Consider the following 56,752-nt stretch of genomic DNA (forward strand, 5'->3'; position numbering starts at 1 on the left):
TGCAAGCAGGCTCCTACGGGGGCCGTGCGGGCCGGGATGGTTTTGTAGGAGCCGCCCTGGCGGCGAAGCCCCTGCCTGAGGAGAAAGGAGAAATGTAAAAAAGGGGGACAGATTTATTTTCCCCTCCCCAAACCCCGGCCTAGCGCCGGGGTTTTTTGTCGTCATACGCCCGATTCGCCGACACCAGCGACACAACCGACTGGCGCCGGGCTCCGCACGCATTCCCAGTCCGCTCCTTCCCCGCAGGGCCACTAGCCATACCCCGGTGTTTTCGCCGTGGCGTGTTATGGCTTGCCAACGACCGGGATTGCCCGAGGGTCCGCGGCTGACCCAACCCGCCAATTGCATTCACCAGTTCCTGTGCATACAGTAATTCTATGGAGATCGAGTTTGACGCAGACAAGGACGCTGCGAACCTGACGAAACACGGGGTCTCACTCGGCGATGCCCTCGGGCTCGAATGGGATACGCTCCTCGCCATGGACGACCGACGGAAAAACTATGGCGAACGTCGAATGCTCGGGTACGCCTTGATGGGCGAACGCTTGTATTGCGTCGTATTCACCGATCGGTCGTCCCTGCGGCGAATCATCAGCCTGCGCAAAGCGAACAACCGGGAGATTGCGCGTTATGTCGAAGTCACTAACGCTACGTAGCGGTCGGCGCGTCGTCTTGAACGACGCCGACGAGGAATCGTCCATTCAGGCCGGAATCGATGCCGATCCAGAGACACGGGAACCTTCCGAAGACGAGACGAAAGCCCTGCGTCGCGTGGGTCGCCCTCCCCTACCTGTGACTAAAGAGCGCATCACGATCCGTCTGTCGCCAGACGTCGTGGAAGCATTCCGCGCCACGGGAAAGGGTTGGCAAACCCGAATGGACTCGGCTTTGAAGGACTGGCTCAAGGACCATAGCCCGACTTCTAATAATCGTTAATGCTCGGCTCTGCGGCAGTGAGCATCCGGAGGCGGACAGTAACCGCTGGCATCCGCCGGGACACCCACTTGCGGATATAAGCCGGATTCGCCGCCGCAAGCCCCGCGTCTGCACCCCCGGCCCCTCGCGCAAACCCATTTCCGCGACAGTTGTAACCAAGGTATGATATGACCATTTACATGGTCAGGAGAGTGCGAAATGCCCGAGCCGACGGTTAGCCTGGCGAACGCCAAAGCCCACCTGAGCGAACTGGCGGAACGCGCTGCGGCAGGGGAATCCATCCTCATCACCAAGCGAGGCAAGGCCGTCGTACGCCTTTCCAGCGCCACGGCACCCAAAAAACCGATTGATGCAAATGCGCTCCGCGCAGTGACGGATGCCCAGCAACACGGTTCCGATGAGGCCTTCATGCGACGCATCCGCGACGATGCTCGCTACTGATGCGCTATCTGGACACCAGCATCCTGGTCGCGGCGCTCACTCGCGAGCCCCGTACCGAAGAGATGCAAGATTGGCTGGCGGCACAGGCCCCCGATTCGCTATGCATCAGTGACTGGGTGCTCACGGAGTTCTCCGCGGCCTTGTCCATGAAAAAAGAAAAAGGGGACAGATTTATTTTCCCCTCCCCAAGCCCCGGCCTCGTGCCGGGGCTTTTTCGTTCCGGGCCCGTGGATCACCGAGTCGTGGCCGCACCCCAAATGCCGGCATGAGGCCGGCGGCCTGGCCGTGAAGGACCAGGTGACTCGAAGCCCCCGCCCGTACCGGACCGATCCGGCGCGGGCAGGAGCTTCGCCTGCGAGCAGGCTCCTACGGGGGCCGTGCGGGCTGGGATGGTTTTGTAGGAGCCGCCCTGGCGGCGAAGCCCCTGCCCGCGGTGGATCTGGCACAAGGCGGGGGCTTCGCCTGCGAGCCGGCTCCCGCGGGGGTTCGGGTACAACACAGCGGCGCATGTGACGGGTAGCGGCGCGCTGCGTGGGGCATCCCCGCCGTGCGTCAGGGTCGGATCGACCGAAGCGGGGCTTTCGCGCGCCGCCCCTGCCCCGTCCCTGGGATGTCCTCCCGGCCGCTGCGCAGGGGTGAGCCGGGTTCTCCTGCGTTGGGCATCGCCCCGACTACGGGCCTGTGCCCCACCGCCGAGAGCCCGGATCAGCGCTGCTCGGTTTCCGGGGTGCCCCCTGGCTGGCAGGGGATGAGCGGGAGGTTGCGGGGTGCTTCCCCAACTGCGTTCAAACCGGCTACCCTTTGGGGCATGACGTTACGATCCACACAGGCGTGCCAGCATTGCACCCTGCGCCAGCTCTGCCTTCCGGTCGGGCTGCCCCAGGAGGAGCTCTGGCAGCTCGACGAGATTGTTCAGCAGCGCCGCCCCCTGCCGAAGGGGACGACGCTTTTTGCCATGGGTGCCCCGTTCGAGGCGCTGTACGCGGTTCGCACCGGCGCGCTGAAGACCGTGCTGGTGTCCAACGACGGCACCGAGCAGATCACCGGTTTTGCCCTGGCGGGCGATCTGCTGGGCCTGGATGCGATCCATTCCGGCAAGCACCCGGTCAGTGCCGTTGCACTGGAATCGACCAGTGTCTGCGCGGTGCCCTACTCGCATGTGGACGAACTGGCCGGCCGCCTGCCCACGTTCCGCCAGCACATGATGAGCGTGATGAGCCAGGAACTCGCGCACGATGAAGACCTGCATGTGCTGCTCGGCCAGCGCAGCGCGGAACAGCGCCTCGCCACGTTCCTGATCGCGCTGTCGGAACGCCATCGCGCACGCGGCCTGGCGCCGCACCATTTCTCCCTGCCCATGTCGCGCGCGGATATCGCCAATCACCTGGGCCTGACCCAGGAGACCATCAGCCGCCTGTTCACGCAGTTGCGCAATCAGGGCGTGATCAACCTGCATACCCGCGATCTCCAGATCCTGGAACCGGATCGGCTGCGCAACAGTGCCGGTGTCACCATCACCTCTGCCGCGAGCAGTGCCTGAGGCCACATCGGCCGAGGCAGCGGACTTTGCGGCCTTCCGCGCCTGTGCGGAACGGCTCTGGGACGAGCCGGCGGCGCGCCAGCACCTGCTGCGCTGGCAGGATGACTACGGCGTGGACGTGATGCTGGCCCTGTTCGCCCTGTGGTATCCATACCCCCTGACCAGCCGCCAGTGGCACGCGCTCGCCGCCAGTGCACGCCACTGGCAGGCCACCGTAACCGCTCGCGTGCGCACCCTGCGCCGGGCCCTGCGCACCCCGGAACGCCACGCCCTTTATCGCGCCCTGCTGGAGCTGGAGCTGCAGGCCGAACATCTGGCCGGACGCCGCCTGCTGCATATGGCCCGCCCGACGGTGATGCCGGCAACACCTGCGAAGGTCGATCAGACGCGGCGTCTGCAGACACTGTTTCCGCAGTTACCCACCATCGAGATTCGCGCAGGTTTGCGCGATGGTCTGCGCACGGCGGGCCCTACCTGAAGCGGTACGGCTGCATGGCGGGGGCATTCCGGCTATCCTGCCGGCACACTGACCACACACGGCTGGATTCATGTCGGATGATCTGCGCAGCCAGCTCCTGAAAACGGGGCTGGTGGACGAAAAACAGGTTCGCAAGGCCAAGGCGCAAAAGCACAAGGCACGCAAGGGCAACACCCCGAAGAAAAAGGACCGGAAGGCACCCGCCGAACCCGGGGTGGCCGAGGCCCGCCGCGCGGAACAGGCCGAACGCTCGCGGCAGAAGAATCGCGAGCAGCAGGAACGCGCCGAGCGCCGTGCCCGGCATGCCCAGATTCGGGAGCTGGTCACCACCCAACTGGCGCCGATCCCCACCGGCGATGCCGCGCTGGACTATCACTTCCAGCAGGGCGGGCAGATCCGTCACATCCCGGTTACCGCCGATCTGCAGAAGCGCCTGGCCGACGGCCGCGCCGCCATCGCCGGGCTGGATATACGCCCGGAAAAGGGCTTCCGGGTGATCCCGCGCGAAACCGCGGACCGCATCCGCGAGCGCGACCCGGACTGGCCTCTGGTCATCCCGGCGGAGACCGAGGCCGACACGGCGCCCGATCCGGACGACCCCTACAAGGATTACGTTATCCCTGACGACCTCATGTGGTGATCGAACGCCGCACGGGCGTGCGCCACGCGCTGGATCGGGGGGTGGATGGGATAAACACCGGCGCACCCGGTCCGGGCGGACGCCCTGCAGGGGGTATTTTGCGGTAGTGGATAAAAGGCCCGGGGCGGGCATGAGTGCCCCGCCGCCGGGCAGAACGTCGCGGCAGCGGGCGTGGCATTGCGGCGCGGGGCTGCGGTTGGCGGCAGAGGCGAGGCCGGTCTCAGTCGGTGGTGCGTTTGACGTCTGCAGCCGGCATACCGCTATGCTGCGGACGCCGCGCTTCGTCCCCGCCGCTCATGTCCTGCGGCGTAATGCCACCCTGCTCCAGCCCCTGCATGCCTTCCGCGGACTCGTGCGACTCCACATTACCGCCGCCGCACCCCAGGGCCAGCAGGCCCACGGCCGTAAGCCCGATTACCATGGGGGCTGCGCGCTGAATCTCTCGCATCGTACCGGCTCTCGAATCGCTGCTGATGGCGACAAGCCTGCAGGCTCCTGCGCTCGCACGCAAGCCGAGGGTACACCCGATGCAGAATCACAGCGGCTGGATGCGCGTCCCCGCCTGCCCGGCCAGGATGGCCGCGGCGTCCTCCAGCGCGCCAATGCCGGTACGGATACCCGCCTGCGCGGCGCGACGCGCGGCCTCCATCTTGGGGCGCATGGAGCCGGCCGGATACATCGCGGGGTCCACGGCGGTTACCAGCAGCGCCTTCAGCCGCTGCGCGCCGGGCATCCCCCAATCGAGGTAGACGCCATCGACATCGGTCAGCAGCAACAGCCAGTCGGCCGCCAGGTGCTCGGCGAGCCGGGCCGCCGTCAGGTCCTTGTCCACCACGGCCTCGACGCCGTGGAAGCGCCCGTCGGCACCGCGCATCACGGGCACCCCGCCGCCACCGGCACAGATCGCAACGGCTCCGCTGGCGACCAGGGTCGAGACCGCCTCCATGCCCAGCAGACGCTGCGGCTCCGGCGAGGCCACGACCCGACGCCAGCCATCACCATCCGGGGCAATGGTCCAGCCCCGTTCGCGCGCCAGCGCGCGGGCACGCGCCTCGTTCCAGGTGGGGCCAATGAACTTCTCGGGACCGGCAAACGCCGGGTCTTCCGGGTCGATCTCGGTCTGCGTCAGCAGGCTCGCCACGCGGTCATGTCCCAGCGCGTTGTGCAGCTCGCGCGCCAGGATGTAGCCAATCATGCCGTGGCTCTCGGCGCCGACCACATCCAGTGGCCAGGCGATGCGATCGCACTCCGCCTGGTTCGCCAACAGCCCCACCTGGGGCCCATTGCCATGGGTGACCACCACCTCGTGTTCGCGGGCCACGGCTGCGATGGCCGCCGCCGCCCGTTGTGCGTTGCGTTCCTGGGCCGCGGCCGAGGGCGTCTCGCCACGTTGCAGCAGGGCATTTCCGCCCAGCGCGATCACGATGCGCATGGCGGTCCTCCGAAGGGTGGGATGGGTGTCAGGTGCGTGGCAGGGTGACGCCGCGCTGCCCCTGGTACTTGCCACCACGGTCCTTGTAGGAGGTCTCGCAGATCTCGTCGGACTGCAGGAACAGCATCTGCGCCACCCCCTCGTTGGCGTAGATCTTGGCCGGCAACGGGGTGGTATTGGAGAACTCCAGGGTCACGTGGCCTTCCCACTCGGGCTCCAGCGGGGTCACGTTCACGATGATGCCGCAGCGGGCGTAGGTCGACTTGCCCAGACAGATGGTGAGCACGTCGCGCGGGATGCGGAAGAACTCCACGGTATGCGCCAGCGCGAACGAATTGGGCGGGATGATGCAGACGTCGGAGTGCACATCCACAAAACTGCCCTCATCGAAACCCTTGGGGTCCACGATGCTGGAGTTGATGTTGGTAAAGATCTTGAAGTGCTCCGAACAGCGCACGTCGTAGCCGTAGCTCGACGTGCCGTAGGAGACGATCCTGTGACCCTCGCGCTGTCGGACCTGACCCGGCTCGAAGGGCTCGATCATGCCCCGGGTCTCGGCCATCTCCCGGATCCAGCGGTCCGACTTGATGCTCATCTGCCCCGTCCCTGGTCGGCTGCGCGCCGGGTTAGTTGTTCTGGATGACGATGTTGGGGAACTTGCTGCTGTAGTCCCGGGACTGCTCCGCCAGTTTGGCGCCGGTGCGGCGCGCGATCTCGCGGTAAATCTCGGCAATGCGCCCATCCGGATCGGCGATCACGGTGGGTTCACCGCCATCCGCCTGCTCGCGGATGCGGATGTCCAGCGGCAGGGCGCCAAGCACATCGACACCGTATTCCTCGGCCATGTTCTCCGCACCACCCTGGCCGAAGATGAACTCCTCATGGCCGCACTTGGAGCAGATGTGGATGCTCATGTTCTCGATGATGCCCAGCACTGGCACTTCCACCTTCTCGAACATGCGCAGGCCCTTGCGCGCGTCCAGCAGCGCGATGTCCTGCGGGGTGGTCACGATCACCGCGCCGGAGACCGGGATCTTCTGCGACAGGGTCAGCTGGATGTCGCCGGTGCCCGGCGGCAGGTCAATGATCAGGTAGTCCAGATCCTTCCAGTTGGTCTCGTTCAGCAGCTGTTCCAGCGCCTGCGTGACCATCGGGCCACGCCAGATCATCGGCGTATCCTCGTCGATCAGGAATCCGATGGACATGGCCTGCACACCGTGGCGTTCCAGCGGTTCCATGGACTTGCCGTCCTTGGACTCCGGCTTGTCCTTGATGCCCAGCATGCGCGGCTGGCTGGGGCCGTAGATATCGGCATCGAGAATGCCAACCTGCGCGCCTTCCGCGGCCAGGCCCAGGGCCAGGTTCACTGCAGTAGTCGACTTGCCCACACCGCCCTTGCCGGAAGCGACGGCGATGATGTTCTTGATACCGGCCAGCGGCTTCAGGCTCTTCTGCACCGCATGGGTGGTGACCTTGGTCCCGATGGTGACCTCCGAGGATTCCAGCCCGGCCACGCCGGCGAGCGCGCCCTGGATGGCCGCCCTCAGTTCGTCGTGGTAACCCACGGCGGAATATCCCATCTGGATCTCGATCACCGCCCGGGCACCATCCACCCGGATATCGCGGACTGCGCCGGCGGCGACCAGGTCCTGTTCGAGGTATTTGTCCTGAACGGTCTTCAGGGCGTTTTCGATCATCTCGCGGGAGAGTTCGGCCATGGCTATCGTGACGTCCGGTAGTGGTGATGACCGCGCGATTTTACTGGCCACACAGCGGGACGCCAATGGCACCACGGTCCGCCTGTACTTTCGCCCGTAGCAGCAGCCGGCCGGTCTGGCGCTCGACAGCACGCGAGAGGGCCTGTGCATGCTCCTGTCAAGCCCTCCGAGGGATGTTTTATGCACAATCGCCGTGCAAGCAGGCGGAAACCCCCAAGATAGCGTCACAAGCATACACTTCACTGGACATATACTCGATAACCTGCTGTTTTATAGATACTTCGCAAGGTTGGTCGATTTTTAACCAATTTGTCACAGACCCTTGTGCAGCAAGGGCTGGCGACAAATGCCACCGGGTTTCCCACAGACTTATCCACAGGTTCTGTGGACAATCCACACAAGCCCCCGAGCCGCCTCGACAAGGGGCCGGGCAGACCGGACAATAGCGACCCCGCGAACCGGCTCCAGCCCCAAGGCCCCGAACATGACCGACACCCCGCGCAAGATCCTCGTCACCAGCGCCCTGCCCTATGCCAACGGCCCGATCCATCTGGGCCACATGGTCGAGTACATCCAGACCGACATCTGGGTGCGCTTCCAGCGTGCGCGCGGCCACGAGGTGATCTACGTCTGCGCGGACGACGCCCACGGCACCCCGATCATGCTGAAGGCCCGCGCCGAGGGCATCGAACCCGAGGAGCTGATCGCGCGGGTACGGCAGGAACACGAGGCCGACTTCGGCGAGTTCCTGGTCGGCTTCGACCACTACCACTCGACCCACTCGGACGAAAACCGCGAGCTGGCCGCCCACATCTACACCGCGCTGCGCGACGCCGGGCACATCGAGACCCGCACCATCGACCAGGCCTTTGATCCCGAGGCGGGGATGTTCCTGCCGGATCGCTTCATCAAGGGCACCTGCCCGAAATGCGGCGCCGAGGACCAGTACGGCGACTCCTGCGAGGCCTGCGGCGCGACCTACAGCCCGCTGGACCTGAAAGACGCGGTCTCCGCCATCAGCGGTGCCCGTCCGGAATCGCGCCAGTCCGAGCACTACTTCTTCAAACTCGGCGACTTCGAGGCCTTCCTGCGCGAGTGGACCGGCTCCGGCCGCCTGCAGGATGCCATCCGCAACAAGCTGGACGAGTGGTTCGATGCGGGCCTGACCGACTGGGACATCTCGCGCGACGCCCCCTACTTCGGCTTCGAGATCCCCGACGCTCCGGGCAAGTACTTCTACGTCTGGCTGGACGCGCCCATCGGCTACATGGCGAGCTTTCGTGCCCATGCCGAGCAGCAGGGCCTGGACTTCGACGCCTGGTGGGGCGCGGACTCCGACGCCGAGCTGTATCACTTCATCGGCAAGGACATCGCGTATTTCCATACGCTGTTCTGGCCGGCCATGCTGCACGGCGCGGGCTTTCGCACGCCCAGCGCGGTGTTCTGCCACGGCTTCCTGACCGTCAACGGGCAAAAGATGTCCAAGTCGCGCGGGACCTTCATCCGCGCCCGCGACTACCTGGACCACCTGAACCCGGAATCCCTGCGCTACTACCTCGCCGCCAAGCTGGGCGCCGGGGTGGACGACCTCGACCTCAACCTGGATGACTTCGTCCAGCGCGTGAACTCGGATCTGGTCGGCAAGCTGGTCAACATCGCCAGCCGCTGCGCCGGCTTCATCACCAAGCGCTCCAACGGCGAACTCGCGGCCGACCTGCCGCGCCCGGATCTGCACGAGGCCTTCATGGCCGAGGGCGAGGCCATCGCGGCCGCGTTCGAAAACCGCGAATATGCCCAGGCCATGCGCCGCATCATGGCACTGGCCGACCAGGCCAACCAGTACATCGACGAGGCCCAGCCCTGGGTGCTGGCGAAGCAGGAGGGACGCGCAGCCGAGGTCCAGGCCATCTCCACCCAGGGCCTGGACCTGTTCCGCATCCTGATCGTCTACCTCGCCCCGGTGCTGCCGCGCCTGGCGGCCGACGCCGCGGCATTCCTCAAGCTGGACAGCCTGGCCTGGGACACGCGCGCGCCGCTGGTCGGGGGCTCGATCGAGAAGTTCAAGCCGCTGATGACGCGCATCGAGGGCGAGACCGTGGACAAGCTGCTGGAGGCATCGAAGGCCACCCTGGCCGCCACCGCGCAAGCTCCCGCCCCTGCCACCGACCCGGAACCGGCACTGGACCCCATCGCCGAGACCATCGACTTCGACGCCTTTGCGAAAGTGGACCTGCGCATCGCCCGGATCATCAATGCCGAACATGTGGAAGGTGCCGACAAGCTGCTGAAGCTCACCCTCGATATCGGCGCGGAGACGCGCCAGGTGTTTGCCGGCATCAAGTCCGCCTACGCCCCGGAGGACCTGGTCGGCCAGCACACCGTGATGGTGGCCAACCTCGCACCGCGCAAGATGCGCTTTGGCGTCTCCGAGGGCATGGTCCTGGCCGCCGGGCCCGGCGGCTCGGAGCTGTACATCCTGAACCCGGACGCCGGCGCCAGGCCCGGCATGCGCGTGAAGTGATGGCGCACCCCTGCCGCGCGATTATTCGCAGCGCCGGATGCGGGTCATGGATTTGCGCCCCATGCTCGCGTAAGCTGCCGCTCTTTTGCTGACCTCCGGACGCATGGAACAAAGCCCCGAATTCAAAGCGCAGGTCCGCCTGCTGGCCGAGGCCGGACGCGAACTCGCGGACCGCGGCTGGCTGCCCGCGCGCACCGGGCATTTCTCCGCAAGGCTGGACGATCAGCACATCGCGATCACGGCCCCGGGTCGCAGCAAGGACCTGCTCGACAGCCACGACTTCATCGTCGTCGACCTCGACGGCCATCTGGTCTCCGGCAGCGGCGAACCCGGCCCCGAAACCTTTCTGCACATCATCATGTACCGTCGCGACAGCCGCCTGGGCGCGGTGCTGCACACGCACAGCGTGCACGGCACGGTGCTGTCGCGAAAGGCGCAGGACTCGCTCCTGCTGCGCGACTACGAGGCCCTGCGCGAACTTCCCGGCTGCCCGCACCCGAACCACGGCCTGCAGATCCCGGTATTCGCCAACGAGCCCGACATCAAACAGCTCGCCGCCCGTGTCGATGCGGCCATGGACCACAACCCGGAGCTGCCCGGATACCTGATCAGCGGTCACGGTCTCTACACCTGGGGCCAGACCGTGGAACTCGCCATGCAACGCACCGAGGCCTTCGAGTTCATGTTCGAATGCGAGACCCTGGCACGGCAGCTGCAACCATGAGGCCGCCGGCCGAGGCCCCGCTCCCGCCCCAGGCGGTCATCCTGGCCTTCGAAGGCGTCCTCGCCCCGCCCGGCGTCCTGCGCGATACCCTGGAGCCCCATTCCCTGGAGGCCCTGCCCGGCTTTCTCGAGCGCCACGCGACCTCCCCGGCAGTCCAGCGGACCCTGTCCGACATCCTCGCCTACTCCGGCCGCGAACTGGACGTGGACGGGATGCTCGCCCAGATCCGCGCCTGGATTCGCGGCGGCCAGGACATCACCCCGGTACGCCAGCTTCAAGGCATGGTCTGGGCGGACGCGCTGGAGGCCGGCGAGCTGCAGCCGCAGCTGTCCGCAACCACCGCCGCAACCGTCCAGCACCTGCACCGGGCCGGCGTCGCCCTGTACAGCTTCGGCGCGACACCGGCACCGGTACAGCGTGACTGGCTGCGCCACGGCCCGCACCCGGACGCCGAGCCGTGCCTGTCCGGGCTGTTCGATACCCGCATTGGCGGCCGCCGGGATGCCGGTAGTTACCGCCGCCTCGCGGAAGAGATCGGGCACGCGCCAGAGACCGTGCTGGTCCTGTCCACGCGCACCGACGAACTGGACGCCGCCCGCCAGGCCTGGCTGCTGACCGGGTTCCCGGCGCCCCAGCACCCGGACACGGCCCCACACCCGGTGCGCCCCCTGAACACGCTTGTCCCGGCAACAACAGCCGACCGCCAGGGACTCATTGATTAACCTGCACGCCCGCGCCGCGGTCGCGTTGGCGGGCGTTCAATGCACGGTGACGGCCGTGCCGTCATCCTGAGCAAGCAAACCGCAACGCCGTTTCCACGTCCGCCTGGATACCGACGGCGGATGGAACCACGACCGAACATACGCGGCACTCGGTCGCATAAAATCCGGCAGTCCCGCGCAGCAGATGGCCGCGGGAACATCCATACGGGGCATGTCCGCGAAATCCACGGGGTTGAGTCGGCCATATCGCTCCGGGATACTGTTTTGTTGACTTAAACACTCGGAATTAACTGGAACACCTGGAACCAACGTGGAATACGTTCTGATCCTCATCAGTACGATCCTCGTGAACAACTTCGTACTGGTGAAGTTTCTGGGCCTGTGCCCGTTCATGGGGGTCTCGCGCAAGGTCGAGACGGCCACCGGCATGGGCCTGGCCACGACCTTCGTGCTGACGTTGTCTGCGGTCAGTTCCTATGTGATCAACGAATACCTGCTGACCCCGCTGGGGCTCGAGTACCTGCGCACCATCGCCTTCATCCTGGTGATCGCGGCCGTGGTGCAGTTCACCGAGCTGGTAGTGCGCAAGACCTCGCCCCTGCTCTACAACGTGCTGGGGATCTTCCTGCCGCTGATCACCACCAACTGCGCGGTGCTGGGCGTGGCCCTGCTCAACGTTCAGGAAGCGCACAACTTTGTCGAATCGGCCCTGTACGGTTTCGGCGCCGCGGTCGGTTTCTCGCTGGTACTGATCCTGTTCTCCGCAATCCGTGAACGCATCGCGGTGGCGGACGTGCCCGTGATGTTCCGCGGCAGCGCCATCGCGATGATCACCGCCGGCCTGATGTCGCTGGCGTTCATGGGCTTTACCGGGCTGGTGCGGCTGTGAGCGTCCTCTATGCCATCCTCGCCATCGGGGGCCTGGCGGCGGCCTTCGGTCTGATCCTCGGCTTCGCGGCGCAGCGCTTTCGGGTCGAGGCCGACCCGGTCGTCGATCAGATCGACGCCCTGCTGCCACAGACGCAGTGCGGTCAGTGTTCCTACCCCGGCTGCCGCCCATACGCCGAGGCCATCGCCGCCGGAGAAGCGGACATCAACCGCTGTCCTCCTGGCGGTCAGGCCACGGTCCAGGCCCTCGCCGACCTGCTCGATCGCGAGCCCACCCCGCTGGAGGAAGAGGAGAAGGAAAAGGCCGTCGCCATCATCGACGAAAACCTCTGCATCGGCTGCACCCTGTGCATCCAGGCCTGCCCGGTGGATGCCATCCTCGGCGCGGCCAAGCAGATGCACACCGTGATCGAGGCGGAATGCACCGGCTGCGAGCTGTGCATCGAACCCTGCCCGGTGGACTGCATCGAGATGGTCCCGGTCCGGACCGACATCACTGAATGGCGCTGGTCGGAACCCGACCCCTCGCCGATCGAGCGGCCGATCGCGCGGCCCATCCACACCCTCGCAGACGGTTCGCGGGCTCCCGACTGAGTCGGGGCATCCGTGAACCGTTAGAATACGCTTATGCAGCTGCATCGCTTCCACGGGGGCCTGAAACTGCCCGACGAAACCGCAGCCAGCACCGCCGATCCGGTGCTGGTCATGGGCGTGCCGTCGCGGCTCACGGTGCCACTGGGGCAGCATATCGGCGAGGCGGCGGAACCCTGCGTGCAGGTCGGCGATCGCGTGACCAAGGGCCAGCGTATCGGCCAGTCCAAGGGCTATATCGCCGCCCATGTGCACGCTCCAACCTCCGGGCAGGTGGTTGCGATCGACCACTATCCGGTTCCGCACCCCTCCGGGCTCAGCGCCCCCTGCGTGGTCATCCAGGCGGACGGCCGCGATGACTGGGGCGACACGCGCATGGAACCGTGGCTGGACTGGGACACCCGCGACCGCCGCCAGCTGCGGCAACGGGTGCGTGACGGCGGGATCGTCGGCCTCGGTGGCGCTGCCTTCCCGACCGCGGTCAAGCTGAATCCGCGCGCCGGACAACGCATCCATACGCTGATCGTCAACGGTGCCGAGTGCGAGCCCTACATCAGCGCCGACGACATGCTGCTGCGCAGCGCCCCGGAGGCCGTGTTCGAGGGCATCCGCATCGTTGCCCACCTGCTGCAGGTGGACCGCGTGCTGTTTGCCGTCGAGGACAACATGCCGGAGGCCATGCGCATCCTCACCGAGACGCTCCCCGACGAGCTGCGCGACTGGGTCCGGCTTGTCTCGATCCCCGCGATCTACCCCACCGGCGGCGAACGCCAGCTGATCAAGGTGCTGACCGGGCAGGAGGTCCCCAGCGGGGGCCTGCCGGCCGACATTGGCGTGGTCTGCCACAATCCGGGCACCTTCCGGGCCATCTGCGACGTTGTGATCCAGGGACGGCCTCTGGTCTCGCGCATCGTGACCGTCACCGGACCCGGCGTGCGGCATCCGCGCAACGTGCATGCCCTGATCGGCACGCCCTTTGCGGACGTGATCGCAGCTGCCGGCGGCTATGCGGACGACGTGGACCGACTGGTCATGGGCGGCCCGATGATGGGCTTCGCCGTGCACGACGACGCCATCCCGGTGATCAAGGCCACCAACTGCCTGCTCGCCACACGCCCGCAGGACACCCCGCCGCCCGGCCCCCTGATGCCCTGCATCCGCTGTGGCGAGTGCGCGGCCGTCTGCCCGGCCCAGCTGCTGCCGCAGCAGCTCTACTGGCAGGCCAGGGCCAAGGACTTCGACGCGATCCAGGACTACGGGCTGTTCGACTGCATCGAGTGCGGCTGCTGTGCGCATGTCTGCCCCAGCAACATTCCCCTGGTGCAGTACTACCGCTACGCGAAGAACGAGATATGGGCGCGCGAAAAAGAGCGCCAGAAGTCGGATATCGCGCGCGATCGCTACGAGTTCCGCCAGGAACGGATCGAACGCGAGGAGCGCGAGAAGGCCGAACGCCTGGCCAGGAAGAAGGCCGCCGTCAAAAAGAAGCCCGAGGAAAGCCAGGGCGACAGCGACAAGCAGGCCGCCATCCAGGCCGCGCTGGAGCGCGCCCGCGCGAAGAAGGCCGCCCGCGCTGCCGAAAAACAGGGGGGCAAGTCCGCGGAGTCCACGCCCTCCGGTGACGCCGACTCGAATCCCGCGTCCGACACGGATGCACCCCGCGACGGAGACCCCCGCTGATGCGCTTTCGCACCGAGTCCTCGCCGCACATCATCCCGGCCCACTCCGTGGGCGGGGTGATGCAACAGGTCCTGCTGGCGCTGGTGCCCGGCACCCTGGCGATGACCTGGTTCTTCGGCTGGGGCGTGCTGGTCAACGTGCTGCTGGGCGTACTGTTCGCGGTAGCCTTCGAGGCGGCCATGGTGGCCGCGCGCAAGCGGCCGGTAATGGCCACCCTGGCCGACAACTCCGCGCTCGTCACCGGCTGGCTGTTCGCGCTGGCGATCCCGCCGCTGGCACCGTTCTGGGTCACGCTGATCGGGATCGCCTTTGCGATCATTGTCGCCAAGCACCTGTACGGCGGGCTTGGCTACAACCCGTTCAACCCGGCAATGGTCGGGTACGTGGTCGTGCTGGTCTCGTTCCCGCGCGAGATGGCGCTGTGGCCGGCCCCCGATACGCTCCCGGAATCCCCGCTGACCCTACTGCAGACCCTGCAGACGGTCCTGACCGGCAGCCTCCCGGCCGCCCAGGAGTGGGACAGCGTCACCCGGGCGACCCCGCTGGATGCGATGCGCGAGGGCCTGGTGTCCGGGCGCACGGTGGACGAAATCACCGCCAGCCCGGTGTTCGGCAGCTTCACCGAGACGGGCTGGGAATGGATCGGCAATTTCTTCCTGCTGGGCGGGCTGTACCTGCTGTTCCGACGTGTCATTCACTGGCACATCCCGGTCGCGGTGATCCTGGGGGTTGCGATCCCGGCGGGATTTTTCTGGATGCTCGACCCGGGTTCCTACGCCTCGCCGGCCTTCCATGTGTTCTCCGGTGCGGTAATCATCGGCGCCTTCTTCATCGCGACCGACCCCGTCTCGGCCTCAACCACCCCGCTGGGGCGCATCCTGTACGGCGCCGGCATCGGTGTCCTGATCTTCGTGATCCGCACCTGGGGCGGCTATCCGGATGCAGTCGCCTTTGCCGTGCTGCTGATGAACATGGTCGCCCCCACCCTGGACCACCTGACCCGGCCCCGGATCTTCGGACGCACCCGGGGCGGTCCACCGCCGGGGGACGGTCATGCCTGAACTCAACCCGCGCAACATCCTGATTGCGATGCTCCTGCTCGCCGGGTTCGCCGGCGCCGGCGCCGGTCTGGTCGCACTGGTGCAGGAGGGAACCGAGGCCCGCATCGCGGAGAACCGCATGCAGGTCAACCGCAACCGCATTGCCGATCTGACTGGCGACCTGGCCTACGCCAACGATCCGGTGCAGGACACCGTGACACTGAGCCACGAACTGCTGGGCGGCCACGACCTGCCGGCCTGGTTCGCCCGCGACCGGGATCATGCGGTCATGGGGATCGTGTTTTCCGCAGTGGCCCCGGACGGCTACAGTGGCAGCATCCATCTGTTGATCGGCGTCGACCGCGATGGCGAACTGCTGGGCGTGCGCGTCTCCAGCCACCGCGAGACGCCGGGACTGGGCGATGCGATCGAGGCAGAACGATCCGACTGGATCCATGGCTTCGCCGGTCGCTCCCTCGGCGATCCCCCGCCCGACCAATGGGCCGTGCGCCACGACGGCGGGGTGTTCGACCAGTTCACCGGGGCCACCATCACCCCGCGTGCGGTGGTGGGCGCCGTCCGCCGTACGCTGGAATACTTCGACCAACACCGCGACGCACTGCTGTCCGACACACCGGAAGACGAGCCCTCCCCGGTCGAGCCGGTCGCAGCACCGCACACGGACGAGGAACGCCCATGAACCCGACCCTGACCGACATCATTCGCGACGGCCTGTGGCACAACAACCCCGGTCTGGTGCAACTGTTGGGACTGTGCCCGCTGCTGGCGATCTCCGGCACCATGGTCAACGCGATCGGGCTCGGCATCGCGACCACCCTGACCCTGCTGCTGTCCAATGTCCTGGTCTCGCTGATCCGCAACCACGCGCGCCCGGAGATCCGCATCCCCGTGTACGTCCTGATCATCGCCTCCATCGTGACCGCGATCGAGCTGGCCATGAATGCCTGGTTCCACGGCCTGTACCTGATCCTCGGCATCTTCATCCCGCTGATCGTCACCAACTGCGCGATCATCGGGCGCGCCGAGGCCTTCGCCTCGCGCAACTCGGTCCCGCGCGCCGCGCTGGACGGCCTGATGATGGGCCTGGGCTTCACCGGCGTGCTGATCGCGCTGGGCGCCCTGCGCGAAATCCTCGGCCAGGGCACGCTGATGGCCAATGCCCACCTGCTGTTCGGCAACTGGGGCCACAACCTCACCCTGCAGTTCTACCCGTCCGAGCACGGGTTCCTGCTGGCCCTGCTGCCACCGGGCGCCTTCATGGCCATGGGCCTGCTGATCGCCGCGAAGAACTGGATCGACAGCCAGCTGGAACCGGAACCGACCGCCAGCCGCGACGAGAGCACCAACGAACCCGATACCGCCCCGGACAACGCCTGAACCGGACCGGCCTTGATTCCTGGCCGTCAGCCGGTAAACTTCCGGCGCCACGAATCCGTTCCACCGGGGCGACCCGTCCCGGACACTCAAACATTCCAGGAGATTGGCATGGCTGGACATTTCCCGTTTGCTGGCAAGCGCGGCACGCGCTACGGCCTCGCCCCGCGCGGCAACATCGCCGCCTTTTTCGAGAACCACGGGTTCAACGACGACCTGCAGGAGAAGTACTACAAGTGGTGGTACGACTGGGCCAAGGACTTCGTTGAAAAGGACGCCGACCTGTCCTTCACCATGATCACCAGGTTCGACAGCTATCCGATGGGCACCCACGCCCATCACGCCTTCCACCTGAACGACAAGTACTGGCCGAGCTGCATGGACGAACTGGGTTCGTTCATCCGCGACGTCATCTTCCCCAAGCTGGATGAAAAGGCGATGAAGGACCTTGAGAAAAAGCACGCCAAGATGATCAAGGACCTGGAGAAGGAAGCCGAATCCAACCCGCGCGACGCCGCGCCGGATGTCGGCCTCTTCCGTCACGTCTGATTCCGGCCTGACGAAGACCATCCGGCCCCGCCCCCCGCGGGGCCGGTTTGCGTTGGAACCACTGCATGAACGCCGCAAAGCGAGAAGCCATCTTCGAGCGCCTGAAGGCGGCGAATCCCGAGCCGACCACCGAGCTCGAGTACGACACCCCCTTCGAACTCCTGATCGCGGTCATCCTGTCGGCCCAGGCCACGGATGTCGGCGTCAACAAGGCCACACGCCGCCTCTACCCCGTCGCCAATACCCCCGAGGCCATCCTCGATCTGGGGCTGGACGGGCTGAAGGAACACATCAAGACCATCGGCCTGTACAACGCCAAGGCCGAGAACGTAATCAAGACCTGCCGCATCCTGGCCGAACGCCATGGCGGCGAGGTGCCGCGGGATCGCGAATCGCTGGAGGCCCTGCCGGGTGTGGGCCGCAAGACCGCCAACGTCATCCTCAACACCGCCTTCGGCGTCCCCACCATCGCGGTGGACACCCATATCTTCCGGGTCGCCAACCGCACCGGGCTGGCCAGGGGAAAGACCGTGCTCGAGGTGGAGAAGCGCCTGATGCGCCTGACCCCGAAGGCCTACTTGCAGGACGCCCATCACTGGCTGATCCTGCACGGCCGCTATGTCTGCAAGGCCCGCAAACCGGAATGCTGGCGCTGCCCGATCGCGGACCTGTGCGAATACAAGGCCAAGACCCCGCCGCCCGCGGGCGCCTGACACCCCCAACTCCGAGGACAACCCGCATGTACGGCAACCGTGACCAGATCCGTACCCAGTTCGTCGACGCCTGGCAGAAGGCGCAGGCCGGCGAGGCCGTCACCGACCTGGAGCAGCAACTGGTGGACGTGATCTCGGAACACCCCGAGTACCACGAATACCTGAAGGACCGCGAGACCGCGCTGACCGGCGAGTTCCCGCCGGAGCTGGGCACCTCCAATCCGTTCCTGCACATGGCGATGCACCTGAGCCTGCGCGACCAGGCGCGTACCGACCGGCCCGCGGGCATCCGCGAACTGCACCAGGGCCTGTGCGCCCGGTTTGGCGTGATGGACGCGGAACACCGGATGATGGAATGCCTCGGCCAGACCCTGTGGGAGGCCCAGCGCAGCAACAGGGCACCGGACGAGAACGCCTACCTCGAGTGCCTCAAGCGCCTGGCGAGCCGGTAGCCGGCGCGGGCTGGCGATCCAGTCCCAACCGATCCAGCAGCACCAGCATCGCGGGGGTGAACAGCAACGTCAGCGGCGTGGCAATGAACAGCCCCCCGGCGATCGCGGTCGCGAGCTGCACCCAGAAGCCGGTCACCGGCGCCCCGACGTAGAAATCCCTGCCGGCGAAGTCCACGGTCCAGGCCAGCACCATCGGCATCAGACCGAGGATGGTGGTGATCGCGGTCAGCAGCACCGGCCGCATGCGTTGGGCCGCCGCGCGCAAGGCCGCCTCCAGGGCATCCAGCCCGCGTCGACGCTGCTCGTTGTAGGTGTCGATCAGCACGATGTTGTTGTTCACCACGATCCCGGCCAGCGCCAGTACCCCGATCCCGCTCATCACGATCCCGAATGGCTCGCCGCGCAGCAGCAGGGCCAGCAGCACCCCGGCAGTGGAGAACACGATCGCCGACATCACCAGCAGCGCCTGCGAGAAGCGGTTGAACTGGGTAACCATCATCGCCAGCATCAGGAACAGCGACAGCGCAAAGGCCGCGAGCAGGAAGCGCGCCGCCTCGGCCTGTTCCTCGGCCTGGCCACGAAACCGCAGCTGCACCTCCGGGTCCAGGTCCATGCCGGCGATGCGCGCCTCCAGCGCCCGCTGGCGCTCGTCCACCAGGAAACCGCTGGCCGCATCCGCCTCCAGGGTGTAGGCACGGTCGCCGTCGCGGCGCTTGATCAGGCCGGTGGCCGGTACCGGCACCAGTTCCGCGAAATGCGCCAGCGGCACCAGCCCGGTCGCGCCCGGCAGATTCAGGGTGGCCAGCTGCTGCAGGTGGCGCTGCTCCGCCGGCAGGCGCAGGCGGATATCCACCTCCTCGTCGCTGTAGTCCGGGCGGTAACTGCCAAGCTGGATGCCGCGAGTCAGCAGCTGCACACCCTCGCCCAGCAGCGGCACATCCACGCCAAAGCGCGCCGCCTGTTCGCGGTCGAAGCGCACCTCCAGCTCCACCCCGGGCAGCGGCAGATCGTCGGTCACATCCTCGAAGCCGCCCAGCTCGTCCATCGCCGTCCGGACCTCGCGGATCACCGGCGCAATGCGGTCGGCCTGGCGACTGGAGGCCTCGACCACGATCGGCCGGCCCTCGCGCGGCCCGCGTTCCTGGGCGCGAAACTGCAGGCGGATACCCGGCAGGTCGGCGGTACGCTCGCGCAGCTCCTCGATGATCGCGGCCGCCGGCGGGCGCTCGCGCCAGGAGACCAGTTCCAGCTGGATCAGCCCGATGACATCCTCGGGGTAATCGCCCTGCAACCGCCCGAGCTGGGTACCGATGGTCCGCGCATAGACATGCTGGATCTGCGGCACCCCCTGCAGGCGCCCCTCCACCTGGCGCACCAGGGCGTCCGCCTCCCACACCGACAGGTCGCCGCGCGCCTGTACCTGCACCTGCACGAAGTCGGGCTCCACCTGCGGGAAGAACTCCACCCCGCGCCCCTGCTGGGCATACAGCGCATAGGCGGCGGCGACCAGCGCCAGCGTGCCCGCGAGCGTCCAGACGGGGCGGCGCACCAGCGGCTTCAGCAGGCGGATATAGGCGCGGGTCAGACCCTGCAGTTCGTCATAGCGGCCCTCCTCGGCCGCGCGCACGTAGCGGCTCTGGGCCGCGTTGATCGGCCGGTTCTGGCCAATCACCGACCCCAGCGCCGGGATGAACACCAGTGCCATCGCCAGCGAGGCGATCAGGGTCACGATCACCGTAGCCGGCAGGTAGACGATGAACTCGCCGACCATGCCGGGCCACAGCAGCATCGGCGCGAACACCGCCAGCGTGGTCCCAATCGCGGTGGTGATCGGCCAGGACATGCGCTGCGCCGCGGCGCGGAACGCCTCCCGCCGCGGCATGCCCTCGGCCACATAGCGGTCGGCAAGCTCCACCACCACGACCGCACCGTCCACCAGCATGCCGACCACCAGGATAAGCCCGAACAGCACCACCACATTGAGCGTGAAGCCCATCAGGTAGATCGCCAGGATGCCGCCGAGGAAGGCCCCGGGGATCGCCATGCCCACCAAAAGGGCCGCGCGCGCCCCCATCATCGCCAGGATCACCAGCGCCACGATCAGCACCGCGGCGATCACGCTGTTCTCGAGATCGCCCAGCAGGTCGTCGACATCGCGCGCCATGTCCTGCAGGTAGGTGACCTCGACCGTCTCCGGCCAGTCGGCCCGCGCCGCCTCGATGGTCGCGCGCGCGGCCGCCACCACCTCCAGGATGTTGGCCTCCGAGGCCTTGCGGATCTCCAGCGACACCGAGGGCTGGCCGTCGATGCGGGTGAAGCCTTCCGGGTCCAGATAGCTCTGGCGGACCTCGGCGACATCGCGCACCCGCACCACCGCGTCGCCCTCCACCCGGATCGCGGTATCCAGCACGTCGTCGACATCGTCGATGGTGCCCGGCACCCGCAGCGGGATGCGGCCGGCCCCGGTATCCAGCGCCCCCGCCGCGATCAGGCGGTTGTTGCGTTCGATCGCCCGGGTCAGTTCGTCGAACGACAGCTCGAAGGTCTCCAGCACCAGCGGATCGACCAGCACTTCCATCTGCTCCTCGCGGTCGCCGCCGACATCAGCCTCCAGCACCCCGGGGATCGCCTCCACGCGGTCGCGCAGGTCGCGCGCCAGACGCACCAGCGTGCGTTCGTCCAGCGCCCCGGACAGGTTCAGCGTGAGCACCGGGAACAGCGACAGATCGACCTCGGAGACGCTCGGGTCCTCCGCCCCGGCGGGCAGTTCCGGGCGCACCTGGTCAACCTCCTCGCGCAGATCCGACAGGGCCCGGCGGTTGTCCCAGCCGGGCTCGAAGTCCAGCCGCACCAGGGCAAAGCCCTCGCCGGCCCAGGACTGCATCTCGTCCACCCCGGGCAGGGTCTGCAGCTCGCGCTCCAGCGGGCGCAGCATCAGGCGCTCCGCATCCTCCGGACTGACCCCCGGATACGGCACGGAGACAAAGAATATGGGGATGTCGATCTCGGGGGCCGCCTCCTTGGGCACCACCTGATAGGCGGTCGCGCCCAGCACCAGGATCAGCAGCAGGAACAGCAGCACCGTCCGGGCGTGCTCCACCGCCCAGGCGATCAGGGCCTTCACCGCAGGGCCTCGCCCACCGGCTCCGGCTCGGCCGCGCCCGTCGATGCCTCCGTGGGCCGGGGCCGCACGGTCTCGCTCGGGGTCACGAAGCCGTGGCCGATGGTGATCACCCGCGCGCGCTCCGGCAGCCCGGTCACCCAGACGCCGTCCGTGGCGGCCCGGATCACCTCGACCGCGTGGAAGACCACCCGGTCGTCGTCATCCACCGTCTTCACCCCGACCCGGCCGCTGTCATCCAGCCCCATCCAGGCCGGCGACAGCTTGTGCGCCGCGACCGTCTCGGTCGGGATCTCGACCCCGGCGCTGATCCCCGAGGGCAGCGCCGCGCCGGCATTCGGGACCTCGACCTCCACACGGAAGGTCTGGGTGCCGACCTCGGCCACCCGCGAGACGAACCGCACCTCGCCCTCGGCGCGACGCCCGTCGAGGAAGCGGATGCGCGCCGCCTGGCCCGGCTCCACGCGCCCGATCTGGTGCTGCGGCACATGCACCACCGCCAGCAGCGGGTCGTTGTCCACGATCTCCGCCACCGGATCACCTCGACCCACGAAGTCGCCCCGCTCCGCCAGGCGCTGATTCACTACCCCGTCCACCGGGGCGATAATCCGCGTGTTGCGGATATCCAGCTCGATCGCCTCAAGCTCTGCCCGGGCGGCCTCGCGCTCGGCCTCGCGGGCCTCCAGCTGGGTGCGCGACACATGGCCCTGATCGTGCAGCCGCTGGGCGGCCTCGTATTCGCTCTCGGCCCCGCGCAGCCGCGCGATCGCCTGGCGCCGGCGTGCCTCGCGGTCGTCCATGCGCAGCCGCGCCAGCGGCGCGTCGGCGGCCACGCGTGCCCCGCGGGCCACCTCCCACTCGGCCACCTGGCCGGCGGTCTCGGCGCGCACCAGCACGCGCAGATCCGGCTCCACCCGCCCCTGCAGCACCAGCAGGCGCTCCACCGGCTCCGCCTCCAGCGCGGTCACGGCCACCGCTATCGGCTGCGGCGCGGCCGCCCGCGGCGCCTCGTCGGACTCGCGCCCGAGCATCCCCGAGGCGATCCAGAGGATCACCAGCAGCAGGATGCCCAGCGCGAGCAGCACGCGCGCCTGTCCGCGCAGGCGCTGCCACCAGGAATCAGCCATCGCCCCGTCTCCGCTGTGTGCCGACGGTACTCATCTTGCCCCGCCGAACAGGCGCTGCCACCAGCGCCGGCGGCTGCCGGTCGGCGGCACTGCCGCCTCCAGATCCACCGGTGGCACCCGCGACAGCACCCAGCCCGGCAGCACGCGCAGGCCCGAAGACCCACAGCTGGCGCCAAGGTTATTCGGGTCAAAGATCTTCACGAACTCCGGTGCCTCGCGATCATCAACGTAGACGATCCCGCAGTAGTCCTCGTCGTGATCCTGGCGCAGCAGGATGTCGACCTCATCGATGAAACGCCGGAAAACATCCGCGCCGACCGGCGCCTCGGGCACCTGGTCGCCCACGGCGTAGACATACCAGCCGCTGTCGGCGCGGTCACGCAGCAACGCCCACAACCGGTCCAGTTGCTCCCAGTACAGGATGCCGGTGGAACCGGCCTCGAAGCGTTGCAGGAATTCGGATTCGGGTCCTTCTGGCGCAGCATTCATACGGAGGTCCGTTTGGTCGGGAAAGGGGTTCCAGGCACCTGTCAGATTCTGGATGAGCAACGAGCATCCGCCACTCGCCGGGGCTCGGGACCGGATGCACTCGGCGAATCCCAGCAAGCGACGTGCGCCCATGAGGCATGGTGCGTTGCGCCACGTTCACGCGGATCGCCCGGAGCCGCCAGGCACCTGAACGGTACATACTCACCGCTGCGTCGCGTTTGCCGGCGTTGAATGCGCGGTGACATACCGCCATTCTGCTACAGGTGAGCTGCGACGTCCTGCGCGCGGAATACCCGCAGCGGTTGCAGGGAACCCCCGGCCCGGTCCAGGCTCTTACAGGAAACGCTCAGCAGAAAAGACAATCCCATGCGAACCATCTCCCACATCACCTCCCTGCGCGCCGAACCGGAAGAGGTCTTCGAGCTGTTGAGTCACGTTCCCAACTTTGTCGATCTCTGCGACCACGTCGAACAGATCGAGAGCCTGGACGACGACCGGTATCGCTGGACCATCCGCGCCGCCGGGATGCGCATGGACTTCGACGTCGAGGTCTGCAGCGCCATCGCGCCGGAACACTTTGCCTGGCGCTCCATTCGCGGGGTGCAGAACCGGGGGAGCTACCACCTGAGCCCCGAGGGCGAGGGCCGTACACGCGTGGAGTTCGAACTGGAGTACAAGCTGAATCCGATCCTCGATGCGGCGGTGCGGCGCGCCGCACAGTCCCTGGTCGACCGGGTGTCGGGCCAGCTGATGACCCGGGTGCAGCAGCGCCTGGACGCCGCAGCGGCCAGTTCCTGACCCTGCCGTACCCCGCCAGAAGGCGGGTGTCAGGCCGTCTCCGCCGCCGCGTTCGCGGCATCCGGGGGCACCAGCAGATCGCGCAGGGTGCGCCCGTTCAGACACATCTCGCGCGCGTGTTCCACCTCCTGCAATGTCGTCTCCACGCTCTGGCTGCCGCGCAGGCGGCGAATGGCGTGGTCGTCGCTGTCCTCGCGCAGTGCGGCCAGGATCGCATCCACGCGGATCGCATCCAGATCCCGCGCCGGCACCAGGTGGGAGGCCTCGCTCCCGGCGCGTAGCAACAGCCCGGCATCTTCCAGTCGTCTGGTGACCTCCACCAGCGCATTGCCGGGTATCGCCAGGCTCGCGGCCACCTCGTCCATGGTGGGAGCCGGGCGCCCGTCGTGGAAGCGCTGCCCCACCTGCTGCATCAGGTGCAGTCCCATGCGCTCCCGCGCCGCACCTGCCAGGTTCAGGCGCAGGCCGCGCACGTTCATGTATTCCGGATGCTGCACGAAAAAGGTCACGTTGGCGCCGATCAGCAGGATCAGCCACGCAAGATAGATCCAGATCAGCAACATGATCATGATCGCGAAGCTGGAGTAGATCGCCGCATAGCGGGTGGAACCCGCCACCATGTTGGCGAACACCCAGCCTACGCTCTGCCACAGCACACCCGCCACCACGGCCCCGATCAGCGCCGGAAGGATCTTGACCCGGGTGTTCGGCACGAACACGTAGATAAACGCGAACGCGGCGATGATCAGGATGTATGGCACCAGCCGCGAGATCTCGGTGATCAGCATGCCGAAGGGTTCGACCCCGGCAATCGCCTGCATCGCGGCCGAAGACATCACCGTCGCGGTAAGCCCCAGTGCCGAGACCACCAGTACCGGACCGATCAGGATCACGGACAGATAATTGGAGAAGCGCTGAGCCAGACTGCGGCTGTTCTCCACCCGCCAGATGGTGTTGAACGCCAGCTCGATCTTCTGCACCAGTGCAATCACCGTGTACACCAGGAACAACAGGCCCACGAAGCCGAGCACGCCCACGCGCATGTTGTCGACAAAGTCGAGCACGTTGTGGGCGATCTCCACCCCCTGCTCGCCCAGCGGCTCGAGCACCCCCAGCAGGAACGGCTCCACGGCGTTGTGGGCACCGAAGGCCTTCAGCACCGAAAACGACAGCGCCAGCAACGGCACCATGGACAGCAACGTGGTGTAGACCAGGCTCATCGCCCGCAAGGTCAATTGCCCCTCGGCGGCCTCGCGCACCAGCGCGAAAAGCCCCCGCAGCATGCCCAGCGGGAGCGCCTGCCAGGCGGGCAGTTGCGAGAGATCGGTGTCGTTGACCCGCTCCAGCAACCAGCGCCGCCGCAGGTCCAGACGTTCGACCAGGCCTAGCCTGGCCATGGCGACATCCTGGTGCTGTCGTTCTGCCTCACGCTGCCCCTACTTCTGCTGCCACTGGCCGCGTGCGTCCTGGTGCCAGTAACCGGACGGCGCCTCTTCCACCCAGACGCGGGCAAAGGTCTCGCGGATCTGGCGTTCCCAGTCCGGGCGGTCATTGGCCCGCGCGATCTCCCGATAAAGCGATTCGCGATCCGAGTTCTCTTCGCTGACCAGGCGCTGCACCGCGCTGCGATCCCGCAACGGCACCTCGGAAAGATCACGAATCACGACATCCCCGTTGTTGCCAAAGCCGATCGCCCCACTGCGAAAATGCGGTGCCAGCTGCGACGACCGGTCGCGCATGGAGGCACGGATACGGTTGATCGCCGGGGTCTGGATCTGCAGGTCGGGGCTCTGCGCGGCCGCCGGCGGAATCAGGCGGTCCAGTACCCAGGCCAGGGCCGGCATCGCGGCCTGGCCGGCATCGGGATCATGCCAGGCGCCGGTCTCGCCCTCCGTTGCGGCCCCGGAATCCTCCTCGGGGATCGCCTCGGGCACCTGCAGGGCATCCCGTACGATGGCGCGCGCCGCCTCTTCCGCGGCCGCGGTGGGAAAGTAGATATTGATGGTCACGCAACCCGCGAGCAGCGCCAACACCAGGGCCATGCCCGGAATACTCCAGAAAACCTTCATGCCTGCTATTCCTTGTTCGGACGGGCGATTCCCGTGCGCCTCCCAATCTACACCATCATGCTGAACCGCAACCAAACGCCGCCCGCGATCACTGCATGACCGGGCCATCGCCGGCCTGGATGTTCGCCAGCCGGTCGATCAGTTCGGGCCAGTCCACACGCCGGTTGTAACCAATCACCTGGATCTGCGGCAGCCCGCCGCCCTGCACCAGTACAAAACCGCCATCCGGACGATCCGCGACCCCGGAGGCGGTACACACCTGACCACGCAGTTCGCAGCGAAACCCCAGCCGGCGGTAGGAAAAGTTCTCGAACACGCGCAGGAAGATCGACGACGCCGCGGCCTGGAGCCCACCACCCAGTTCGGTGATGTTCTCGACCGCCCGCTGGCTGATGCGACGCCGGCCCGGGGCTTCCCGGGGGGTCATCAGTTCCAGGTTCATGTGGACTGGCGTCCAGTCCACCATGACCAGGTCGTCTACATGGCCCGACAGCCGCCCCTGGATACGCCCGAAGTCGAAGGCCCGCGTCACCAGCTCCAGATCCAGGCGTTCGATCTGCGTGGACAGTCCCAGTTCCGGGGCATACCCGAACAGGTCGTGGATATAGACATCGCGTAACACGACCTCGCCATCGAAAACCTGCATCAGCAGCCGGCCATCGACGTTCAGATCCCCCTGTTCCAGGCGCACCCGCGGGATGACTCCGGCAATGCGGCCGGAGAACCGGGGCCAGCCCAGTACCGCGGTCAACGGCTCCAGATTGATGGCACGAATGCCCCCCTGGAACCGGAGATCGGGCCCGTTATCGGTCTGCTCCAGGCGCAAGGCGCCTACCCGCAGACCGCCATCGAGGATCGGTACCTCGGTGGGTTCCAGCAATTCCACTCCCAGTGGCAGCATCCGCACCCGGGCCGCAAACGCCTCGAACGGCAGCCCGTACAGGTGCGCGCGCTGCAGCCCGATCCAGCCGGGATCGCCCGGCCGCTGCGCGGACCAGTCCAGCGCGCCCACCGCCCCTGCAATCCCGAACCGTCCCCTGCGGTCTTCGGCCACAAGCTCCGACCACTCCACTCGCGCCTGTCGCGGCTCCGACCCCTGCAACGCGAATTCTGCGCGCAGCCGACCCGCCGTATCCAGCTCGCCCAGCGCAGTGCCCACCAGCAACGGCGACAGCAACGTCTCGTAGACCGCCCCGAGGGCCTCGATGTCGGCCGTAAATGCGCCGTCCAGCCCCTCCTCCGGGGCAAATGCCAGCGCCTCGCCCTGCAGCGAGGCCGCCGTACCCATGGCCAGCTGCAGGGTCCGGGCCCGCCAGCGCCCGCCCGCGCCATCCACGCGCAGCCCGTCCGCGAGCAGTTCCACGGCGGCGTCATCGAAATCGAGCAGCCAGGGATCCGCGAACACGACCCCGGCCGTTAGCGCGGCCTCGATTTCCCAGCCGCCTGCGTCCCCCGACACTGCCAGGCGCGCGTCCAGATCCTCCCCGGCGCGCAACCCGAAGGCATCGCTGAAGGCCAGTTCCTGCACCTGCAGGCGCGCCTGCGAATGACCGTCCGGTTGCCAGTCCAGCGCCAGATCGGCCCGCCCCTGCGCGATCTGCACCGGCAACTCCACCGGAATGCGAGGGGAAGCGGCCAGCGCCGCCAGATCCAGGTCGGCCAGTGCCGTGCGCAACTGTGGACCGCGCTCGGGGTCCAGACGCACGCGGAAATCTCCATGCGCCCCGAACCAGCCGGGCCAGTCCCCGGCGACCTCGATGACCCCGGAACGACGACCCCAGTGCAGGCGAACGGGTGCGCCCTGCAACTGCAGATCCCCGGCATCCCCCCAGATCCGCGCCGCGTCACAGCGCACGGTCTCCTGCCCCAGGCGCAGATCGTCGCAAACAGCGCGCACCGCAGTCACCACACCCACCGGCTCCGGCAGCGCGATGCGGTCGGCCCGCACCTCCACCGAAACGCCGCCCGCAGACCAGCCCACGCGCGTGCTCAGACCACGCGCATCCAGACCGTCGCGCAACAGGGACTCCAGCTGAAGGTCCAGCGCAAAGCCGCCTGCCCCTCCGTCCCGGGCCTCCGCCGCCAGCGGCCCTGCAGCTGCCAGCACCAGGAGCAGAATCAGGGCCGCGGCCGCCCACGGGCGTCGATCACGCCGCTGCGGGACTGCGATCGTTGGCGGGGTGCGGCTGTGGCCCCCAGCGGCCGGGATCACGCCCGCACGCCCGGTCGTGCCGGCGGACATGCCGACACGCGTGCCGGGCGCCGTGAACGCCCCGGACCCTTGTCGCGCCGGTCCGCCCCGCAGCCCCCCTGCGCGGACGGTTCCGGTCCTGGTCAGGCCATGGGTAATGAAATGGGTCATGGAATGGGCAATGAAGGCGTGAGCGATGAGGCCACGCCAGTGACCCCACGCGACCCGGACGCCAATGCGGATCGAGCGCCGGCGGGTTACCTCTTCAGAAGTGGCCCCGGACCTCATCCGGAAAGAGCATTCGCCGCCGCCAGGCGGTCACGCAGCGGTTGCAGCAGCCGCGCCAGCCATTCGCGCAGCGCGAAGCGCGAGGTCTCCAGGGCCTCCAGCCCCGGCAGGAAATCCACGGGTCGCCACGGGTCTCCGGTCGGACCACGGAACCCGGTGGGGGACGGGTCCGCCGCCAGACCGGCACGCTCGAAGCATGCCAGGGCACGCGGCATGTGCAGGGCGTGGGTCACCACCAGTACGCGCCGGACATCGGCGTGCTGCAGCCGCTGCCGACTGTGGGTGGCATTTTCGCAGGTATTGCGCGAGGTCCCCTCCAGCCAGCGTACGGATACGTGCAAGTCCGACTGCAGGCTGGCGGCCATCAATTCGGCCTCGGAGCGGCGCCCGGGCAATGCCCCCGGCCGACCGCCGGATACCAGGATCGGCAGGCCGGTGTCGCGATGCAGCTGCGCGGCGTGGCGCAGGCGCTCATGGGTGTGTGGATTCAAGGCATCACGGCCGCCATCCTCCGCGCGCCCCGGCCAGCGGCCCCCGCCCAGCACCACGATGGCATCGGCCCCACCCACTGCGATCACGCCGTCTCGCAGCTCACGCTCGATGCTGTGCGCCAGCGGCTGGGCCACGATATTCAGGCTGGGCAGCACCAGTGCCAGCAGCCCCAGGGCGAGCAGCGGGCGGCCGCCGCGCCAGTCCGCACGCCACAGGACGATGCCGCTCAGGGTGAGCAGCACTCCCAACCCGGGAGGGAGCAACAGATATTCGAGCAGCGTCTGCAGGCCGGGGAGCACGACGCTATCCGCTGCTGCCCGGTGCTACTTCTTGCCCGGTGAGTAGAGGTAATGAGCGTAGGTGGCCACGTCCTCGGACACACGCCGGATCAGATGATCCAGGCTGATGATCGCAAACTCGAGCAGGTTCACTGCGATGTAGGGGTTCTCTACCCGCAGGCGGTCATACATCGAGCGCGACAACCGCAGCAGGCGGGTGTTGTCACTCAGCGCGCGCATGCGCACGCCGCGCGGCACACGGTCGAAAAAGGACATCGATCCGGCCAGCTCGCCCGTCTGCATGCGTCCGACCTCGATCTCCTGGTTGCCGTCATCGTGGTACAGGGCGGCAGTGCCGCTCACCACGAAGAACAACGCCTCCCCGACCTCGCCGATATCCGCGATCACCTGCTTGTGGTGGGTCTCCACCACATCCAGGTATTCGAGCAGGACCTCGACCTCGGCGGGCGTCAGCGATGCGGAGATCGGATGCTTGGAGAGAAATTCGGTCAGCAGTTCCTTGGACATGAAGGGCTTCCTTTTGGCGTTTCCGCGGAAGGTGTTCGAGTAGATTAGAGTATAACGAACGCGGCCCCGAACGGGGCCTCACCGGAGGCACGCCTTGCTGGATCTTGATGCCCTGCGCCAACACCTGCCACGCCGCCTGCGGAATGGCCGTGCGGTGCTCTTGTTTGCCGGTCCGAACCCGGCATCAGTGCCCGAGGGTCTGGAACCGATCATGGTCACCGATTTCCTCGCGACGCCACCGCAGCAACGCGTGCCGCTGGTGCTGCTGCTGGATACCCTGAGCGCCCTGGGCGTCCCCACCGGGCAGCAACTGCTGGGTGGATTGCGCGACCGCTGGGCCGACGAAGTCCTGATCCTGCACCGACTGGACGATCACCGCTGGGGTCTGAACGACTTCCTGGCACTCGGGTACCGCCGCGACCCGGACGCCGAGGCGGTCCTCCCGGATCACGCCGTCTACCGCACCAGCCTGTACGACTACAAGCTGACACCGGACTGGCTGAACGCGCGTTTCTGGGCCAACCCGGAGATGTGGGACAAGGCCCGCTGGTAGCCCGGCCGCCGCCGGCCCGGAGCGGGCACGGACCGTCAGTCGTCCGGATTCAGGCGCGGATGGGTCTCCTCGCCCCACCACCAGACCACGGCACCGGATGCCAACATGGCGATCGCCACGAACCAGAAGCCCCAGGTCACGCTACCGCCGAGGTGGGCCACAATCCCGAGCCCGAGCGCACCCACGCCATAGCCCAGATCACGCCAGAAGCGATAGGTCCCGATGGCCGAGCCACGCCAGTTCGGGTGCGCGATGTCCGCCACCGCGGCGCTGAGGTTCGGGTACAGCAGCGCCATCCCGAACCCGGTCACCGCCGCCGCGAAGGACCACCACAGCACGCCCTCGCCGAGCAGCGTCAGTGCCACCCCGCCGCCACAGATCCACATTCCCCAGATAATCGGCTGGCGCCGCCCCACGTGATCCGACAGGCGCCCGGTGAGGAACTGCGAACCGCCCCAGACGAAGCCGTAGATCCCGACGACCCAGCCAATCGCCGCCAGACTGAGCCCCTGCTGATACAGGAACACCGGGTAGAACACCCAGACCAGCGCATCCACGAACTTCTCCACCAGCCCGGCCTGACTGAACGCCGCCATGCGCCGGTCACGCCAGGACATCAGGGTGAACACCTGCCAGGTCGTCGGCGTATCGGGGATGTTGGTCGGGTAGCGCGGCACCGGCCCGCTGGCCTGACCGGCCGCATGCCGGGCACCCTCGGCCTTCGCCCAGTCCAGCGTCTCGCGCACGAACACCGCGGTCATCACGATCGCCACGGCGATCACCACCAGGCCGAAGATCAGCAGGCCCCAGCGCGGCCCGAACGCGGCCGCCATATAGCCAGTCACGATCCCCGCCACGGCAACCCCGACATACCCGGAGAACTCGTTCATGCCCATGGTGAAGCCGCGCTCGTCGGCGCGGGTGATATCCATCTTGGCGGTCTGCGTCATCGACCACGCCAGCCCCTGGTTCACGCCCAGCAGTACGGTCGCCGCGACGATCCAGCTCCAGGACGGTGCGTAGAGGATCAGGAACGGGATCGGGATGGCCGCCGCCCAGCCCAGCATCAGGACCGTCTTGCGCCCCAGCCGCTCGGACAGACGCCCGGCAACGAAGTTGAGCACCCCCTTCACGACCCCAAAGGCGACCACGAACGCCGTCAGCAGCATGAACGAGCCCTCGGCCACGCCGAACTCGCTCTCCGCCAGCGCCGGCACGACCGTTCGCATCATCCCGATGGTCAGGCCAACGAAGAACACCTGGATCAGTTGCTGCCCGAATTGTCCCAGGTTCTCCCGAATCCCGTGCGCCAGATGGGCGTAGGCCTCCGCGGCCTTGTGATGGTCCGTCACGCGTGGCAATCCTCGTCATCGTGGGCGGCAGTCGCCAGCGGCAGGCCCTGATAGCGCCATTCCGCGACCCCATCCTCCAGACGGCTGGCCTGGAACCCGAACTGCTCCAGGATCGCCACGGCGTCACTCGCCATCAGGCAGTACGGTCCCCGGCAGTACGCCACCACCGGGCGGTCGGCAGGCAACTCGCCCAGGCGATCGCGCAGTTCATCAACCGGGATAGACCGCGCACAAGGGAGATGGGCATGGGCATATTCCGTATCCGGCCGAACGTCGAGCACAATCACCTCGCCGCGCCGTGCCTGTTCCAGTAACTGCGGACCCGCCATCGGGGCCAGGTCACCCCCGCCCTCGGCCAGCTCACGGGTGGCGGCCTGCAGCTCCAGCAGCCGCTCCTCTGCCAATGTTCGCAGCATCACCCAGAAATCGGCGACATGCCGATCGACCAGGCGGTAGAACATGTACCGACCCTCGCGCCGCGCCTCCACCAACCGCGCCAGGCGCAGCTCCTTCAGGTGGGCACTGGCCAGTTTCACGCTGATCTCCGCGTCGGCCGCCAGTTGTTCGACACTCTTCTCCCCCTGTACGAGGATCTCGATCAGCTCCAGCCGCTTGGGACTGGCGGCCGCCCGGGCAATGCGGGCCACCTGCTCGTACAGGAGATCTTTGAGTTCGCGTCCGGACACCACATACATTCCAATATTCTTTGGAATATAAGCTAACCAGGGCGCGCCACCAACGCAAATGCCCGGCTTGCGTCCGCCTCGTAACCCCTTTCAGCCGTCCGTTGCGCACCCGCGCGGGACCGGACCCTCCGGTTTTTGGGGCATTCTGGCGAACGCAGGAATTCCTGAGTAATTTACTAGGGAACTTCGATTAGAAGTTGCTTACTAACTGAATGACTATCCCGTGCCCACGGGCACCCTTCCCCTGCAAAAGGAGGACGTCATGAGCCAGCTGATCAACAACTTCCCGGCCGACGGCGTGGTCACCATCAACCGAGTGATCCTCAAGCCGGAATACAGCATTGACGACCTGCAGGAACGCGTCGCCGTGCTCTGCGAAAACGTGAAGACCTACCACTCGGACACCGGCTTCGTCGGTGGCTTCGTGTCGCTCAACTCCGGTGCCGTCTCCAACGAGGGCTCGACCATCGGTCAGGCCGTGGAAAGCCCGATGAAGGACAAGGAAGCCCTGATCATCACCTTCTGGCGCAGCCTGGAAGAACACGAAGCCTCGCACCGCAGCGAGACCTTCCAGCCCCTGTTCCAGGACGTGCTTGAGCTGTGCGAAAACGGCAACGAGGAGATCGCCTACGAGATGCTCTGGTCCGGCGCCGCCTATTCCCCGGAAGAGGCGAAGGCTGCGCGCGAGGCCAAGGAAACGCACGCTGCTTGATCGTCGCGTCTCTCCGGACACCCCTTCGTACGTGAAGCGTGGAATTGCCGGGGCCTGCGGGCCCCGGCTTTTTTGTGTCAGCGAAATTACGTCGCAAATCGCGCCGGCCGCAATCTCCACCCCGGGCGAGGGGCTCCGGAGAGAGGTCAGTCGCGGTCGTGCTTGCGCTCTTCGGTCGGGGTGGGGCGTTTTGCCTCCTCCGAGGCAAGGGTGTGGGTCTCGGGATCGTAGCGACCCTTGAGTTCATCCTTGAGGGTCCCTTCCCACAGCGGGATACCGACGAAATAGCCGGCACGGCCGATCAGGTGCGCAGCCACCGGGGCGGTCAGGATGATGAACGCCACGATCGCCAGCGCGCGGGCGGTAACCGCACCGTCATCGAAGAACACCGCGACCGCCACCACCATGGTGCCACCACCCAGCGCACCGGCCTTGGTGGTCGCATGCATGCGGGTCAGCAGGTCGGGCATGCGCAGCGCCCCCAGCGCCGCCAGCAGCATCAGCAGCGAGCCCAGCAGCAGGAGTAAGGCGGTGATCCATTCAATCATCACTGCGGTACCCCCCCTTCTCCAGATACCGCGCGAAGCCCACCGCGGCGAGGAACGCGGTGAGCGCCAGCACCACCGCCACGTCGAGGAAATTGGCCATGCCGGTCGCCACCGCATGCGTGGCGATGAACCCCACGGTCAGTGAGGCGATCAGTTCCAGCGCCACCACCCGGTCGGGCAGGCTCGGCCCCTTGATCAGGCGTATGAAGATGATCACCAGCGCCAGGCTGAGGATCACGAAGGTCGCGTTCACGGCCCAGTCGAGAATCGGCATCAGTCGATCAACTCCATCACGCGGCTTTCCAGGTCCTGCAGTTCGCGCCGCAGCTTGTCCTCGTCGTGCAGGTACATCGCATGGATATACAGCACCTTGCGATCGGTGGAGACATCCAGGCTCAGCGTGCCCGGGGTCACCGAGATCAGATTGGCCAGCACGGTGATCTGCGCATCGGTATGGGCGCGCAGCGGGAAGGCGATCACCCCGGGCTTCATCAGATGCGTGGGCGTCAGGACGTCCCAGGCCACCACCAGATTGGCCTTGATCAGATCATAGATGAAGAACGCGATGAAGGAGATCACCTTCGGCACCTTCCAGAAGAAGCTGCCGTGATCCGCCTTGCGGTTGAACGCAACCCACAGGGCCATGTAACTGAACACCAGACCGGAGAGCAGGCTGGTCGCGGTGAAACTGCCCGTCAGCATCATCCAGGCCAGCGCCAGCAGGAGGTTGAGTGCGAGCAGGTTCATCGCGCGTCGTCCCCCAGGATCGCCTCGACATAGGCATCCACGTCCAGCATCTGCTCACCGGCAGCCATGGCCAGCTGCAGGAACGGCTCGGCCGCCACACCCATCAGCACCGCCAGTGCCGCCAGTGCCGCCACCGGGGCATACAGCAACCACAGGCCGCCACGCCCGGGCCACGCCGGCCCGTTGGCCGGAGCCTGCTCGCCGCGGGGGTCAGCCTTCCAGAACGCCTCGGCCCAGATCTTGACCATGGAGTAAAAGGTCAGCAGGCCGGTGATCAACGCGATCGCCACGATCCAGTAGGCCTCGACCTCCAGGCCCGCGCGCACCAGCATCAGCTTGACCAGGAACCCGGACAGCGGCGGCAGACCGGCCAGCGACAGCGCCGAGATCAGAAACAGCACTGACAGTCCGGGGTGCGTGCGGTACAGCCCGCCGAGATCCTTCAACTCGTGCGTGCCACGGGCGAAATAGGAAATCCCGCTGATCAGGAACAGGTTGGTCTTGACGATGCTGTGATGGAGGATGAACAGCAGCGAACCGGCCAGCGCCAGCGGGGTATGCAGGGCCAGGCCCATGATGATGTAGCCGATCTGGCTGACGCTGTGAAAGGCCAGGATGCGGCGGAACTCGAACTGCGCCGCCGCGCCCAGCACGCCCACCAGCATGGTGAAGCCGGAACCCCACAACAGGATATTCTGGGTGACCTCCGGGGCCTCGGTAAACATCAGCGTGAAGAAGCGGATCAGCGCGTACACCCCGACCTTGGTCAGCAGAGCGGCGAAGATCGCCGAGATCGCCACCGGCGGGGTGTGGTAAGACGCCGGCAGCCAGAAGAACAGCGGGAAGGCCGCGGCCTTGATCGCGAAGGCGACCATGAACAGCACGCCCACCACGGTCACCAGGCCGGTGTTCTCGGCCTCGCCCATGTAGGCCGCCAGCTCCGCCATGTTCAGCGTACCAAACAGGCCGTAGGTCAGACCCACCGCGGCCAGCAGGATCAGCGAAGACACCAGATTGAGAGTGACGTACTTGATCGCCCCCTCCATCTGCGCGCGCTCGCCGCCCAGGATGAGCAGCGCGAACGAGGCGACCAGCAGCACCTCGATCCACACATACAGGTTGAAGATGTCCCCCGTGAGGAAGGCCCCTGCGACCCCGGCGAGCAGCAACTGCAGCAGCGGGTGGTAGCCAAAGCGCTCGTGATCCCGGGTCATCGAGACGAGCGAATACAACGCGACGATCAGCCCCATCACGCCGGTCAGCAGGACCATGGTCGCGCTCAGCAGATCGGCCGCCAGCACGATGCCGAACGGCGCCTGCCAGCCCCCCATGTGCATGGCCAGCACGCCGTCCTTCCATACCGCCACCAGCAGCCAGACCCCGGCGGCGGTCAGCGAGAGGCCGCCCACCACGCCGACCACGCGCTGCACCCCGCGCCACTGCCAGAAGGCCAGCGCGAGCGCCCCGAAAAACAGGGGGATGATGACCGGAAGGGCGACCTCGATCCTCACGTGTCCGTATCCTTCATTTCGTCCAGGTCATCCGCGCCCACCACCTCGTAGGCGCGATGGATCAGCACCACCGCAAAGGCGAGGACGCCAAAGCTGATAACGATCGCGGTGAGGATCAGGGCCTGCGGTAGCGGGTCGGCCACCACGCCGTCGGGCGTCAGCATGCCCTCGGGGATCAGCGGCGGCGCGCCCCGGGTCAGGCCCGAGGTAGCAAAGATCAGGAGATTGGCGGCGTTGGACAGCAGGATCAGGCCGATCACCAGCTTGACCAGGCTGCGCCGCAGCATCAGGTAGGTGGCCGTGGCGAACAGTACGCCCACCAGGATCGCGAGCAGGGGTTCCGCAGTCATTCTTCCGCCTCCGCCAGGGCCAGGACGATGGTCAGCACGGTGCCGATCACCACGAGGTACACGCCGATGTCGAACACCAGCGGGGTGGAGAGCTTGAGCTCGCCGAACAGCGGGACCTCCACGTCCCACCACAGCGAGGTCAGATAGGCACGCCCCTGCAGCAGCGCCGGTACGCCCGACAGGGTCGCCAGCAGCAGACCAATGCCCAGCATGTTGCGCGGGTCGATGCGCAGGATGGCGCGCGCCTTGTAGACATCGAAGGCGAACATGTACAGCGCGAAGGCCATCGCCGCCACCAGACCGGCGATGAATCCGCCGCCCGGCTCGTCATGGCCGCGCAGCAGCAGGAACACCGAGAACAGCAGCAGCAGTGGCAGCAGCAGCCGCGTCCCCGTCTGCAGGATGAGCGAGCCAGCCATCATGACTTGCGGTCCTCCGCGCGGAACTTGATCATTGCGTACACGCCCACCGCCGCCAGCGCGAGCACGAACAGCTCGCCCAAGGTATCCAGAGCGCGGAAGTCGACCAGGATCACGTTGACGATGTTGCGCCCGTAAGCCGACGGCTCCGACTCGGCGATGTGGTATTCGGAGATCGCCGGGAAGTACTGCACGCCCAGGGTGGCCATCAGCACCGCGGTCATCGTCACGCCCACCGCCAGCGAGGCGATCACGTCACGCACCCGCGTGAGCGGATTGGAGAATTTCAGGAAGCCCGGCAGGCGGAACAGCACCAGCACCAGCAGGATCACGGTCAGGGTCTCGACCAGGACCTGGGTGATCCCCAGATCCGGCGCGCTGAAAAACACGTAGATCAGGGCCATGCCGAAGCCCACGATGCCCAGCGAGGCCACCGCGGCCAGCCGCGAATTCGTGGTGGCCACGAACATCGCCGCCAGGGCCACCAGGGCGACGATCACCCACTCGTGGATCAGGATGTCGTCGAAGCGCACCGAGACCTCGAAGCCGCCCAGCACCGCGAAGGTCCCGACCACCAGGGCCACGGTGGTCAGCATGGTCACCATCACGTAGGTGCGCAGGTAGCCGTTCTGCAGGACCCGGGTCTGGAACGCCGAGAACCACACCAGTCCGTCCATGAAGCGTTCGTAACCGCGCTCCGGCGCGATGCGTCCGACCGGCACCATGATGCGCCCGATGCCGGCACGCACCGAATCCCAGAAGCGATAGATCACCAGACCCGCGGCCAGGCTCAGCAGCGACATGCCCAGCGGCAGATTGATGCCGTGCCACAGCTTGAGCTCCATGCCGGTATCGGCCCCGTGGATGGACATCGCGGTGGCCGCCACCAGCGGCTGCGCCAGCGCCGGGAACAGACCGAGGACAAGACCCAGCACCGACAACACCGCCGGCCCTGCGAGCATCGCGCCCGGCGATTCATGCGGCGTGCGCTTGTATTCCCGACGCGCACCGAAGAATGGCCGCAGCCCGACGATCGCGGCCACCGCCACCACCAGGATGGCCGAGGCCAGCGCCAGCAGCGGCAGGACCACGGCCAGCGCGTCCGGCGCGCCCAGGGCCGCCTCCAGCATCAGTTCCTTGCCGACGAAGCCGAACAGCGGCGGCAGCCCGGCCAGCGACAGCGCGGCGATCACCGAGAACGCCGCGGTCAGTGGCATCGCGTGGCGCAACCCGCCCATGTTCGGGACTTCCTTCTCGCCGGTGCCGTGGTCGATGGAACCGGCGAGCATGAACAGCGCGCCCTTGTACAGCGAATGCGCCAGCAGGAAGGTCGCGCCGGCCATCGCGGCATACGGTGTGCCGATCCCGATCAGCATGGTCAACGTGCCCAGCGCCATCACCGTGGAATAGGCCAGCAGCTTCTTGATCTCGGTGCTCTGGATGGCCATCCAGGCGCCGGTGAACATGGTCACCGCCCCAAACAGGCCGAGCGTCCAGGTCCACAGTTCGGTGCCACCCAGCTCCGGGTTCAGGCGCGCCATCAGATAAACGCCCGCCTTGACCATGGTGGCCGAGTGGAGGTAGGCCGAGACCGGCGTGGGCGCGGCCATCGCGTTGGGCAACCAGAAATGGAACGGGAACTGGGCCGACTTGGTGAAGGTGCCCAGCAGGATCAGGATCACCAGCGGCAGATACAGCGCATGCTCGTGCAGCGAGTCCTCTCCGGCCAGGATCTCCGAGAGCTCCCAGGACCCGGAGGCCACGCCCAGCAGCACCAGACCGGCGAGCAGGGCCAGACCGCCGCCCACCGTCACGATCAGGCCCTGCAGCGCGGCCTTGCGCGCCTTCAACTGCTCATGGTTGAAGCCGATCAGCAGGTAGGAGGTGATGCTGGTCAGCTCCCAGAAGATGAACATCAGGATGATGTTGTCGGCCAGCACCAGCCCCAGCATGGAGCCCATGAACGACAGGATCAGGACGTAGAAGCGCCCGAGGTCGCGGTGCGCCTCGAGGTAGCGCCCGGCGTAGCTGACCACGAACACGCCGATGCCCGCGATCAGCAGCGCGAACATCAGCGACAGGCCGTCGATCAGGAAGGAGAACTGGACATCCAGCCCGGGCATCCACTGCCAGGCCAGGCGCACGCTCTCGCCCCCCGCGACGGCGGGCAGGAAACTCGCGAAATAGACAAACAGCGCCGCCGGGAGCAGGGCCAGCACCCAGCCGCTGGCACGGCCGGTCAGACGGTGGACCACGGGGGCAACCGCTGCCACCAGAAATATTGACAGAATCGCGTAGAGCATCCGGCCAGTTCAGTCCTTTCAGTTCCGGGCTACGGGCGCAACGGCAAAGTCACGCAAAGGGCGCTTTTCCGTCGCAGCGGGGCCGAACACCAACCACCCCAGGCGACCGAGCGACGAAGCCTACCGGCTGGGCCAGGGCCGCGCAAGAAGCCCGGTTTCCCCCGAACAACCCGCAGCCCGGGCCCGACTCAAACCCAGTCGCTGCGGCGCCGGCGCGAGGGGATTCGAGTCAGGATAATCCCGAGGATGACGGAACCCACCGTGACCAGGGCACCGGTCATGAACCAGCGGCGCTGGTTGTCGGCCTGCATCACCTCGACCTGGCGCCGAAACTCGTCAGCGGCATCGCGTGCCTCGACCAGGTCGCGTTCCAGCCGACGATTTTCACGCTGAATCTCCTGCGGGCGTGCGGCAATGTCCCGCAATTCCTCCAGTTCCGTATTCATGTCCGCAAGCTGCGCCTGCAGCTCGTCGCGCTCAGTGGTGAGGGCGTTACGCCGGTCCAGAAGCTCCGCGATCCGACCCTCCTGGTCATCCGCACCGGAGCGAATCTCGGCCAGCTCGGCCTCAACCTCGGCCAGACGCTCGCGCGCATGCGGTTCGTCCTGCAGGTAACGCGTCAGGATCCAGGCGTCATTGCCGCTCGCCAGCCGTATCCGGCTCCAGCCATCACCGGACCGCTCCAGCACCGTAACCGCCTGCCCGCCGCGCACGGAGCTGACGATGCGGTTCTGGTTCGAGGGCCCTGCGCGCACGCCCACCTCGAGCTCCTCGCTGACATAGCGGGTCTGCTGCGCAGCCGCACCGCTCCAGGCCAGCATCAGCACTCCACTCAGAACCAGCGCCATCGCGCGTGGCGACCACCCATTCATTGTCATATCGACAGCTGTCTCCTGCTGAGTCAGGGATTTCCCGTACTGCATTCTACATAAGGCGAGAGCCAACGCACGCCGCACTGAATTCACCGGAGGGCCGCCGGGTTTGAGCGATCGTCGCGAGCGTTGGGCAGGAGAACGAGCCTTTTTCCGGTCTCTCAAGGCGGATCATGAGGCCATGTAACGAGAGAGAGCGGAAAAAGACCACTGTCCAGCACGCGCCGCAGATCCGTCTCGAATCCGACAGGCCCCTACAGGAAGCGCTCTCGCAGCGCGCGCGACGGCAGCGTCAACAGATCAAATGCGGCCGGGACCAGCCGGCGCACCTGCGCGGCCACTACCGCCGACAGGTACAGAATCCCGACCATGAGCGACAGCACCAATGTCAGCAGGCCACCGAACATGACCCGCGTCGACTGCAGGACGCCCACCAGCCACACGGGGGCCAGCGCTACCAGCAGCGGAATCAACAGCCCCAGCACCGCCCCCACTGATTGCTCGAACAGACTCAGGGTAACCGGCGGTCCATCCGCGCCCGCCAGCAGCGTATCCATCAGTTCCTGACGATACGTCACCCACTCGAGATGGAACCCACCCACGGCCGAGACCAGCGCCAGTAGCGCGAGCGTCCCCCCCGCCAGCATGACAAGCACCCGCCGCAGCCCCTCGCTGCCGTCCAGCAACGCATGCGGCAGGAGCCGCGACACGCCTCGCGCCTCCGCCAGCAGCCAGCCCGCCACCGCAGCCCCCCCCAGCAGGGTCGCCACCACCAAGTCCGGAAACGCGACGCCGTTCTCCCCGGGGAGCGCCGGAAACTGCGTCGCCAGGGCCGGTTCGAACAAACGCTGGTAGACCACCACCGCCACCCCGGCCAGCACCAGTCCGGCCACACCCAGCAGCCACTGGCTGGCTGCCTGCAGATACGCCGGTAACTGGCGTTTCGCCAGGGGGGTATCGCGCTCGTATCGCGACAGCTCGCGGTCCAGGCGTTCGCCCTGACGCTCCAGTTCCACCAGACGTTGATGGGCCTGCTCCAGACGCCCGATCAACAGGTGCAGTGGCGCCTCCAGACGCCGCCGGGCCGACAGCAACCCGCGCGCGACCTGACGCTGTTCCTCCATGCCCAACCGTGCAATACGCAGGATCGTCTCCTGCATGTCCTGCGCCAGGCGCTGACCCTGCGGCGTATCCGCCACCGGCGCATTGGCCAGGGCCTCCAGCCGCGTCACCCAACCGGGCTCCGCCACCAACCGCGCCTCGTCACGCACATACGCATCTGCCAACTCCCGCAGGGTTTCGTGCACCTGCTGGCGCAGGTCCGGGATCGTGGCCAGGTCATGCCCCACCATCCGGGCATAGCGCCGTTCCAGCGCCTGCACCGCCACCTGAACGCGTTCCGCCTCCAGCCGCGCCAGGTGCGCCTGATGCCAATGATGGGTCGCATCCCGAAGATGCTGGACCTGGCGGCGCAACGCACACACCAGACGCGTCACCCCGCCGGTCAGACCCACCAGCAGCCGCCGCACCGGACCGCGCGCGAAATCCAGCAACACGATCGCGACGGCAATGCCCAGTACCCACAGCAACACCGTGATGGCCACCATAACCCCCCCGTTTGATTGTTCTTGTGCAGGCCACGCCGGGCACCCATCCGGCATGGTCCGAGCCCGCCCTCGCAAGCCTGCAGCGCGCCCCGTCCTCCAGGAGCCTGCCGGATTTGGAACGCCTCGACTGCGCGCGCGGGACAGCAGGCCTTTTTTTCGCTCTCCTGCCCTGCGCTCGCGACGATTGCCCAAACCCGACAGGCTCCTGGTGCCCTCGATTATGGCGGATTGATCCGACGCATGCGCACCCGCCGAGAGCCCTCAAGTTTGTGCGCCCCGAGCCGATACCCGACTTAAATCCCCGGAGACCCCGCGATGCTCAACCTCGATCTTCTGCCCGTCGCAGCGTCGGCCCGCGCCGAACCCCCGTCCTGGCTGGATGCCGGCTTCACGGCCGGCTGGATCCCGGCCTTTCGTGACCGCAAAACCGGCGAGGTGCACGCAAGCCACCTGGAAAACGGCCGCCTTGCCTGTACCCACATACTCGACACCATACCGCCGCACTGGGTCGCCGAACGCGACCCCCAGGGCCGTCCCGGCGCCCTGATCAGTGACATCCAGGCCGGCTATCTGCGCGGTGACCGTTTCTTCACCCTGGCCGAACTGCTGCGCTACCCCGCGGACGCCTGACTGTCTCCGGCGCCGCCGTCACACCTGCGGCAATTGCTTTTACGCGCGGGTTTCGGTCCAATACCAGCCTCTTCCCCAAGCGGCTTCCTCATGCAGAAGAACCAGTACGATCGCGACGAACTCCTGGCCTGTGGCTACGGCGACATGTTCGGGCCGGGCAACGCCCAGCTGCCCGTACCCAATATGCTGATGATGGACCGGATCACCCTGATCAACGGCGACGGCGGTCCGCACGGCAAGGGCGAGATGGTGGCCGAGCTCGACATCGACCCCGACCTCTGGTTCTTCGCCTGCCACTTCCCGGGCGATCCGGTCATGCCGGGCTGCCTCGGACTCGACGCGATGTGGCAGCTGGTCGGTTTCTATCTTGCATGGCTGGGCAACCCCGGCCGCGGCCGCGCCCTGGGTGTGGGCGAGGTCAAGTTCACCGGCCAGGTACTGCCCACCGCGAAGAAGGTCACCTATCGCATCGACATGAAGCGGGTGATCGCGCGCAAGCTGGTGCTGGGCATCGGCGACGGGATTGTCGAGGTCGACGGGCGGCCGATCTATGAGGCCAATGACCTGCGAGTCGGGTTGTTTACCTCCACCGAAAACTTCTAGCCCCACCCCCTTCCGAACACTCTGACTCGGGCGCCGCCCTTCCTCCGTACGCGGGTGGTGCCTCGCCCGCCCCGCCCGCCTGCCTCGTGGTGGCTGGACAAAGGGCACTAACACCCCGATGCCCAATCAGGGCCATGGTGGGACGAGGCAACAGGAACGGTCCACTTGCGGCAGGGAGGCCAGATCATCCGTCCGCTTTGGATGACGCGCCGAACGCATCGTGCAGCCAGCCTCGCAGGGCGTCAAACCCGTCTTCGGCAGACTCCGAAGGCGGCTGCATCCCCGGCACAAAGCCGCGCGCAAGAAACGGCTCCAGCAACTCCGGATCGCCGGAGATCACATGCACCGGCACCGCCCAACTCGCCTCCTGACCGGTAATCAACGCCGCCGGCTGGTGATCCCCCAACATCAGAAATAAGGTCCGATCATCCACATGCTCGGCCGCATAGGCCCCGGTCACCTCCAGCGAATAACGCACGGACTGCGCATAGAAATCGCGCACTCGATCGAAGTCCCGCCACAGCACCTCCGGGGTCGGCCCCTGCCCGGCCCATTGGTCAAAGACTGCACCATCGCCGATCGCCCCCCAGTCCTCCAGCACCGGCAGGACCGGCGTCCACGGCGCATGCGAACTGATCAGCGCCAGCATCGCAAACACCGGCTCGCTTGCAGGTGCCCGGATCGCCCGCTCGAAGAACGCCCAGGTGTACTGATCCGGCATGGTCACCCAGAAAAAGGGCGGGCCCGCGTAGTCGAATTCGTGCCGGTCCACGATCCGATCCCAGCGAAACCAGCGCCCCTCCGGCCAGTCGAGCTGGATCGCCGGCGCCAGCATCGTCGTTGCATGGCCGGTTGCCTGAAAATCCTGAACCAGGGTGTCGCGGGTGCGCGTCTGCAGCTCGTCATAGTGCCCGGCATAGCGCACCTGCAGGCCCGTCAACAGCGAGGCCTGCGCCAGCCAGGATTGCCCCCCTGCGATCGGGGCCTCCAGCACGCCGGTCACGACATGCAGATCCGCCGCCTCCAGTTGCGCACCAATGGACTCCAGACTCGGCACGATCACCGGCGCATGGCGCGAGTCAAAGACGGCGGATACGCCATAGGACTCGACCAGCCCGAGGATCACGTCGACCCCCGCAAGGCCCGGGAGAGGGGTCGCCGTCGTCTCGTCCCGGGGCGTCTCCAGACGGGCACGAAAACGCTGGTTCTCGGCGCGAGCCTCGCGGGCGGCAACAAGCTGCTCCTGGAGCATCCCCGCCCCCGGCGCCGCCGTTCCCGGGGGCAGTGCGCCGCGCGCGGCGGCGAGCGTACCGACCATACCGAGCACGAACGCCCCGCCCGCGATGACTCGCGGAAGACGCGCGTGTCCCGCCGGCACCGCCAGGGCGCCGAGCCCGCGCCCGGCGCCCCAGATCACCGTCACCAGCAGCACGGCCAGCGCGCTACCCAGCAGCGCGGTCGCCAGCGCCCCGAGATTGCCCGTCACCAGCCGATAAACGGCATCCAGCAGCACCCAGTCCTGCGCCACGTTCAGTGGCCGCGACAGGCTGGCGCGGGTCAGAGCGTCGAACAACGCCAGCACCACCAGGACCAGGAGCCCCGAAGCCGCGAACCAGGCCAGGCCGCGCGCCAGCCGACCCGCCGGCAGCAGCGCGAACAGGCCCGCCAGCAACAAGGCCTCCCAGGCCAGGCCGTACGGCGCAATCCCCGCATACTGCGGCACCGCCAGGCTCAGCAGGACCGCATTCAGCAACACCAGCGTGAGCAACCAGCGCGTCATCGACATACCGGGATCAGAGGCGGGTACGCCCGAAGGTCATGCGCTGCATCACCCCGTCCCGGCGTACGCGCCAGTGCACCAGCGCCGCCGCCACATGGCCAACGATCAGGACCAGGGTCACCCGGCCCAGAATCTGATGCCAGGCGAACAGCGTCTCCGACAATACCGCGTCCTCCGGAAACAGCCCCGGCAGGATCAGAGGTCCCAGTTGCACCGCGTAGCCCCCCGCCGCAGTCGCCCACCACCCGATCACCGGCATCAGGATCAGCAGGCCATACAACAGCCCGTGCACAACCTCGGAACCGATCCGCTGCCAGCGCGCCAGCGCCACCCCATACGCCGGCTTGCCACGCCGCAGCCTGAGTCCGATACGCATCACCATCAGGATCAGGATCAGCACCCCGAAAGTCTTGTGCCAGGTAAAGAGGCTGTTCGTCACTGCCTCGCCAAAACGCGCCTGCAGGCCCTCGAAGCCAAACCAGCCGATCGTCCCGCCCAGCCCCAGTGCAACCAGCACCAGCACCGCCACCAGCCAGTGCAATACCCGCTGCGCGCGGCTGTAGCGCGGCCAGACGACTGCGCCCCCGTGCACCGCATCTCCTTCCTTTTGCATGACGAACGCCTCCGCACCCCGTCTGGATGACTCCGGATGACACCCTAGCAGGCCACTGCCACCACCGGGCACGAGTACCCCCAGTCGCGTCGGCCCAATACCGACCACAGCGGTGACCGCGCTACCCTTGCCCGCATGAACCCTTCCGCCGCCAGCAAGCAACACAGGCTCCGGCCTCTGGAACCGGACCGCATCCGCTGCCTGACGTTCGATCTTGACGACACCCTGTGGCCGGTGATGCCGGTGATCCGGCACGCCGAGGCGCGTTTCTATGCCTGGCTGCGCAAGCAGGCCCCTGCCGTCTGCGAGCGGTTTGATCCCGATGCACTGATCCAGTCACGCACGGACTTCATGCGCGCAGCCCCCGACCACGAACGCCACGACCTGACCGGCCTGCGCAAACGCTGGCTGCGAGAACTGGCCACCACCTGCGACTGCTGCCCCGACCATCTCTCAGGCGAGGGCTTCCGGGTGTTCTGGGAGGCGCGAAACGAGGTCACGCCCTATCCCGAGGCCCCCGGAGTGCTCGCGGTCCTCGCCCGCCACTTCCGTCTGGGCGCGATCAGCAACGGCAATGCCGACGTGTTCCGCACCCCGCTGGGCGCACACTTCGACTTCGCCATCGCCGCAGGTGAGGCCGGCGCAGCCAAGCCCGATCCGCGCATCTTCCAGCAAGCCCGCGCACAGGCCGGGGTCGAACCCGACGCGATCCTGCACATCGGCGACGACAGCAGCGCCGACGTCCTCGGCGCCCTGCAGGCCGGCTTTCACGCCGCCTGGTTCAACCCGAACGCCATGCCCTGGGGACATGGCCACCCTCGCCCCTGCCTCACCCTGGGCCGCCTCGGCCAGCTCCCGCAACGGCTCAATATCGATTCCCGGGGAAACACCGCCTGACGCACACGCGCCGCCTCGGCCCGGAGCACCAAGCGGTTTCCGGGATGACAACCCGTACGCTTCCCCCAGCCCGTAGGAGCCTGCTTGCAGGCGAAGCCCCTACCGGCGGTGGATCTGGCACAGGTGATGGTTGTTCGCCTGCAAGCAGGCTCCTACAAGCTGACGGGAGCCGGCGTGGCTATTTGCGCGCAAGGCGATGCTCGTCCTGGCTTCGCGGCCATGCCGGTGGCGTGCGAAGAACGTCCCCTTACCGTCCCGAATACACGGTCATCCCGGCCACAACGCAGCGGAGAGCCAGGATCACCGCCATCGGGCCAACCCGAGCCTCCGCCTCCCCAACGCATGAGACCCCGGATAACCGCTACCCGGTTTCCGGGATGGCACGTCCGGGGCTCGACGAGGGTCGCTACAGCGGATCGTCCAGCCAGCGGCGCAGGCCACCGCTGCGGCGGATCTGGCGCTGGCTGGCGCTGGTCAGGGTGCCCGCGCGCGGCTCCAGCAGGCTGAACCAGCGCCGGGCGCGGGTGATTGCGGTATAGGCGAGTTCGCGGGTCAGGATCGGGCTGTCCGCCTCCGGCAGGACCAGCGCGACGTGCTCGAACTCCGAGCCCTGCGCCTTGTGCACGGTCAATGCGAAGGCGGTCTCGACGGCCTCCAGGCGGTTGGGCAGCACCCAGCGCACCCGCTCCCCCGCGGTGAGGAAGGCGACCCGCAGCAGCGGGGCCTCCGCCACGTCCGCAGGCGGCTCCGGTTCGCCCCGCGCCAGCCACGCCGGCACTGCCAGGGCAATGCCGATATCACCGTTGATCAACCCCAGCGCATAGTCGTTGCGGGTCACAATCACCGGACGCCCCTCGAACCACGGGCCCCGCGCCCCGCTGCCGCCACCCCGAGGGCCATCCACCGCCAGCAGGCCCCGCGCCTGCAGCGCGGCAGTCACCCGGCGATTCAGCGTCTCCAGGCCCCACGGGCCACGACGTACCGCGCACAGCAACTGGAAGCGCGCGTGCGCTGCCAGCACATCACGTGCCCAGTCCTCCCAGGCGGCGCGCGCGGCCGGCGGCGCCGGGCGGGCCCCATCCAGACGCTGCAGATAGCCCGCATAGCCCACCGCGTCGCCCTCCGGCACGTCCGTACGCCCATCCACCGCGAGCCTCGCCAGGGCCGGGTCCTCGGGCCCGGCAAGGCTTATCTGCGACACGGCCGCATCGACCTCCAGCCGCTGGGGTGCGGCACCGCTGTTGACCGCGGCGGCCAGGCGGCCGATCCCGCTATCGGCACCAAAGCGGTGGCTCTCGCGCAGCATCACGATGTGCTGGTCCAGCACCTGCCCGCCGGCATCCTGCATGGCCCCCGGCACGCCGATGCCGGTAACGGCCTGCAGCCATTGCGCGGTCGCGGGCGTGTAATGCCCGCCACCGGCGCGGTGACACAGCTCACCCAGCACCGCGCCGGCCTCCACCGAGGCCAGCTGGTCGCGATCGCCGAGCAGGATCAGCCGCGCCGTGCGCGGCACCGCCGCGACCAGACTGGCCATCAGCTCGAGGTCGATCATCGAGGCCTCGTCCACCACCAGCACATCCAGCGCCAGCGGATTGCGCGCCCCATGGCGAAAGTGCCGGGTATCCGGCCGCGCCCCCAGCAGGCGATGCACGGTGACGACCTCGGCCGGCAACTGCCGGCGCAGCGCCGCCCCGTCCGGCAGCGTCTCCAGCCCCAGGCGATCCAGGGCCCCGCTGACCGAGGCATTCAGCCTGGCCGCGGCCTTTCCGGTCGGCGCCGCCAACCGGATGCGCAGCGGGTCCTCCACGCCCTGCAGCCCCTGCAATAGCGCCAGCAGCCGCAGCACGGTGGTCGTCTTGCCGGTCCCCGGCCCGCCGGTGATCACGCTGAAGCCGGAACCGGCCGCCAGCACACAGGCCAGGCGCTGCCAGTCGGGCGTTGCGGCGTCTCCCGGAGGTCCGAACAGCCAGTCCAGCCATGCCCGTGCCGCCCCCGGGTCCAGCGCCGTCTGCCAGGTCTCGCGGTCCGCGAGCCGCAGACGGATCGCCTGACCGATCCGGCGCTCCGCCTCCCAGTAGCGGCGCAGGTAGATCTGCTCCCCGGTACAGACCAGCGGCGTGCGCCCCACCGCCTCGGGACCGACCAGTGCACTGGCATGCAGGGCCTGCACCGCGGTGTCAGGCGTGACCCCCTGCAGCACCTGCGACGGCCGCGGTGGCGGACGCGCCCCCGTCTCTCCCTCCGGCGGCAGGGCCAGGGTGTCATCGGGGGCCTGGAACAGGGGCCCCAGTTCCAGGCAGACATGCCCGCGCCCGACCTGATGGCTGGCCAGGGCCGCCAGCAGCAGCGCCAGAGGCGCGGCATCCGGGGCCTGTTCGTGCAGGAAGCGCACCAGCGCCCGGTCCACGCCCCGCAACCACCCGGCGGCCTCCCAGTCGCCCAGCAGCACCAGCAGTGCCTCCACCGATCCCAGCGCGGGGCTGCGCACCGCCGCATTCATGCCGTCCCCTCCCGCACCGGACCCTCTTCGGCAAGACCGCCATGGGTCCGGCCGCTACGGGTCGGTCCGCCATGACTCATCCAGCGATCCAGCTGTTCGATCAGCGACCGCGGCGGACAGTGGTGGAACACGCCATGTCCCGGGGCATCCACGCCGCGCAGGAACAGGTACACGCCACCGCCCATGTGACGGTCGTAGTCGTAATCCGGCAGCCGCGCCTGCAATTGGCGATGCAGCGCCAGGGTGTAGAGCACCAGCTGCAGGTCATAGCGGTGCTCGAGTACCGCCGCGCGCAGCCGCTCCGCGCTGTAGGCCGTACCCGAGGTCCCCAGCCAGTTGGACTTGTAGTCCGCCACGTAATAGCGCCCCTCGTGCTCGAACACCAGATCGACAAAGCCTTTCAGCATGCCGTTCAGGGTCACATCCCCCAGCGCAGGCCGCGCGGCACCCGGCAGGACCCCGGCGCACACGGCTTGGTCCAGATCCGCCGCTTTCAGGTGCCGCGCCGGGTACAGAAACTCCAGTTCCGCCTGATAGCCGGCCAGACTGCCCAGAGTGAAGTGTCCGCCATCCTCCAGCGGGAACCCGGCCGTCAGCAGCTGCCCCATCCAGTCGCTGACAACCGCCGACCACTCCCCCCAGCCGCGCCGTTCGCAGCGGGCCGCCACCTCGCGCGCCAGGCGCTCGGGATGGGCCACCTGCGCCGCCAGGCCCTGCTGCGCGGCCCACTCCAGCAGTCCATGCAGGAAGGTACCGGGGCCCGGCCCGCGCGGAAACGCATGCAGGCCATGGGCCACGCCCGGCGCCCCCGGCTCCGGCGCAGCCTGCCCGGTATCCGCCACCCCCTCGCGCAGCACGTCCTCGCGTGCCGTACCCGGGGCGGCCGGCACCACACCGTCGTCATGGGCCGCGATGGCGCTGTAACTGGCCACCCACCAGTGCTCGAAGTCACGTGCCGGCGGCTCCCGCGCCGGCCCCGTGGCGACTGCGTCGCCCATCGCGCGCACACAGGTGGCATTGACCGCAGGCAACGAGCCGACCCGAACCGCCGGCTCGGCGCCCGCCGCGGCCTGCAGGGCCGCCTCCACCCCCCCCTCCTCTACCCCGTCCGGGCCCGCCAGCAGGTAACCGGCCGCCGTCTGCTGGAACTGGTTGCGCTTGCCGTTCCCGGAGACGACCGGCGCAATCCCCAGCCAGCAGGCGTAACGCGCCCGCGTCATGCCGACATACAGCAGCCGCAGGTCCTCCGCCAGCCGCTCGCGCTCGGCACGTTCATGGACCGCTTCATCCATCTGGAACACCCAGCGCGCCCCGCCCTGCGGCGGATGATCGCGCCAGGGTACGTCCTTTTTCTTGTCCGTCAGCCGGAAGCTGCAGGCAAACGGCAGGAACACCAGCGGGTACTCCAGGCCCTTGGACTTGTGCAGCGTCACCACCTTCACCAGATCCTCGTCGCTCTCCAGACGCAGGATCTGTTCCTCGCCGGTCTCACCGTCGTCGGCCCGGTGTTCCAGCAGATGCCGGATCAGGGCCTGCTCGCCATCCAGCTCCGCAGCCGCCTGCTGCAACAGCTCGCTCAGATGCAGCAGGTTGGTCAGCGCACGCTCGCCCTCGGCCGTGGCACGCAACCGGCGCGGCACCTCGAAGTCGTGCAGCAGTCGCCGCAGCATCGGCAATACCCCGCGCGACTGCCACAGGCGCCGGTAGTCGCGGAACTGCTCCACCCGCTTCTCCCAGGCCAGCTCGTCCACCGTCAGGCGGTGCAGCTCAGCCAGTGACTGTCCCAGCGTCGCGGTCGCCAGCGCCGCACGCAGCAGGCGTTCGCTGGTCGGCTCGGCACAGGCCCGCAACCAGCGCAGCAGATCCCCGGCCTCGGCGGTGACATACACCGACTCGCGATCCGACAGATAGACACTGCGTACCCCCCGCTGACGCAGTTCGGTACGGATCGCGTCGGCCTCGGCGCGGCCACGCACCAGTACCGCCATGTCGCGCGGGCGCAGCGGGGTCAGTGTCTGGTCCTTGCGAAAGCCGCAGGTCGCAGCCGCGCCGGCATTCAGCAGCTCCACCATGTAGCTGGCACAGGCCTGCGCCATGCGTTCGCGGTAGTGCCCCTTGGGCACCGGTTTGCCCGGGTCGTCGCACCACAGGGTCACGGCCGGCAGTGCCTGGCCGGCCTGCTCCAGAACCTCGTCGCGGCCATGGGCGCTCACCGCCACGAACGGCAGCGGGTTGTCGTCCCCGTCGCGGAACAGGAAGGCGCCATCCGCCCAGCCCTCCGCGTGCCGGAACAGCCGGTTCACGCCATCCACCAGGGCCCTGGTGGAGCGGAAATTGCGCTCCAGCGTGTAGTGGCGCCCGGCAGTGGCCGCGCGTGCCATCAGGTAGGTGTGGATATCGGCACCGCGAAAGCGATAGATCGACTGTTTCGGGTCGCCGATCAGCAGCACGCCGCGATCCCGCGGATTCGCGTCAATGCCGTAGACGCGCTGGAAGATCCGGTACTGCACCGGATCGGTGTCCTGGAACTCGTCCACCAGCGCGACCGGGAACTGGACACGCAAGGTCGCGGCCAGTTCCTCGCCGCCCGGCCCGTCGAGGGCATCGCGCAGCCGCGTCAGCAGGTCGTTGAAGCCCATCTGAGCGCGCCGCCACTGGGCCTGACGAAAGCCCGCGTCCACCTGGCGCGCCGCCGCCTGCAACAGGCGCTCGCGGTCATCCACACAGACCTCGGCGTGATCGTCCAACGCCACAAAGGCCGGGTGCAGATCCTCGGGCAGCGCCTGGCCATCCTTCAGCCGGTCGCGCATACCGGCCGCGCTCAAACGCTCCAGCACGGACTCCTTCCCGACACCCGCCGGCCGCAGGGCACCCGGGTCCTCGGCCCATTCGTGCATCACATTCAGCAACTTGTCCGGACTGGCATACTTGCGCCCGTTCAGCACGGTCCCGCGCAGGGCCTCGAACTGCTCGCGGATTGCCACGAAGTCCTCACGCCAGGGGCGTTTCATCGCCTCCAGTCGCGCCAGCTTGCGCCCCAGGGCGGCCTCCAGGCCTTCCGGGGTCTCAAGCTCCGCATCCGCCGCAGCTGCGGGCAGATGCCCGACCAGCGGCCGGATCTTCTGCAACAGGGTCTCCGGATCCGGCCCGAAGGCATTGCGCACCAGGACCAGCTGCGCCGGCGGCTGCGGATAGACGAAGCGGCGCCAGAAGTCGCGGGTCGCCTCGGCCAGCAGCTCCTGCTGATCGCTCGCCAGGTCCTGGGTGAACAGGCTCCCGCTGTCGAAGGCGTGCTCGCGCAGCATGCGGTAGCACCAGCCGTGGATGGTGGAGACGGCGGCCTCGTCCATCCATTCCGCCGCCAGCTCCAGCCGACGCGCGGCAGCCGCGCGTTCCGCCTCATGGTATTCACCCCGCAGCTGCGTATGGATGTCCTGCACCCCCGGGACCGTGTCCGGGTCCTGCGCGCGGAACACCCGCGCCGCAGTCGCCAGGGCCTCGCGGATACGGCTGCGCAGCTCCTGGGTCGCGGCATCGGTGAAGGTCATCACCAGGATCTGCGGCGGCATCAGCGCCCCGGCCCCCTCGGGCAATTCGCCGTGTCCCAGCACCAGGCGCAGATAAAGCGCGGCGATGGTGTAGGTCTTGCCAGTCCCGGCACTGGCCTCGATCAGGCGGCTGCCGTGCAGGGGAAGCCCCAGCAGGTCCAGCTCTTGGGCCCGGCTCGTCATGCCGCATCCTCCGTTCGGTTCAGCACCACGAACAGCGGCCGGTACAGGCGGTCGCACCAGAGCCCAAAATCGGGATCGTCCAGCAGGGTCTCCGGGTCCGGCCAGGCCCGGGCCAGCGCCGGGCTGCGCGACCACTCACCGGCCTTGAAATCGCTCCCGCGCAGGGCCCGCAGCGCAGCCTCCCGCGGGTCCTTGTCGGTGGCCTCGGCCACGAGCCAGGCAAAGCCGGCGCCGCAGGCCAGCGGCAGCGGCCGTTCCTGGCCCGCCACCCAGGCCTCCAGCAGGGTCGCCAGGAGCTCCTCGGCCAGGCCGGCCTCCAGGCCCGGCAGTTGCAGCCGCGTATCCAGCGCGACCAGCTCGGAGCCGACACCACCCTCGCCCGCATTGGCCAGCAGATGCAGTACCCAGGGCGCCATCAACTTGCCGAATCGCCAGGACTTGCCGTCGGCGATGCGGCTGGCGCTGTAGTCAAGGCAAATCCGTGCGTGCCCGTTCCCGCGCAGCGCGGGCGGCACGGCCTCCAGGCTCCAGTGCGCGCACTCCAGCCGCAGGGGGCGCCCCACGGGCAGCATGTCCGGATATTCGGCCTGGCGCGCCGCGATCCGGTCCAGCAGCCGCGCAGCCTCGTCCACCATCGCACCCCGTTCCAGCTCGCCGGCCGCCCCCAGTGGCAAGCGGCCGGCACGCTGCAGGCGTGCCGACTCCGTCTCCAGGACCCCCGGCCAGGCGGACGCATCGTCTGCGGTTTGCAAAGCGGTCGCGACCAGGTGCTGGCGCACCTGCCACTGCTCCAGCCCGGCCAGCCCGAACGGCTCCAGGTCATCGCTGGGGGCCTCTTCTTCGTCGAAGAACACCCCCAGCCGGTGTCGGAAGAAGGCCTCCACCGGGAAACGCAGAAACCGCGCCAGGGTCTCGGGGGCCACCGCGCAGGGCTCGCGCTCCGCCTCCAGCAGCGGCACCGGGGCGCCCGCGGCTTCAATCGGTACGGGCGCTTCCGGCGCCGGGGCATGCACCGCCTCCCACTCGCGCGCGAAGGTGTAATGCCGCGCAACGTCGGAACCTGGCGGGAAGTTCAGCGGCGAAAACGGCTGCAGCGGATGTTCGAGGGTCAGGTGGCGCACCAGCGCCTGCCCCGGATCGGCCGCCCCGGCATCAGGCCCGGTGTCGGATCCGGCATCGGTCCCCGCCGCGGCCGCACCATCGGCGACGGATGCCGCCAGAGTCCAGCCGGCGGCCAGGTGGTCGCGCAGCTGACCCACCAGCACCGACGGCGGCCGCGGCTCGTTGTCACGTACATGCCGGCCCACCCAGCTCACATGCAACTGGCGCCGCGCCGAGAGCAGGGCCTCCAGGAACAGGTAACGGTCGTCCTCGCGCCGCGAGCGATCGCCCGGGCGGTAGTCCTGCGCCATCAGGTCGAAGTCCACCGGTGTCGGGCTGCGCGGGTAGTCACCGTCGTTCATGCCCAGCAGGCACACCACCTGGAACGGGATCGCCCGCATCGGCATCAGGGTGCAGAAGTTCACCGAACCGGCAAGAAAACGCTGCCCCACGCCGGAATCGTCCTGACTGGCCAGCCACTGCTCGCGCACCACCGCCAGCGGCAACGGCTCCTCCAGTGCGGCCGCGGCGCAATCCTCGCGCCACTGCTCCAGCGCATCGCGCAGCTTCTCCACCGTCTCCAGCTCGGCATCGGTGTCCGGGTCAAAGAAATCCGCCAGCAGGCCGGCCAGACGGCTGGCCCAATCCCCCGGCGCATGGGGCTCGCGCAGCCATGCCCAGGCCGTCTCCAGCGCTGTAATCAGGGACTCCAGCGGGCCCAACAACGCCGCATCGATCCCGCCAATCTCGTCAAATGGTTCGATATCCTGCCAGGGGCCCTGGTCCCCCAGCGCATAGCCCAGCAGCATGCGCCGCAGGCCAAAGCGCCAGGTGTTCTGGTCCAGCCCCTCGGGCAGGCCCAGCCCGGCGCGCTGTGCGGCCGCCAGCCCCCAGCGCACGCCCGCGCCCTCGGCCCAGCGGTGCAGCCGCACCAGGTCCTCCTCGGCGATCCCGAAGCGCCGGCGCAGTGCCGGGACATCCAGCAGATCCAGCAGTTCGCCGACGCCCATGCGGCTCTCCGGCAACCCCAGCAACTGCTCCAGTGCGATCAGCACCGGGTCGCGCCCGCGCGAGCCCTGATCGGACAGGGTGTAGGGGATGTAGCGCGGGTCGTGGCGGTCCGGCTGACCGAATACCGCCTCGATATGCGGGGCGTACTGGTCGATATCCGGGACCATCACGATCACGTCGCGCGGGCGCAGCGCCGGATCGCGCTGGAAGTGGTCCAGCAGGCGGTCGTGCAGCAGCTCCACCTCGCGCAGCGGGCTATGGGCGACATGGAACTGCAGGGAACGGTCGCCCCGCCCGACCGGTGGCCAGGCCTCACGGGTCTCGGCCAACGGGCGCAGGGCGCGGATGTCATCCTGTAGCTGGTGCAGCAGACAGTCCCCGGGGCCGCGTTCCCCGTGCTCTTCGAACACGTCGACCCGCTCCCGCGGCCAGTCCACTGCGCCCAGCACGCGATCGTAGCGCGCCGGATCGTCGTGCTCATCCAGCAGGCCGATGTAGTCACGGCCCTGCTTGCCCCAGGCCGCCAGGAGCGGATGGGCATGGTTATGCTGGTCCGCCGCATCCAGGGCCTCGGGCATCCCCTCCTTGCGAGCCTGGCGCCGGCGCTGCGCCCGCAGCAGGTCCTTGTCGGCGACGATGTCGGCCCAGTAGTACTGACAGGGGTTGTGCACGCACACCAGCACCTGACAGAAGCGCGCCAGCCCTTCCAGTGCCTCCAGGATCTGCCCTGGCAGGGACGAAATGCCGAACACGATGATCCGCCGCGGCAACCCGGCCGGGCGCGCCTCCAGCGTGCGCACCGCCTCCCGATAGCGCGCATGCACCGCGGCGCGACTGCCCCCCTCATGCGCCGGCCCGATATCGGCCTGCAGCAGACGCCACAGCTCCGCCTGCCAGCGCTGCCCCGGCGCCAGGACGCGCGTCTGCCCGCGGGCGTCGCGCAGGATGTCCTGCCCGGCCGCCCAGTCCATCAACCAGTCGGCCCGGTATACCTGGTACTGGTCAAACAGGTCGGCCAGGCGTTCGGCCAACTGGAAACGCTTGCGCAGGTCACCACCCTGTCCGGGGTCATCGTCCTGCAGGAAGCGGTGCAACGGGGCAAACGCCTCGCCCTGCAGGCATTCCGGCAACAGCCGCATCAGGCGCCAGGTCAACGGGCGCTTGGCGTAGGGCGACTCCAGCGGCACTGCTTCCGCCCCCAGTACCGCGCGATAGGCCGACCACACAAAGCGCGACGGCAACTGCATATCCAGCGCTGCCGCGATCCCGCAACCCGGCGGTGTCGCATCCTGCGGCGCGGCCAGCGCCAGACGCAGCCACTGCGCCATGCCATTGCTCTGCACCAGGATCGTCTCGTTCTCCAGCGGTGCCAGCGGGGCCCGGCGAATCCATTCCACCGCGAGGCTGCGCAACGACTCCAGATGGTTCCCGTGCAGCACCACCATCCCCGGCTGCAATTGCTCCGATTCCACCCTTCCCCCAAGTCCCGCGAAAACCGATCCCTACCCTACCACCCCGCGGCGCGACACCCACCGCACCGACACCTGTTCCGACACGCCGCTTCCTTGCGCAGAAGCCTGACCAACGTGGGTGACCGTCAAAGGTAACGTCTGGCCAGGAACCTCACGGCCCCCAGCGTGGTCGTCAGTGCGAGATGCAGCGTGAATTTCCCCTTCTTCCAGGAGCGGGAATGCATCGTTATCACCGGCTTCTCCGGTAACGTGAATCCCGCGGGTTGGCATTGGCGAACGGGCACACCCGCCGAACAAACATCCAATCCATTCGGGCAACACCTGCGTCCCCCACGTCGCAACCGACAAGGAGATCGACATGGAAGCCACACTGAAGGAAGGAACGGTCACCCTGAAGATCGACAAGAAGACCGCCAAGGCCATCGCCGACAACATCACCGAACTCAACGGCGAAATCAGCAATGGCGCGCGGGCCCTCGGCTCCGTGCTGCAAGAAGGCGTCTACGAACTGGAAAACGAATTCCGCCAGCCCCCGCACGCCTTCGACGAAAACGCCCCCAGGCAGCCCTCCATCGAGGACTGACCCCGCAACGCCGCACCCCGGCACATAACCCCAACGGCGAACACAAGGAGCACAACATGCACCTGGAAAAAGCGGAAAACGGCGAACTCGTCATCACCATGCCCGAGGCCGAGGCCGCCGACGCCCTGGCCACTCTCAAAAAGCGCGCCGCCGATCTCGACGAATGCGAGGACCTCACCGAGGCCCTGGAAAGCGCCGGCGTCCAGCCCCCGGAGACCCCCGACCACATCCGCCACGAATACATGCCACCCGCCGATTACTAACCCCAGCCCCCGCGGCCCCGTAGGAGCCTGCTCGCAGGCGAACCATCACCTGTGCCACATCCAA

At 67.7% G+C, this 56,752-nt stretch carries 54 protein-coding genes and 1 pseudogene; 27 read left to right on the top strand and 28 right to left on the bottom strand.

What is annotated here, in order from left to right; all coding sequences use genetic code 11:
* Positions 1 to 377 precede the first annotated feature (377 nt).
* From G332_RS0108285 to G332_RS0108310, 7 genes and pseudogenes are all read left to right on the top strand, one after another.
* The gene (locus tag G332_RS0108285; protein WP_019626530.1) at positions 378 to 656 is read left to right on the top strand and encodes a BrnT family toxin; all 279 of its coding nucleotides are present in this window, start codon (positions 378 to 380) and stop codon (positions 654 to 656) included.
* Positions 631 to 936 (top strand): BrnA antitoxin family protein, encoded by a 306-nt coding sequence (locus G332_RS13290; RefSeq protein WP_081602023.1) that lies wholly within the window; start codon positions 631 to 633, stop codon positions 934 to 936. Before G332_RS0108285 ends, G332_RS13290 begins: the two co-directional genes overlap by 26 nt.
* Before the next feature lie 198 nt (positions 937 to 1,134).
* Positions 1,135 to 1,377 (top strand): type II toxin-antitoxin system Phd/YefM family antitoxin, encoded by a 243-nt coding sequence (locus G332_RS0108290; protein ID WP_019626531.1) that lies wholly within the window; start codon positions 1,135 to 1,137, stop codon positions 1,375 to 1,377.
* Positions 1,377 to 1,529, top strand: a pseudogene (locus G332_RS13785) (type II toxin-antitoxin system VapC family toxin); the annotation flags it as partial. The gene G332_RS0108290 and the pseudogene G332_RS13785, both read left to right, overlap by 1 nt.
* 656 nt (positions 1,530 to 2,185) lie before the next feature.
* Positions 2,186 to 2,917 (top strand): fumarate/nitrate reduction transcriptional regulator Fnr, encoded by a 732-nt coding sequence (gene fnr, locus G332_RS0108300; RefSeq protein ID WP_019626533.1) that lies wholly within the window; start codon positions 2,186 to 2,188, stop codon positions 2,915 to 2,917.
* Positions 2,910 to 3,395, top strand: a complete 486-nt coding sequence (locus G332_RS0108305) for a DUF2390 domain-containing protein (protein ID WP_019626534.1) — start codon at positions 2,910 to 2,912, stop codon at positions 3,393 to 3,395. Before fnr ends, G332_RS0108305 begins: the two co-directional genes overlap by 8 nt.
* A gap of 70 nt (positions 3,396 to 3,465) precedes the next feature.
* Positions 3,466 to 4,035, top strand: coding sequence for a DUF2058 domain-containing protein (locus tag G332_RS0108310; RefSeq protein ID WP_019626535.1), 570 nt, complete (start codon positions 3,466 to 3,468; stop codon positions 4,033 to 4,035).
* Positions 4,036 to 4,255: 220 nt separating this feature from the next.
* Here G332_RS0108310 and G332_RS0108315 read toward each other — a convergent pair whose 3' ends face one another.
* From G332_RS0108315 to apbC, 4 genes are all read right to left on the bottom strand, one after another.
* Entirely contained in the window at positions 4,256 to 4,483 is a 228-nt protein-coding gene (locus tag G332_RS0108315; protein WP_019626536.1) for a hypothetical protein, read from the bottom strand.
* 87 nt (positions 4,484 to 4,570) lie between these two features.
* Positions 4,571 to 5,467: a carbamate kinase gene (locus G332_RS0108320; protein WP_019626537.1), complete on the bottom strand. Its 897-nt coding sequence runs from the start codon at positions 5,465 to 5,467 to the stop codon at positions 4,571 to 4,573.
* A 28-nt stretch (positions 5,468 to 5,495) separates the two neighbouring features.
* Positions 5,496 to 6,062, bottom strand: coding sequence for a dCTP deaminase (dcd, locus tag G332_RS0108325; protein WP_019626538.1), 567 nt, complete (start codon positions 6,060 to 6,062; stop codon positions 5,496 to 5,498).
* Positions 6,063 to 6,093: 31 nt separating this feature from the next.
* Positions 6,094 to 7,185, bottom strand: coding sequence for an iron-sulfur cluster carrier protein ApbC (gene apbC / locus G332_RS0108330; protein ID WP_019626539.1), 1,092 nt, complete (start codon positions 7,183 to 7,185; stop codon positions 6,094 to 6,096).
* Positions 7,186 to 7,669: 484 nt separating this feature from the next.
* Here apbC and metG point away from each other — a divergent pair, with 484 nt between their 5' ends.
* From metG to G332_RS0108390, 12 genes are all read left to right on the top strand, one after another.
* The gene (gene metG / locus G332_RS0108335; protein ID WP_019626540.1) at positions 7,670 to 9,706 is read left to right on the top strand and encodes a methionine--tRNA ligase; all 2,037 of its coding nucleotides are present in this window, start codon (positions 7,670 to 7,672) and stop codon (positions 9,704 to 9,706) included.
* Between the two features lie 103 nt (positions 9,707 to 9,809).
* Positions 9,810 to 10,430, top strand: a complete 621-nt coding sequence (gene mtnB, locus G332_RS0108340; protein WP_026340717.1) for a methylthioribulose 1-phosphate dehydratase — start codon at positions 9,810 to 9,812, stop codon at positions 10,428 to 10,430.
* Positions 10,427 to 11,152, top strand: a complete 726-nt coding sequence (locus G332_RS0108345) for a hypothetical protein (protein ID WP_019626542.1) — start codon at positions 10,427 to 10,429, stop codon at positions 11,150 to 11,152. Before mtnB ends, G332_RS0108345 begins: the two co-directional genes overlap by 4 nt.
* A gap of 310 nt (positions 11,153 to 11,462) precedes the next feature.
* Entirely contained in the window at positions 11,463 to 12,041 is a 579-nt protein-coding gene (gene rsxA, locus G332_RS0108350) for an electron transport complex subunit RsxA (RefSeq protein ID WP_019626543.1), read from the top strand.
* A complete protein-coding gene (rsxB, locus tag G332_RS0108355) occupies positions 12,038 to 12,634 on the top strand; it encodes an electron transport complex subunit RsxB (RefSeq protein ID WP_019626544.1) in 597 nt (198 codons plus the stop codon). The genes rsxA and rsxB overlap by 4 nt, the downstream gene beginning before the upstream one ends.
* A 33-nt stretch (positions 12,635 to 12,667) precedes the next feature.
* Positions 12,668 to 14,311, top strand: a complete 1,644-nt coding sequence (gene rsxC, locus G332_RS0108360; RefSeq protein WP_019626545.1) for an electron transport complex subunit RsxC — start codon at positions 12,668 to 12,670, stop codon at positions 14,309 to 14,311.
* A complete protein-coding gene (gene rsxD, locus G332_RS0108365) occupies positions 14,311 to 15,372 on the top strand; it encodes an electron transport complex subunit RsxD (protein ID WP_019626546.1) in 1,062 nt (353 codons plus the stop codon). The genes rsxC and rsxD overlap by 1 nt, the downstream gene beginning before the upstream one ends.
* A complete protein-coding gene (gene rsxG / locus G332_RS0108370) occupies positions 15,365 to 16,051 on the top strand; it encodes an electron transport complex subunit RsxG (protein WP_019626547.1) in 687 nt (228 codons plus the stop codon). Before rsxD ends, rsxG begins: the two co-directional genes overlap by 8 nt.
* A complete protein-coding gene (locus tag G332_RS0108375) occupies positions 16,048 to 16,749 on the top strand; it encodes an electron transport complex subunit E (RefSeq protein WP_019626548.1) in 702 nt (233 codons plus the stop codon). The genes rsxG and G332_RS0108375 overlap by 4 nt, the downstream gene beginning before the upstream one ends.
* A 108-nt stretch (positions 16,750 to 16,857) precedes the next feature.
* Entirely contained in the window at positions 16,858 to 17,295 is a 438-nt protein-coding gene (locus G332_RS0108380) for a hypothetical protein (protein ID WP_019626549.1), read from the top strand.
* 65 nt (positions 17,296 to 17,360) lie between these two features.
* Positions 17,361 to 18,008 (top strand): endonuclease III, encoded by a 648-nt coding sequence (gene nth, locus G332_RS0108385; protein ID WP_019626550.1) that lies wholly within the window; start codon positions 17,361 to 17,363, stop codon positions 18,006 to 18,008.
* A gap of 26 nt (positions 18,009 to 18,034) precedes the next feature.
* Positions 18,035 to 18,460 (top strand): DUF1841 family protein, encoded by a 426-nt coding sequence (locus G332_RS0108390; RefSeq protein WP_019626551.1) that lies wholly within the window; start codon positions 18,035 to 18,037, stop codon positions 18,458 to 18,460.
* Here G332_RS0108390 and G332_RS0108395 read toward each other — a convergent pair.
* The 3 genes from G332_RS0108395 to G332_RS0108405 are packed head-to-tail and all read right to left on the bottom strand — an operon-like array spanning position 18,438 to position 23,197.
* Positions 18,438 to 21,584, bottom strand: coding sequence for an efflux RND transporter permease subunit (locus G332_RS0108395; RefSeq protein WP_019626552.1), 3,147 nt, complete (start codon positions 21,582 to 21,584; stop codon positions 18,438 to 18,440). The two genes, G332_RS0108390 and G332_RS0108395, sit on opposite strands and share 23 nt — an antisense overlap.
* The gene (locus G332_RS0108400) at positions 21,581 to 22,708 is read right to left on the bottom strand and encodes an efflux RND transporter periplasmic adaptor subunit (RefSeq protein ID WP_019626553.1); all 1,128 of its coding nucleotides are present in this window, start codon (positions 22,706 to 22,708) and stop codon (positions 21,581 to 21,583) included. The genes G332_RS0108395 and G332_RS0108400 overlap by 4 nt, the downstream gene beginning before the upstream one ends.
* Before the next feature lie 30 nt (positions 22,709 to 22,738).
* Positions 22,739 to 23,197 carry a hypothetical protein gene (locus tag G332_RS0108405; RefSeq protein WP_019626554.1) on the bottom strand — a complete coding sequence of 153 codons (459 nt, stop codon included), beginning with the start codon at positions 23,195 to 23,197 and terminating at the stop codon, positions 22,739 to 22,741.
* A 366-nt stretch (positions 23,198 to 23,563) separates the two neighbouring features.
* On the opposite strand from G332_RS0108405, the gene G332_RS0108410 reads away from it, so the two are divergent.
* Complete coding sequence (locus tag G332_RS0108410) at positions 23,564 to 23,995, top strand: SRPBCC family protein (protein WP_019626555.1); 432 nt, start codon at positions 23,564 to 23,566, stop codon at positions 23,993 to 23,995.
* 29 nt (positions 23,996 to 24,024) lie between these two features.
* Here the strand turns inward: G332_RS0108410 and G332_RS0108415 are convergent, their stop codons facing one another.
* From G332_RS0108415 to G332_RS0108435, 5 genes are all read right to left on the bottom strand, one after another.
* Complete coding sequence (locus tag G332_RS0108415) at positions 24,025 to 25,392, bottom strand: YihY/virulence factor BrkB family protein (protein WP_019626556.1); 1,368 nt, start codon at positions 25,390 to 25,392, stop codon at positions 24,025 to 24,027.
* Between the two features lie 39 nt (positions 25,393 to 25,431).
* Positions 25,432 to 26,064, bottom strand: a complete 633-nt coding sequence (locus tag G332_RS0108420) for a YdbL family protein (protein ID WP_019626557.1) — start codon at positions 26,062 to 26,064, stop codon at positions 25,432 to 25,434.
* Positions 26,065 to 26,152: 88 nt separating this feature from the next.
* Positions 26,153 to 28,306: a hypothetical protein gene (locus tag G332_RS0108425; protein ID WP_019626558.1), complete on the bottom strand. Its 2,154-nt coding sequence runs from the start codon at positions 28,304 to 28,306 to the stop codon at positions 26,153 to 26,155.
* 233 nt (positions 28,307 to 28,539) lie between these two features.
* Positions 28,540 to 29,334, bottom strand: coding sequence for a YdcF family protein (locus G332_RS0108430; RefSeq protein ID WP_019626559.1), 795 nt, complete (start codon positions 29,332 to 29,334; stop codon positions 28,540 to 28,542).
* A 24-nt stretch (positions 29,335 to 29,358) separates the two neighbouring features.
* Complete coding sequence (locus G332_RS0108435; protein ID WP_019626560.1) at positions 29,359 to 29,841, bottom strand: Crp/Fnr family transcriptional regulator; 483 nt, start codon at positions 29,839 to 29,841, stop codon at positions 29,359 to 29,361.
* A 94-nt stretch (positions 29,842 to 29,935) separates the two neighbouring features.
* Between G332_RS0108435 and G332_RS0108440 the strand changes: the two genes are divergently transcribed.
* Positions 29,936 to 30,394, top strand: coding sequence for a DUF6231 family protein (locus G332_RS0108440; RefSeq protein WP_019626561.1), 459 nt, complete (start codon positions 29,936 to 29,938; stop codon positions 30,392 to 30,394).
* 35 nt (positions 30,395 to 30,429) lie between these two features.
* Here G332_RS0108440 and G332_RS0108445 read toward each other — a convergent pair whose 3' ends face one another.
* On the bottom strand, positions 30,430 to 31,746 hold the full coding sequence (locus G332_RS0108445; RefSeq protein ID WP_019626562.1) for an MFS transporter: 1,317 nt from the start codon (positions 31,744 to 31,746) through the stop codon (positions 30,430 to 30,432).
* Positions 31,743 to 32,441: a metalloregulator ArsR/SmtB family transcription factor gene (locus G332_RS0108450; RefSeq protein WP_019626563.1), complete on the bottom strand. Its 699-nt coding sequence runs from the start codon at positions 32,439 to 32,441 to the stop codon at positions 31,743 to 31,745. Before G332_RS0108450 ends, G332_RS0108445 begins: the two co-directional genes overlap by 4 nt.
* Positions 32,442 to 32,694: 253 nt before the next feature.
* Here G332_RS0108450 and G332_RS0108455 point away from each other — a divergent pair, with 253 nt between their 5' ends.
* On the top strand, positions 32,695 to 33,144 hold the full coding sequence (locus tag G332_RS0108455; protein ID WP_019626564.1) for a hypothetical protein: 450 nt from the start codon (positions 32,695 to 32,697) through the stop codon (positions 33,142 to 33,144).
* A 146-nt stretch (positions 33,145 to 33,290) separates the two neighbouring features.
* Here the strand turns inward: G332_RS0108455 and mnhG are convergent, their stop codons facing one another.
* From mnhG to G332_RS0108500, 9 genes are all read right to left on the bottom strand, one after another.
* A complete protein-coding gene (mnhG, locus tag G332_RS0108460; RefSeq protein WP_019626565.1) occupies positions 33,291 to 33,692 on the bottom strand; it encodes a monovalent cation/H(+) antiporter subunit G in 402 nt (133 codons plus the stop codon).
* Complete coding sequence (locus tag G332_RS0108465; protein WP_018870184.1) at positions 33,685 to 33,966, bottom strand: monovalent cation/H+ antiporter complex subunit F; 282 nt, start codon at positions 33,964 to 33,966, stop codon at positions 33,685 to 33,687. Before G332_RS0108465 ends, mnhG begins: the two co-directional genes overlap by 8 nt.
* A complete protein-coding gene (locus G332_RS0108470) occupies positions 33,966 to 34,439 on the bottom strand; it encodes a Na+/H+ antiporter subunit E (protein WP_019626566.1) in 474 nt (157 codons plus the stop codon). The genes G332_RS0108465 and G332_RS0108470 overlap by 1 nt, the downstream gene beginning before the upstream one ends.
* Positions 34,436 to 35,950 (bottom strand): Na+/H+ antiporter subunit D, encoded by a 1,515-nt coding sequence (locus G332_RS0108475; RefSeq protein WP_019626567.1) that lies wholly within the window; start codon positions 35,948 to 35,950, stop codon positions 34,436 to 34,438. Before G332_RS0108475 ends, G332_RS0108470 begins: the two co-directional genes overlap by 4 nt.
* Positions 35,947 to 36,300 (bottom strand): Na+/H+ antiporter subunit C, encoded by a 354-nt coding sequence (locus G332_RS0108480; protein WP_019626568.1) that lies wholly within the window; start codon positions 36,298 to 36,300, stop codon positions 35,947 to 35,949. Before G332_RS0108480 ends, G332_RS0108475 begins: the two co-directional genes overlap by 4 nt.
* Positions 36,297 to 36,722 carry a Na+/H+ antiporter subunit B gene (locus tag G332_RS0108485; protein ID WP_018870188.1) on the bottom strand — a complete coding sequence of 142 codons (426 nt, stop codon included), beginning with the start codon at positions 36,720 to 36,722 and terminating at the stop codon, positions 36,297 to 36,299. The genes G332_RS0108480 and G332_RS0108485 overlap by 4 nt, the downstream gene beginning before the upstream one ends.
* Positions 36,719 to 39,022 carry a putative monovalent cation/H+ antiporter subunit A gene (locus G332_RS0108490; RefSeq protein WP_019626569.1) on the bottom strand — a complete coding sequence of 768 codons (2,304 nt, stop codon included), beginning with the start codon at positions 39,020 to 39,022 and terminating at the stop codon, positions 36,719 to 36,721. The genes G332_RS0108485 and G332_RS0108490 overlap by 4 nt, the downstream gene beginning before the upstream one ends.
* A 188-nt stretch (positions 39,023 to 39,210) precedes the next feature.
* Positions 39,211 to 39,900: a TIGR04211 family SH3 domain-containing protein gene (locus G332_RS0108495; RefSeq protein WP_026340719.1), complete on the bottom strand. Its 690-nt coding sequence runs from the start codon at positions 39,898 to 39,900 to the stop codon at positions 39,211 to 39,213.
* Positions 39,901 to 40,148: 248 nt separating this feature from the next.
* Positions 40,149 to 41,483 carry a hypothetical protein gene (locus tag G332_RS0108500; protein ID WP_026340720.1) on the bottom strand — a complete coding sequence of 445 codons (1,335 nt, stop codon included), beginning with the start codon at positions 41,481 to 41,483 and terminating at the stop codon, positions 40,149 to 40,151.
* 333 nt (positions 41,484 to 41,816) lie between these two features.
* Between G332_RS0108500 and G332_RS0108505 the strand changes: the two genes are divergently transcribed.
* The gene (locus G332_RS0108505) at positions 41,817 to 42,131 is read left to right on the top strand and encodes a hypothetical protein (RefSeq protein ID WP_019626572.1); all 315 of its coding nucleotides are present in this window, start codon (positions 41,817 to 41,819) and stop codon (positions 42,129 to 42,131) included.
* A 90-nt stretch (positions 42,132 to 42,221) separates the two neighbouring features.
* On the top strand, positions 42,222 to 42,734 hold the full coding sequence (gene fabA, locus G332_RS0108510; protein ID WP_019626573.1) for a 3-hydroxyacyl-[acyl-carrier-protein] dehydratase FabA: 513 nt from the start codon (positions 42,222 to 42,224) through the stop codon (positions 42,732 to 42,734).
* Positions 42,735 to 42,918: 184 nt separating this feature from the next.
* Here the strand turns inward: fabA and G332_RS0108515 are convergent, their stop codons facing one another.
* Together G332_RS0108515 and G332_RS0108520 are read right to left on the bottom strand one after the other, a co-directional pair.
* On the bottom strand, positions 42,919 to 44,514 hold the full coding sequence (locus tag G332_RS0108515; RefSeq protein WP_026340721.1) for a hypothetical protein: 1,596 nt from the start codon (positions 44,512 to 44,514) through the stop codon (positions 42,919 to 42,921).
* Positions 44,515 to 44,527: 13 nt separating this feature from the next.
* Complete coding sequence (locus G332_RS0108520) at positions 44,528 to 45,127, bottom strand: cytochrome b (RefSeq protein ID WP_019626575.1); 600 nt, start codon at positions 45,125 to 45,127, stop codon at positions 44,528 to 44,530.
* Positions 45,128 to 45,262: 135 nt separating this feature from the next.
* On the opposite strand from G332_RS0108520, the gene G332_RS0108525 reads away from it, so the two are divergent.
* Complete coding sequence (locus G332_RS0108525) at positions 45,263 to 46,024, top strand: HAD family hydrolase (RefSeq protein WP_019626576.1); 762 nt, start codon at positions 45,263 to 45,265, stop codon at positions 46,022 to 46,024.
* Between the two features lie 406 nt (positions 46,025 to 46,430).
* Here the strand turns inward: G332_RS0108525 and recD are convergent, their stop codons facing one another.
* The 3 genes from recD to recC are packed head-to-tail and all read right to left on the bottom strand — an operon-like array spanning position 46,431 to position 55,815.
* On the bottom strand, positions 46,431 to 48,527 hold the full coding sequence (recD, locus tag G332_RS0108530; protein ID WP_019626577.1) for an exodeoxyribonuclease V subunit alpha: 2,097 nt from the start codon (positions 48,525 to 48,527) through the stop codon (positions 46,431 to 46,433).
* Entirely contained in the window at positions 48,524 to 52,258 is a 3,735-nt protein-coding gene (recB, locus tag G332_RS0108535) for an exodeoxyribonuclease V subunit beta (protein ID WP_019626578.1), read from the bottom strand. Before recB ends, recD begins: the two co-directional genes overlap by 4 nt.
* Positions 52,255 to 55,815 (bottom strand): exodeoxyribonuclease V subunit gamma, encoded by a 3,561-nt coding sequence (gene recC, locus G332_RS0108540; protein ID WP_026340722.1) that lies wholly within the window; start codon positions 55,813 to 55,815, stop codon positions 52,255 to 52,257. Before recC ends, recB begins: the two co-directional genes overlap by 4 nt.
* A gap of 385 nt (positions 55,816 to 56,200) precedes the next feature.
* Here recC and G332_RS0108545 point away from each other — a divergent pair, with 385 nt between their 5' ends.
* Complete coding sequence (locus G332_RS0108545) at positions 56,201 to 56,425, top strand: hypothetical protein (protein WP_019626580.1); 225 nt, start codon at positions 56,201 to 56,203, stop codon at positions 56,423 to 56,425.
* 56 nt (positions 56,426 to 56,481) lie between these two features.
* Entirely contained in the window at positions 56,482 to 56,688 is a 207-nt protein-coding gene (locus tag G332_RS0108550) for a hypothetical protein (RefSeq protein ID WP_019626581.1), read from the top strand.
* Positions 56,689 to 56,752: the final 64 nt, after the last annotated feature.

The sequence above is a fragment of the Thioalkalivibrio sp. ALJT genome, assembly GCF_000381825.1.
In the GTDB taxonomy this organism is placed as follows: Bacteria; Pseudomonadota; Gammaproteobacteria; order Ectothiorhodospirales; family Ectothiorhodospiraceae; genus Thioalkalivibrio.

Excerpts from the sequence above, each read along its gene's own strand:
- G332_RS0108285 (WP_019626530.1), top strand. The coding sequence starts at position 378 with ATGGAGATCGAGTTTGACGCAGACAAGGACGCTGCGAACCTGACGAAA.
- G332_RS13290 (WP_081602023.1), top strand. The coding sequence starts at position 631 with ATGTCGAAGTCACTAACGCTACGTAGCGGTCGGCGCGTCGTCTTGAAC.
- G332_RS0108290 (WP_019626531.1), top strand. The coding sequence starts at position 1,135 with ATGCCCGAGCCGACGGTTAGCCTGGCGAACGCCAAAGCCCACCTGAGC.
- fnr (WP_019626533.1), top strand. The coding sequence starts at position 2,186 with ATGACGTTACGATCCACACAGGCGTGCCAGCATTGCACCCTGCGCCAG.
- G332_RS0108310 (WP_019626535.1), top strand. The coding sequence starts at position 3,466 with ATGTCGGATGATCTGCGCAGCCAGCTCCTGAAAACGGGGCTGGTGGAC.
- G332_RS0108315 (WP_019626536.1), bottom strand. The coding sequence starts at position 4,483 with ATGCGAGAGATTCAGCGCGCAGCCCCCATGGTAATCGGGCTTACGGCC.
- G332_RS0108320 (WP_019626537.1), bottom strand. The coding sequence starts at position 5,467 with ATGCGCATCGTGATCGCGCTGGGCGGAAATGCCCTGCTGCAACGTGGC.
- dcd (WP_019626538.1), bottom strand. The coding sequence starts at position 6,062 with ATGAGCATCAAGTCGGACCGCTGGATCCGGGAGATGGCCGAGACCCGG.
- apbC (WP_019626539.1), bottom strand. The coding sequence starts at position 7,185 with ATGGCCGAACTCTCCCGCGAGATGATCGAAAACGCCCTGAAGACCGTT.
- metG (WP_019626540.1), top strand. The coding sequence starts at position 7,670 with ATGACCGACACCCCGCGCAAGATCCTCGTCACCAGCGCCCTGCCCTAT.
- mtnB (WP_026340717.1), top strand. The coding sequence starts at position 9,810 with ATGGAACAAAGCCCCGAATTCAAAGCGCAGGTCCGCCTGCTGGCCGAG.
- G332_RS0108345 (WP_019626542.1), top strand. The coding sequence starts at position 10,427 with ATGAGGCCGCCGGCCGAGGCCCCGCTCCCGCCCCAGGCGGTCATCCTG.
- rsxC (WP_019626545.1), top strand. The coding sequence starts at position 12,668 with ATGCAGCTGCATCGCTTCCACGGGGGCCTGAAACTGCCCGACGAAACC.
- rsxD (WP_019626546.1), top strand. The coding sequence starts at position 14,311 with ATGCGCTTTCGCACCGAGTCCTCGCCGCACATCATCCCGGCCCACTCC.
- rsxG (WP_019626547.1), top strand. The coding sequence starts at position 15,365 with ATGCCTGAACTCAACCCGCGCAACATCCTGATTGCGATGCTCCTGCTC.
- G332_RS0108375 (WP_019626548.1), top strand. The coding sequence starts at position 16,048 with ATGAACCCGACCCTGACCGACATCATTCGCGACGGCCTGTGGCACAAC.
- G332_RS0108380 (WP_019626549.1), top strand. The coding sequence starts at position 16,858 with ATGGCTGGACATTTCCCGTTTGCTGGCAAGCGCGGCACGCGCTACGGC.
- nth (WP_019626550.1), top strand. The coding sequence starts at position 17,361 with ATGAACGCCGCAAAGCGAGAAGCCATCTTCGAGCGCCTGAAGGCGGCG.
- G332_RS0108390 (WP_019626551.1), top strand. The coding sequence starts at position 18,035 with ATGTACGGCAACCGTGACCAGATCCGTACCCAGTTCGTCGACGCCTGG.
- G332_RS0108400 (WP_019626553.1), bottom strand. The coding sequence starts at position 22,708 with ATGGCTGATTCCTGGTGGCAGCGCCTGCGCGGACAGGCGCGCGTGCTG.
- G332_RS0108405 (WP_019626554.1), bottom strand. The coding sequence starts at position 23,197 with ATGAATGCTGCGCCAGAAGGACCCGAATCCGAATTCCTGCAACGCTTC.
- G332_RS0108410 (WP_019626555.1), top strand. The coding sequence starts at position 23,564 with ATGCGAACCATCTCCCACATCACCTCCCTGCGCGCCGAACCGGAAGAG.
- G332_RS0108415 (WP_019626556.1), bottom strand. The coding sequence starts at position 25,392 with ATGGCCAGGCTAGGCCTGGTCGAACGTCTGGACCTGCGGCGGCGCTGG.
- G332_RS0108420 (WP_019626557.1), bottom strand. The coding sequence starts at position 26,064 with ATGAAGGTTTTCTGGAGTATTCCGGGCATGGCCCTGGTGTTGGCGCTG.
- G332_RS0108425 (WP_019626558.1), bottom strand. The coding sequence starts at position 28,306 with ATGTCCGCCGGCACGACCGGGCGTGCGGGCGTGATCCCGGCCGCTGGG.
- G332_RS0108435 (WP_019626560.1), bottom strand. The coding sequence starts at position 29,841 with ATGTCCAAGGAACTGCTGACCGAATTTCTCTCCAAGCATCCGATCTCC.
- G332_RS0108450 (WP_019626563.1), bottom strand. The coding sequence starts at position 32,441 with ATGTATGTGGTGTCCGGACGCGAACTCAAAGATCTCCTGTACGAGCAG.
- G332_RS0108455 (WP_019626564.1), top strand. The coding sequence starts at position 32,695 with ATGAGCCAGCTGATCAACAACTTCCCGGCCGACGGCGTGGTCACCATC.
- mnhG (WP_019626565.1), bottom strand. The coding sequence starts at position 33,692 with ATGATTGAATGGATCACCGCCTTACTCCTGCTGCTGGGCTCGCTGCTG.
- G332_RS0108465 (WP_018870184.1), bottom strand. The coding sequence starts at position 33,966 with ATGCCGATTCTCGACTGGGCCGTGAACGCGACCTTCGTGATCCTCAGC.
- G332_RS0108470 (WP_019626566.1), bottom strand. The coding sequence starts at position 34,439 with ATGAACCTGCTCGCACTCAACCTCCTGCTGGCGCTGGCCTGGATGATG.
- G332_RS0108480 (WP_019626568.1), bottom strand. The coding sequence starts at position 36,300 with ATGACTGCGGAACCCCTGCTCGCGATCCTGGTGGGCGTACTGTTCGCC.
- G332_RS0108485 (WP_018870188.1), bottom strand. The coding sequence starts at position 36,722 with ATGATGGCTGGCTCGCTCATCCTGCAGACGGGGACGCGGCTGCTGCTG.
- G332_RS0108490 (WP_019626569.1), bottom strand. The coding sequence starts at position 39,022 with ATGCTCTACGCGATTCTGTCAATATTTCTGGTGGCAGCGGTTGCCCCC.
- G332_RS0108495 (WP_026340719.1), bottom strand. The coding sequence starts at position 39,900 with ATGACAATGAATGGGTGGTCGCCACGCGCGATGGCGCTGGTTCTGAGT.
- G332_RS0108505 (WP_019626572.1), top strand. The coding sequence starts at position 41,817 with ATGCTCAACCTCGATCTTCTGCCCGTCGCAGCGTCGGCCCGCGCCGAA.
- fabA (WP_019626573.1), top strand. The coding sequence starts at position 42,222 with ATGCAGAAGAACCAGTACGATCGCGACGAACTCCTGGCCTGTGGCTAC.
- G332_RS0108515 (WP_026340721.1), bottom strand. The coding sequence starts at position 44,514 with ATGACGCGCTGGTTGCTCACGCTGGTGTTGCTGAATGCGGTCCTGCTG.
- G332_RS0108520 (WP_019626575.1), bottom strand. The coding sequence starts at position 45,127 with ATGCAAAAGGAAGGAGATGCGGTGCACGGGGGCGCAGTCGTCTGGCCG.
- G332_RS0108525 (WP_019626576.1), top strand. The coding sequence starts at position 45,263 with ATGAACCCTTCCGCCGCCAGCAAGCAACACAGGCTCCGGCCTCTGGAA.
- recD (WP_019626577.1), bottom strand. The coding sequence starts at position 48,527 with ATGAATGCGGCGGTGCGCAGCCCCGCGCTGGGATCGGTGGAGGCACTG.
- recB (WP_019626578.1), bottom strand. The coding sequence starts at position 52,258 with ATGACGAGCCGGGCCCAAGAGCTGGACCTGCTGGGGCTTCCCCTGCAC.
- recC (WP_026340722.1), bottom strand. The coding sequence starts at position 55,815 with ATGGTGGTGCTGCACGGGAACCATCTGGAGTCGTTGCGCAGCCTCGCG.
- G332_RS0108545 (WP_019626580.1), top strand. The coding sequence starts at position 56,201 with ATGGAAGCCACACTGAAGGAAGGAACGGTCACCCTGAAGATCGACAAG.
- G332_RS0108550 (WP_019626581.1), top strand. The coding sequence starts at position 56,482 with ATGCACCTGGAAAAAGCGGAAAACGGCGAACTCGTCATCACCATGCCC.